The organism is Bacillus sp. FAU20, assembly GCF_056033865.1.
The window spans coordinates 1-57,671 of sequence record NZ_JBVYHY010000024.1; the positions used below are offsets into that span (position 1 = coordinate 1).

Below are 57,671 nucleotides of genomic sequence, written 5' to 3' on the forward strand. Positions count from 1 at the left end.
TCAATAAGAAATTCTTGAGATTTCACTTTTCTGATTAAAAAAGACGACGTATTTAGCGTCGTCTTTTTTAATCGAATATATTTTTTAGAATGTTATTTAGTGAAATAGTGGAACTGTTCATTATATTAATTCCTCATTATTTTAGTTTCAGTACAGACTATCAGATGTACAAAACACGATTATATTTTGAACTACTGACCATTTAACACTCTCAAGGACTGTTTGAAGTGGGGGATTCCTTAGTATAGGCTATCCCCGTAGTTCCTATGGTTAAGAGACGCATTGCTTCGTTTCTAATATTGAGCGCTGCATTTTGTGCCACAAGAAGGGCAATCACACTGACGTTGGTAACTCTTCCTATAATTTTTTCCAACGTTTTTCGTAACTCTCCTTTTAATATAAATTCTCCTCTTAAACCGTTGTTTGTATATCTGTTTCAAGTTTTAGTAATTAATTAGAAATCGCATTTGAGAGAACAGGTATTCTCGGCAAAGTTATGGGTTTATAAACAACTTTTGGCAATAATATGTTTCAAATTATATAAGGAATGGCCCTAAAAATTGCGATTTACGGCAGACTTATGCTGCAAAATAAGGTAAGGTTGTGGTTCTTTTTGTTTTGTGGTTTTATAAAATATTTAAGTTGAGGGGGGTACCCCTGAAATAGAAACTGAATGAATAGTTATTGATGATAAGCAGGTAGATACTATAGCTGCTAGTAAACGCCCAATTGGGGGGGGTATGAAGATTTCACTGTATTCAAATCTTTATATGCTTTGTATTTTTATCCATACCTATTGTAAGATTATATAGAGTTCTCCTAATAAGCTGTTTTTATGGATTATTTAGGAGGTTTAAATTTATAAATCTTAAATTGTTTTTTGGGATAATTTTTATCTAACTAAGTTATATTGAAGTAGAGGTGAACCATCGGTGAAGCAGGTGTTGGTGATTAAAAATGAACGGTCTTCAGCAAAGAAAATTGTAAGCGGTCTAACGCAAGAAGGCTATTTCATTTTAAAACTTCACAATGAAAACGAAGGTTTAAATATAATATATGAACAAGATTGGGATATTATCATATTGGATTGGGATTCATTAAGTATATCTGGACCAGAAATTTGCAGACAAATACGACTTGTTAAAACGACACCGATTATTATTGTGACTGACAATATTTCTAGTAAGGATTGCGTAGCAGGGTTACAAGCAGGAGCGGATGATTATATAAGAAAACCATTTGCGAAAGAAGAATTAGTAGCAAGAGTTCAAGCTATTTTAAGAAGAAGTGATTGTAACCAGCAAAATGAGGTAAACTTTTTTCAGTTTAAAGATCTCTTTGTTGATTCATCTAGCAATATTGTGAAAAAGGGTGGCGAAAACCTCTCGCTTACTAAGCGCGAGTACGATTTGCTTGTATTTTTAATCAAAAACAAAAACACAATATTGAGCCGTGAAATGCTGTTGAATCAAGTTTGGGGATATAACGTAGTAGTAAATCCAAATGTAGTAGATTTATATATTGGTTATGTAAGAAAAAAGTTAAAGTGTGAGAAGAAAGACAGATATATTCAAACGATACACGGCAGAGGCTATTCAATGATTGAATAATAAAAAATGAGTAAAACTATTTCATTCAGTTTTACTCGTTTTTTTATTAAATATGATGATCAAATAGTTCCTGAGAAGTATTAAAAGATGTAAAAAAATATTTCTATCAGGTAATGGATTATGAAAACATTAGCTATTAATGAGCATTTTTTGCAGGGGAAATTATGGTTTATAAGGTGCTCATCTTTTTGGTATTGTGTAGGGAACGATTCTAGCGCGCATTAGTTGAGACCGGATCTAATGAAAGTGTCTACTCGAAAGAAATCGACACGCTCTGAAGAATAAAGGTTAATCAACACGCCTGACTTCATATATTACTTTGTGTGCCTGATTTTATTAATTCACACCATTCACAAGATTTTCACAGAATTAAAGACTATACTAATTAACAGGATGTTCAAATGAAAATGATTATCAATAGCGATTCAATTGAATAAAAGTTACTGTCTAATTCAATCTATGGATGTCATCATTTTCGAAATAAATCACACTATAAGGAGTATACATATGAAAAAATCTATGCTTTTAAAATTAGTGAGTATTCTAGCAATTTTCACTTTAATGTTAGTAGCTTGCTCAGATTCAAGTAAAGAAACTTCGAAGGCTAATAATAAAGGTAATAGTAGTGATAAGCCAAAAACGGTTGAAATCACTGATGCTCATGGAACTGTTAAAGTCCCTGTAAACCCAAAGAATGTAGTTGCTTTGGATAACAGAACTTTTGAAACTTTATCTGATTGGGGAATTAAATTAGCGGCTGCTCCAAAGGATATCATGCCTGCTGATTCAGCATATAAAAAGGATGAAAAAGTTCAAAATATTGGGAATCACCGTGAACCAAATCTAGAAATTATTGCAGCGGCAAACCCTGACCTTGTAATCGTTGGTCAAAGATTTGCTGATCATTACGAAGAAATCAAAAAATTAGTGCCAAATGCAGCTGTTATTGATCTTAATTTTGATGTTTCTGAGAAATCTACTACGCCTGGAAAAAATTTAGTAGATGGACTTAAAAATTCTACAACTACTCTAGGAAAAATCTTTGATAAAGATAAAGAAGCTAAACAATTAGTAGCTGATTTTGATAAATCTATTGAAAAAGCAAAATCTGCTTATAACGGAAAAGATAAAGTTATGAGTGTTATCGTTACTGGTGGTAATATTGGTTTTGCTGCGCCGCACTCTGGTCGTGTTTGGGGACCAATGTATGACATTTTCGGTTGGACTCCAGCGTTAGAAGTTTCAAATTCTACTGCAGGTCATAAAGGTGATGACGTTTCTGTTGAAGCTATTGCACAAACAAATCCTGATTGGCTTTTCGTATTAGATCGTGATGCTGCAACATCTGATGCAGCTAAGTCAACACCTGCTAAGGATGTTATTTCTAAATCACCAGCTCTTCAAAACACAACTGCTGTTTCTAAAAAACAAGTTGTTTATGCACCAGAAGATACTTACACAAATGAATCAATTCAGACTTATGTAGAGTTATTTGGAAATCTTGCAAAAACTTTAGCTAAGTAGTGTAAAGGGGTACGAAACAGTGTCAAAAAATATGATTTCTAGGGTTGAGAATATTTCTCAACCCCAGTTTTATAATCACAATAAAATATGGACAAAACCTTTTATAATAGCGGTTATAGTTGTTATAATTTTAGGGATTATATCACTGTTTACTGGAGTTTATGATATACGTGGACAAGAGGATGGAATGGAGATGTTTTTCATCACTCGTGTTCCGAGAACAGCTGCATTAATGCTTACTGGAGCTGCAATGGCGATGGCAGGGCTCGTGATGCAACTCATTACACAGAATCGCTTTGTTGAACCTACTACAACGGGGACGATTGAATGGTCAGGCTTAGGCCTGCTTTTTGTGTATTTACTATTTCCTGCCCCGACTTTAGTTCAAAGAATGACTGGTGCAATCATTTTTTCTTTTATAGGAACTATGATTTTCTTTCTATTTTTAAGAAGAGTTAAGCTTCGTTCGTCTTTAATTGTCCCGATTATTGGATTGATGCTTGGAGCAGTAATTTCTGCAGTGTCTACTTTTTTGGGACTCCTTTTTCAAAAGACGCAAAGTATTGAAACTTGGTTTGTAGGTTCATTTGCTAACATTCAGGTGGGAAGATATGAATATTTATGGCTGATTGTTATCATTACTTTGCTTATTTTTATGTATGCTAATAGATTGACTTTAGCTGGATTAGGAGAAGATGTCGCAACAAGTCTTGGAGTCAATTACAATAGGATTGTTCTTTTTGGGACTGCTCTTATCTCTGTTGCAGTTGGAATTGTTGCAGCTGTTATTGGACACTTACCTTTCTTAGGATTAATTGTGCCAAATATCGTTTCAATGTTTAGAGGTGATGATCTTAGGAGTAATTTACCTTGGGTTTGTGTGATCGGAATGGGGTCAATAACTGCCTGTGACATCATTTCTCGAACAATTATACAGCCTTTTGAATTACCTGTTTCTTTAATACTTGCAACAGTAGGAGCAGTCGTGTTTATTACTATTTTATTGAGACAAAGAAAACCAAGGAGGCTACGATGATCACATTAGAATATAGAAAAAAAGAAAATGTCGAAATCGATTCTAGCCTTCATAATGAAAGTAGATCAGCTAGCGCTTTTCGGTCTAAGAAGGAAGCAAGACGTTATTGGATTTTACTGATAACATTGATTGCTTTAGGTCTTCTTTCTTCATATGGACTTTTAGTTTATAACAATCCAGTTCCGATAGATTCACCTTCTTTTATCCCAGTCGTTAAGAGAAGGATAGTAGCTATTGTTGCAATGATTATCGCTGCAGTTTGCCATAGCTTGTCGACAGTTGCATTCCAATCTATTACGAATAATAAAATTATTACTCCATCGCTTTTAGGTTTCGAATCACTTTATTCAGCAATTCAAACGAGTACAATATTCTTCTTTGGTGCTAGTGCATTAATAAATTTTAATGGAATTGGATCATTTTTATTTCAAGTTGTTGTTATGGTCTTCATGAGTTTGATACTTTATGGATGGTTACTTTCCGGTAAATACGGGAATTTACAACTTATGCTTTTAGTTGGAATTATTATTGGTACCGGGCTAAATTCAGTTTCAACTTTCATGAGAAAACTACTTGCGCCTTCAGAATTTGATATTCTACAAGCAAGATTATTTGGTTCTGTTAATCATGCAGATCCTGCATATTTTCCTATTGTAATTCCTATGATTATAATTGTAGCGGTATTAATTTTTGCTCATTCTAAGAATTTAAATGTTTTGTCACTAGGAAAGGATGTTGCTACTTCTTTTGGAGTTAAATATCAACCTAGTGTAATTTATACACTTGTATTAGTTGCTATTTTAATCTCCATTTCAACAGCTCTAATTGGGCCACTTACTTTCTACGGCTTTTTAGTGGCAACTTTGAGTTATCAGGCAGCGGCAACTTATGATCATAGATATATTTTTCCGATGGCTTTTGCTATAGGATTTTTAATAATGACGAGCGCATACTTTTTAATGTATCATGTATTCCATGCTCAAGGTGTAGTTTCAGTTATTATTGAATTATTTGGTGGAATTATATTCTTAACTATAGTTTTAAGGAAGAGGGCTTTATGATAAAAATTGATAATGTTAAAAAGTTCTATACTGATAAGGTAAAAATAGGACCTTTGGATATTGAAATACCAAAAGCAGGCTTTACTTCTTTAATTGGACCAAATGGTGCTGGAAAGTCAACGACACTTTTGATGATTGGCAGACTTTTAGATATGGATGAAGGTCAAATTCAGGTAGCAAATATGGATGTTTCTGAATCCAAATCAAAAGACTTAGCAAAAGTTTTGACTATATTGCGACAAGAAAATCATTTTGTAACGAGGCTTACTGTTAGACAATTAGTTGGATTCGGGCGCTTTCCTTATTCAAAGGGAAGATTAACGAAAGAGGATGAAGCTATCATTTCTAAATATATCGACTTCCTAGATTTAACTAATTTAGAGAATAGATATTTAGATGAGCTTTCTGGTGGTCAAAGACAGAGGGCATACGTAGCGATGGTATTGTGCCAAGAGACTGAATATGTACTTTTGGATGAGCCTCTGAATAACCTGGATGTTGCTCGATCTGTTCAAATGATGGAGCATTTGAGACGTGCAGCTAATGAATTTGGAAGAACAATTTTGACTGTTATGCATGACATAAATTTTGCAGCCAAATACTCTGATAAAATTTGTGCTATGAAAGATGGACAAATTGCTGCTTTTGGAACAGTAGAAGAAGTTATGGACTCAACACTTTTGACAGATATTTTTGAAACAAGAATAGAAATTATTAAAGGTCCTTATGGGCCAATCGCTGTTTATTAGTTATAAAATGTAAAAAATACTGTAGCTTGCGTAGATTATGCAAGCTACTCTAGTTGAAGTTGCTGTCTATATTTTATAGGCAGCAGCTTTTTTTATGTGACTACTCATAAAATGCAAAAGAATGCTTCACCTTTTCAAGTATGTACCAAACGAAAAAAATATCTCTGTATAACTTTTTAAAAGAATTCAGCTTGTTTTTTTTATATGTAATATTGCATACCAGAGTGTATTGATAAAAGTGTAAGGGGTCACTATAATGAGGGCATAAAGATAAATTACATTTTCGTAGCAATAAAAAGGAGGAAATAATATGGAAATCGCAATGGCAGTATTAAAATTTGTAGGTGGCGTAATCCCGTTAATTCAAGAACTTTTAAAAGCATTTATGTAAGTTTATTAGTTAGCTATCATTTATCAATCATTATCATATTTTACTAAAAAAAGAACGGGGTAATTTTTCTGAATATTAAGAAAAACACTAAAAGAAGAAAGTTCCTTGCATGTTTATTAGTCAGTCTATGCACTATTAATTATTCATCTATTTCCTTCGCAGAAACACAAGCAAGTAATGCAACTGATGTAACCAAAAATGCTAGTGGCATTGATACTGGTATAGCAAATCTTAAATATAATAATCAAGAGGTTTTAGCTATAAATGGTGATAAAGTAGAGAGTTTTGTTCCGAAAGAAAGTATCAATTCAAATGGTAAATTTGTAGTGGTGGAACGCGAGAAAAAATCACTTGCAACGTCACCAGTCGATATTTCAATTATTGATTCTGTAGTGAATCGCACGTACCCAGGAGCTGTACAACTTGCAAATAAAGCTTTTGCAGACAATCAACCAAGTTTATTAGTGGCTAAGAGAAAGCCTCTGAATATTAGTATAGACTTACCGGGTATGAGAAAAGAAAATACAATCACTGTCCAAAATCCGACATATGGTAATGTAGCTGGAGCAGTAGACGATTTAGTATCTACTTGGAATGAAAAGTATTCTACAACACATACGTTACCTGCAAGAATGCAGTATACGGAATCTATGGTTTATAGTAAATCACAAATCGCAAGTGCTCTTAATGTTAACGCTAAATATCTTGATAACAGTCTAAACATTGATTTTAATGCGGTTGCAAATGGAGAGAAAAAAGTGATGGTTGCCGCATATAAGCAAATATTTTATACGGTAAGTGCTGAACTACCTAACAATCCATCCGACCTTTTTGATAATAGTGTTACTTTTGATGAGTTAACTCGAAAAGGCGTAAGTAATTCGGCTCCACCTGTTATGGTTTCAAATGTAGCTTATGGTAGAACGATTTATGTAAAATTAGAAACAACATCTAAGAGTAAAGATGTACAAGCTGCTTTTAAAGCCTTACTTAAGGATAACAGCGTTGAAGCAAGTGGACAGTATAAAGATATTTTTGAAGAAAGTACCTTTACTGCTGTAGTATTAGGCGGAGATGCGAAAGAGCATAACAAGGTTGTTACTAAAGATTTCAATGAAATCCGAAATATCATTAAAGATAATGCTGAATTAAGTCTTAAAAATCCAGCATACCCAATTTCATATACAAGTACTTTCTTAAAAGATAATGCAACTGCTGCTGTTCATAACAATACAGATTATATTGAGACGACAACTACAGAATATTCAAGTGCTAAAATGACACTTGATCATTACGGTGCTTACGTTGCTCAATTTGATGTATCTTGGGATGAATTCACATTTGACCAAAAGGGTAACGAAGTACTAACACATAAAACATGGGATGGTAGCGGAAAAGACAAAACGGCTCATTACTCTACAGTTATCCCACTTCCACCGAACTCAAAAAATATAAAAATTGTTGCAAGAGAATGTACAGGTCTTGCATGGGAATGGTGGAGAACAATTATTAATGAACAAAACGTTCCATTAACAAATGAAATAAAAGTTTCAATTGGAGGAACAACATTATACCCAACAGCTAGTATTAGTCATTAAGTATAAAAAAAGCGCCCTATAAGTAGGGCGCTTTTTACTTAGTCACAAATTTTATTTTGTATCGGTATGTTTTTAGGTTTTGTAAATCATCAACTATAAGGTGGGAATATTGTGAAGACGAAAAGCTACATGTTTTTCGTCTTTTCGTTCTCTTGCTTAATAAGAAAGATCCTGTAACTCAGTACAGGCTCTTTAATCAAACGTTTTTAAAAGCTAAATTGTGGTTTCATATCACCTTTATAAGGTTCATGTTCAACGAATATAGTTATATCGTTACCAGCTTGGTCTTTACCAGTTCTTTTATACGTAAATTTATTCTTATTTAGTTCAGTAAGTTCAAGAGCAGCACCGTATTTGTTATTTCCAATTGAAACATGGGCTCTTATTTTATTTTCGTGTACAACATCGAAGTAGCCATAATCACCGCGGCTTTGACCTGTTTCGCTATTGAAGAACTCATATTTATTAGATTTTTCATCAAATTTTGCTAGACTTATAAAATTCGAATTAAACTGTGTTACATCGTTACCAGCTTCGTCTAATACCTTTGTTCCGTGCCAAAGGGTACCGCCTAAAATTTTATCTCCATCAACGTTTTTAACAATATCTCCTGTAGTCGTGTTCAGCTGCTTGTCAGGATCAGTGAAAGAAAGTTCTTTTTCTTTATATGGAACATGTTCAACGAAAACTTCTACATCTTTACCGTTAGCGTCTTTCCCCATTCGTTTATAAGTAAATACATTTTTATTTAGTTTTGTCATGTCAACGACAGCTTGATACTTCATTGATTCTGAAATTAATATTCTCTTCTTCCCATCATTTGTGACAAAGAATGTTCCTTTATCGCCACGACTTGCACCTGTTTTAGCATCGAAAAATTCATATCTGCCTGACTTCGCATCATATTTTGCTAGACCAATGAAGTTTGCATTCTCTTTTGTTAAGTCATTCTTATCTTTGTCATACACTCGTGTACCTTGCCAATTCGTCTCGCTAAGAATATTAGCCATTTTTTGCCCTTTAGTTAATTTGTTTTCCTGTTTTGTTTCTTTAGCAACTTGTTCTTGTTTTTGTTTCCCATGATTTTCTTCAGCTTTAGTACCAGCACACCCTGTTAATGCTAATGTGAATCCGAGCAGTATGGATGATAGTGTTTTTGTTTTTTTGTTCATGTTTTATCGTCTCCTTATTTTATAATTTTAAGTAGTACGGTTTGCGATTATAGTAGCAGTGCGTCATATATAAACTTAGTTGCTACGTTTCTTATGTTAATACTCGACTATAAACTGCCTCTAAATAAAACATTAAAAAAAGATAAACTAATTCCTAAAAAATGTTCATATTTATAAAAAATCGCTAGCTTGTTGTAGTGCCTACGAGTAATCCAACAAATACATTGTAATGAAGAAGGAAAGTCGTTAACAATAATGTAATTCCTAATGGAGCCAATCGATTGTATTGCAAAATTTTCGAGCTAAACTGTAGGGGAAATGAAGATTTTATAGAATTCGTTTCGTATAGGAAGGGGATGTCCATGTTTGATTCAACAGATTTTAAGATTATACAATTACTACAAGAAAACGCTAGAATGAACTGGAAGGAAATTGGGGAGATAGTACATTTGACTGGTCAGGCTGTCGGGAAACGAATTCATAAATTAGAAGAGGCAGGTGTCATTCAAAAATATACGATAAATATCAACAGGGCTAAGCTAGAAGGATCTATTATGACCTTTGTTACACTATTTTTGCATGCACCGCACTATCATAATCAAATTCAAAACTTTTTTGAAAAAACGGACGTAATTACTGAAATGTATCGTATAAGCGGCGATGGGTGCTATGTCATGACTCTTCACACATCTTCGCATCAGCAATTAGAAGAGGCTCTTGCAGATGTTTTACATTATGGTGATTATCGTATAAATACGGTCATTAAGACAATGGAAAAAAAGAAAGAATAAGATATTTATCCTTTCTTTTTTTTGAACTGTAATTTTTTATTTGCTCTTGTTTATAAAACAGTTTGCTGACATGACTGTTGCATAAATATCACCAAACTCTAATGCACTCATGAACGATTGATGAGCGTGTACTGCGGGGATTAGATTTCCTTGGAATTCTAAATCTTTTGTTGTACAAGCATTTTCAATTACAATACATTGAAATCCGAAGTCACTGGCAGCGCGCACTGTTGCATCAATACATACATGAGTCATCATACCGCAAATGACTAGTCGGTCTATTTTCTCTGTCTGTAATGTTTCTAATAAATTTGTTCTTAAAAAACTGTTAGGGTGATGTTTTTGAATGACTCTTTCGTTAGCAATTGGTTGTACATCATCATAAATTTGAACACCTATTGTATCGGATAAGAAGAAAGTAGCTCCTTCATTGTTCGCAATATGTTGTACGTGAATAACTGTTTTATGTTTTTCACGAAATGCTTTCAAAACTTCTTTCGCTTTTTGTGCGGCTTTTTCAGGTTGATGTAATTCCATATTGCCACCTTCAAAGTAATCATTTTGTATGTCGACTAATAGTAACGCTTCGTTCATAGTTAATCCCCCCACATATATTTGTACAGTACGTTGTTTGTACTGTACCGTTATTATATAAAGTGTAGGTATGCGGAAGTAATAGCGTTATGAAACGATTTTAACGTATATAGTTTCATTGTGAAAAAGGTGAAAGTTGGTATAGGCACAAATGGATTTTGTGGAATTCATGGCAAAGTTATAGGTAGAGTGGCGTTGTAGGATAAAAACCATAACTTTGCTGGAGGATCGGGTTATGGTTTTTTTATGAGGAAATGCGATTTTAAGTTTTTGCTGAAGGTGTTTTTCTAGGATATGCTGTGAGTGATTGAAGTGAGGTAGTGTCGGATATTGTCGACCGATCGATATATTAGAAAAATCGTTGATATATTGTAAGTTATGATAGATATATTGGAAAAATCGTTGATATATTGCTAGTTGTGATAGATATATTGAAAAAATCGTTGATATATTTGTAAAGGGGTGTTTGAGGTGATTGTGAAAGAAAGAAAAATACCGATTTATATAAGACAGTTAGAAGCGCTTCTTAGAAGGTTACCTGTACATCATCCGAAACGAAATATAATTGGAGAAAACTTGGCAAAACACATGGCGGGGTATAAAGGGGAGCAAGCGATTGATTATCCACTTAGTTTTATTTCTGAGAAAGAGTACAGTGTTTTACATGATGTTCGCTTATCTAATCATGATCAATACTTTCAAATTGATACTATTATCATTTCCACAAAGTTTCTTCTGTTTCTTGAGATAAAAAATATAGCAGGTACATTAATATTTGATACAAAGTTTAATCAACTTATCCGAATAACAGAAGGAAATTCAGAGGGATTTCCAGACCCTGTTTTACAAATAAAAAGGCAGGAAATACAACTTAAAAAATGGTTAAGCTTACATGGATTTTCTTCTAGTCTTCCAATCGAGTCCCTCGTTGTTATTAGCTCGCCTCGTACCATTATAAAATCTTCAGATGACAATCTTCTTCATACAATTATTCATAGTGCAAATCTACCTCATAAAATAAAGTGGTTTGAAAGTAAATATAAGAAAAAAGTTATAGATAATGTAGATAGGCTCATTCATCAAATAATAGCGGAGCATTCTCCACTTCAACAAAATATACTTGAGCAATATAAAATAGAAAAAGAGGAGTTGCTAAATGGAGTGCAATGTGAGAAATGCTTAGTTATTCCAATGGTTAAAGTTAAGAAGGGTTGGCGTTGTACAAGTTGTAAAGATTTTTCAAAAGTGGCACATGAGGGTGCTACACGAGATTATGCATTGCTCATTAGTACGACATGTACGAACGGTAATTTGAAAGAGTTTCTCCATGTTTCGTCAGGTATGGTTGTAAACAGAATTCTCCACACACTAAATCTGGCCTATACTGGCAACAACAAAGGACGAATATATGATTTAACTTCTTTCCAATCGTAATTTTGCTATAATAAATAAGTACTTATACGAAGGGGAGTTTAAAGATAAAATGAAGTCGTTTAATATCGATCATGTTATAGCTAGTATTTTGCAATGGATATTAAATATAGCTTTAATTATATTATCCATTGTGTTATCGATTTTCTTAGTGAATGAGACGATCACGTTTGTGCAGTATATTTTTTCGTCAAAAGAGTATACGTCTTATAAATTGGTTGAAAGTATCATCGTCTATTTCTTATACTTCGAGTTCATTGCATTAATTATTAAATATTTTAAATCGAATTATCATTTCCCGTTACGTTATTTTATTTATATCGGAATTACGGCTTTAATTCGGTTGATTATTGTGTCTCATGAGGAACCGATGGAGACGTTATTATACGCGGGAGCAATTCTTGTTTTAGTTATTGCTTTATACATATCGAATATGAGAGATTTGAGAAAAGAGTAGTAGTGCAGACGTAAGTTTGCACTACTTTTTTATGTGGAATTTTCCACCCTATGATTTTGGGGCTGTAATCAAATGAATAGTGTCAGGACATTCTAATTTATAAGTTACTTTGTTGTCTTCAATATCTTTCTTTATCTTTTGACATGTAGTATTCGAATATTGTATCTCTTGGTTTTTATTAAGTTTCTCATTTGTTTTTGTGTAGTCGACATCATAATAGACGGAGGTAGATTCCTTTTCTTTTTTTACAGTTAAATCAATAATAATAGGCTCGTTCTTGTTATTAAATTTAGTAATTCTAACTGAATCGTCTTTATTTGAATTATAGTTTTTTACGAAAGTATCTAATTTCTCTATGTTATAAACTTCATCGTTTTTCTCAATAATATCACCACGTTTTTTGGAAGCCTCAAAAGTATATGTCTCGTTTATATCGTTTTTTTGCTCATTATTAGTACAACCAATAAGAGTAAATAAGGCTAATGAGATTACAGATAACGCATATTTTCTATATTGTATACTCATAGATTCAGCTCCTTTTCTTAATTTTTAACGATGATATATTTATAATTTTATTTTATCTTACTGAGCTTTTTGGAAAGCAAAAAGACTGTTCTTTTTTAGTTAAGTTACTGTAAATACCTACATTCTTTATTAATTAGTTATAAATTTCGGCATAATATTTTTACATTAGTTTTTACATCTTGACCTTCAAGTTGCTTGAAAGTTTACAATGAAATTAGGGCGTTTGAAATCGAAAAAAATTGAGAAATTAAGTGAAGAGGTTTTTTTACTTGGAGGTTATAGGAATGAATCAGGAATTGAAGTTACGTCCATTAGAACGAGAAGATTTAAAGTTTGTACACGAACTGAATAATAATGCGCACATTATGTCGTATTGGTTTGAAGAGCCATATGAGGCATTTGTGGAGCTGCAAGACTTATACGATAAACATATACATGATCAAAGCGAACGCCGATTTATCGTTGAGAAAGACAATGAAATGGTTGGATTAGTTGAGTTAGTAGAAATTGATTATATTCATCGTAGAACAGAATTCCAAATTATTATTGATCCGAATTATCAAGGATATGGTTATGCAGTGGATGCGACGCGTTTAGCAATGGATTACGCTTTTTCTGTACTAAATATGCATAAGATATATTTAGTTGTGGATAAGGAAAATGAAAAGGCAGTACATGTTTATAAAAAAGTTGGGTTTATGGTAGAAGGTGAGCTTATCGATGAGTTTTTCGTTGATGGTAACTATCATAATGCGATAAGAATGTGTATGTTTCAGAAGCAATATTTTGAAAACAAGTAGTTGAAAGATTCAGAAGTAATGTTGACGCTTCGTAAAACCGTATGCTAAAATCCCTTTTAAGTATTAAGGAAGGTGCAGAATATGCTTTATATAAAATTTGTAAAACTCATTAGAAAACTTTGCTCCGCACAAATGTATACGGTGAAGCGTTGTACGGAGCTTAATCAAGGGGTTTAAATCCCCTATATTCATCGGCTGAATAACTTTTCGAAAAAAGTATAGTATATCTATGCTTATTTCGTTATGGTTTTTCAGCTGGTGTATAAAATAGATTAAGGGGCCATAGACAATGCTTTGTCTATGGCCCTTTGTGTATATTATTCCGATGAGTCTTTACTGTAAATTGGAGTAGTATAGGAAAAACCACGAAGCAGAGGGCTAGTGTCGAATGACGCTATCTCTCTGCTTTTTTTAATTTCAGGAAAAGAGGAATAAAAATGAGTTTACTTAAAGTTGAAAGTTTATCACATAGTTTTATAGATAAAGTATTATACGAAAATGCTTCTTTTGATTTGCATAAAGGGGAGCATATGGGAATTGTTGGACAGAATGGTGCAGGAAAAAGCACATTAATGAAAATAATAGTGGGGGAAATTATTCCTGATAAGGGAGACATAAAGTGGCAACCCAATATTCAAATTGGGCATCTTGATCAATACGCTGAAATTGATGAGGGTTATACCATTTCACAATATTTAAAGAGAGCCTTTTATGATTTGTATGAAATGGAAAAGAGAATGAACAAGTTATACGAAGAAAGTGCGATGACTGGAGATGAGAATCAACTACTAAAAGCAGCTGAAATGCAAGAGCAGCTGGAGGCTCGTGATTTTTATTCAGTAGACAGCGTAATAAATAAGGTGGCAGCTGGTCTAGGTATTGATGTGATTGGGATGGATCGTGTTATTGGTAAATTAAGCGGAGGTCAGCGTGCAAAGGTAATTTTAGCGAAGCTCTTATTAGAAGAGCCTAATATTTTATTACTAGATGAACCGACGAATTTTCTCGATAAGGAGCATGTGGAGTGGCTTGCTAATTATTTAATGAAGTTTGAAGGAGCGTTTATTGTCGTATCACATGATTTTGATTTTTTGGAAAAAGTAACTTCTTGCATATGTGATGTAGAGTTCGGAACGGTTAAGAAGTATTATGGCAAATACTTAGATTTTGTAAGACAAAAGGAGCATTTGCGAAAAGATTATATTCGCCAATATTATGCACAGCAAAAGAAAATTGAAAAAACGGAAGAGTATATTCGTAGAAATATTGCCGGGGTGAATTCAAAAATAGCGCAAGGTCGTCGAAAACAATTGCAGCGTATGGAAAGAATTGCGCCACCAAGTTTTACTCATAAACCGTCTATTCATTTTCAGGAACTTCCCATTTCAGTTCAGACAGTTCTTGAAGTAAATAACCTTGAAGTTGGTTATGACTTCGCTCTCTTACCAAAGTTGGATTTTTCAGTAATGGGTGGGCAAAAACTTGTTATTACAGGTTTCAATGGAGTAGGGAAATCTACTTTATTAAAAACAATCGTTGGAAATATTGCTAGTATTTCTGGAGAGTTTCACTTTTCAGAGCAAATAAAGATTGGATATTATGAGCAAGATTTAAATTGGAGCAATGATTCTTTAACTCCGCTTCAAATTATTTCAGAACAGTTTCCTAAACTGAATATGAAGGAAATACGCCATCATTTAGCTGCGTGTGGTGTGAAGGATACGCACGTTTCGCAAGAAATTCGTACGTTAAGTGGTGGTGAACAATCGAAGGTGAAACTGTGTGGATTATTACTATCACCTTGTAACTTCTTAATTTTAGATGAGCCGACAAATCATTTAGATGCAGAAGCGAAGGAAGCTTTACAAAAGGCGCTAATTAAGTTTAAGGGCAGCATTATACTCGTATCTCACGAAGCGAGTTTTTATCTTGATTGGGCAGATAGCATTTTTCATATAGAGACGGGATTAGTTAATGGGGTGTGAAACATATGAGTGAAAACAATTGGAAAACGAAAATTATATTATTTTTGACCGCTCAAACTATTTCGTTGTTCGGTTCCTCTCTCGTGCAATACGCGATTATATGGTATATCACCCTTACAACATCATCAGGAGTGATGTTGACTATTTCAACTGTTTGCGGTTTTCTACCACAAATTGCGATATCTTTGTTTGCAGGTGTTTGGATTGATCGTTATGACCGCAAAAAGATGATTATGTTATCGGACGGGATTATAGCGATTGCGACGTTAGTTTTAGCAATTTTATTTTTAACAGGATATAAAAGTATTTGGTTACTTTTTATTGTGTTACTCATTCGTTCAGCTGGAACAGGAGTACAAACGCCAGCTGTGAATGCATTAATTCCGCAAATCGTTCCGAAAGAGTATCTGATGAAAGTAAATGGAATAAATAGCAGTATTACATCTTTAATTATGTTTCTTTCTCCAGCAGCAAGTGCGGCGATTCTTTCTATTGCCAGCATTGAAACAACATTTTTTATTGATGTTATTACAGCTATGTTTGGAATTAGTATTATGTTTGTCATTCAGGTGAAAGGACATGTGAATGTAGAGAGTAAGCAAAAATCTAATCTACAAGGAATTAAAGAAGGGTTCTCTTATTTAAAAGGAAATGTATTTATTAAAAGGCTAATCGTTTTATTGATTATCGTCATGATTTTAATAAGTCCAGCTGCTTTTTTAACACCTTTAATGGTAACTCGTTCTTTCGGGGCTGAAATGTGGAGACTTACTGCTAGTGAGATGACCTTTAGTGCGGGTGCGGCAGCTGGTGGCATATTGATTGCGGCATGGGGTGGTTTTCGTAATCGTATGCATACAACAGCGCTAGCTTGTGCATTATATGGACTGCTTATGATTGGACTAGGGATCGCTCCGGTATTTATTATGTATTTAGTATTTAACTTTTTAATTGGTATAACAATGCCGTGCTTCAATACACCAGTTACTGTGTTATTGCAGGAGAAAGTAGAACCATCAATGCACGGACGGATGTTTAGCCTTGTACAAATTGCGAATTCATGTGCGCTTCCTTTAGGAATGATAATATTTGGTCCATTGTCGGATATGTTTAGTGTAGAGATTTTGTTAATTTATGCTGGGATATTTGTGCTATTTTGCGCAATGTATGTTGTATTAAGCAAGAGGTTTGAAGCGTAAAGATTTATTCCGTTATTTGCGAGTCGGGCTGCCCGTAAACGCCCAATTGGTGAGAGCTGATTAAAGTTTCACTTTATAATTTAGAAGGTTTGCAAAGTGATTTAAGATGCTTTGCAAACCTTTTTGTTATTAGTCTAATCAATAAGTATTTATTGTTAAACGATAAATACTTATTGACTGTTAATGCCATTTTAGATAATATGATGTTAACGATCCAAGGAGAATTACACGAGTAGAGGAGAATTTGAAATGAAAAATAAATACGTAGTAGCTATTTCTTTCATGATTTTAGCAATTATTTCTTTAACTATACATGCTTCAAACAGTAAAGTAGGAGCGGATGGATTCCTTGAAGAACCTTTCTTTTTCCTAGTACCGATAAGTTATGTATTGTTCCTTAGTGGTATTGGTGTATTATTATTTGGATTTATTACTTCAAAGCTGAAAAAGGACAATAGATAGGGACAAAACACTCACTATGAAATAGAAACATACCATATGGAAGAAAAAGAATAAGTGAGATGAATCATGATGAACCATCATTTTTATAATGGAAGACAAGTAGGAGCAGCTATTACTTTGGCTGGGGCACAGGGAACTATTCATGCTGTGAATCAAGCTATTCAAATGCAACAACAAGCATATTTTGCACAAATGATGCAAAGTCAGTATATGCCGTATTCACAGCTTCCGATGCAAATTGTACATTACGATGTACATCCAGCTGGTTTATTTTCCATTCCATATGGCGGGACATACTTCTTATGAAAGAAAGCGACTGGTTAGAGTCGCTTTTTTTATGTTCCGCCTAGCTTTATTCCAAGGAATGCAAAGGCGATACCAATTATGTAAGTAGCGCTTAAGTATAAAAGGAATGTGCTAAAGTTTTTACGATTGAGGAGTTGAACAGATTCTAGTTTAAACGTCGAAAATGTTGTGAATGCCCCCATAAATCCAGTACCTAATAGTAGTTTCCAGCCTGTAGTGACCCCGTTTCCAATTATATATCCAAGTAAAAACGCCCCTGTTATGTTAATAAGGAATGTAGCAAGTGGGAATTGTGTTTTATTTCTTTTCTTAAACCAATTGCTAATTGCAAATCGTGTAATCGCACCGAAAAATCCTCCTGTTGCGACTAATAAAGCCTCTATCATGAGTAATCACCTTCCGTAAGAGATTTCTTAATTAAGAAATCTCCAAGTGTATAGCCAAGACTAGACATAATGAGGCCACCAAGTATGCTACATGATACATATAAGAAGGCTATACTCCACTCAGAATGATTGATCAATTGCACAGTTTCTACACTAAATGTTGAAAAAGTTGTAAAGGAACCGATGAATCCAGTCCCGATGCCTGTGATAATCTCTGAAGGTAAGATGTTTAGCCGAGCGATATAAGTAGTTAGCCACGCTAAGAAGAAGCAACCGGTTAAGTTAATGAGTAATGTTGCTAATGGAAATGAATGATGCCAAAATGTGGTGATATTAAGACCTAAATAATAACGAGAAAGAGCTCCTAATATACCGGCAATGCCGACGATAATATAAATCAATTTTCTCACCTCTTTAAATAGCTTACTCAAAAAAATAGACTCCTACCAGTATATATACTGGTAGGAGTCATTAGCTAAGCAGCGTTTATGGCGAACTCCATCGCCTATGATTATTACATATAGTGTACTAAAAATACCGTTTAATTTCCAGTGAGGAGGTAGGTGTAACTTTTCTTTTTTTTTGATGTCTGAAGGTTTTTTAAGTAATTAAAATGGGATTGATTACTCATCAACTAAATATAATGATATACGGTTTTAATTATGATAAAATGTTTCTTATGTGTGTCGTTTTGTTTTATTTGACTGAAAATAAAGAAAAATAAATTCGCGTGAAAAGGAGTCATTTATTTGAAGAAATTTTTAAAAATCGTATTTACATGTGTTTTAGTGGTAGCGGGCATTGTAGGGGGATTTCTAGCGTATATGACACTTACTAAAGAACAGCCTGTTGATGTTATAGCCTTGAAGGTGGAGAATAATAAGGAGCGCGTATTAGCGACTGGACATGAATTTAAAGTTACAACATTTAATATTGGATATGCTGGATTAGATAAGGATCAAGATTTCTTTATGGATGGCGGAAAGGGATCTGGTTCAAGTAGTAAAGAGCAAACGGAAACTAATTTAAAGAATATGCTTTCGTTTTTACAAAATGAGAATAGTGATTTTGCACTATTACAAGAAGTTGATATAAAGTCACTTCGTTCATTTGATGTAAATGGACATGAATTTTTGAAAAAAGGATTACCTGATTATGTTTCGTCATTTGGCAAGAACTACGATACGAAATGGGTTCCAGTGCCAATAACAAATCCAATGGGATATGCGGAGGCTGGATTAAGTACGTTTTCTAAATACACTGTTCAAGAAGCGAAGAGGTTCCAGCTTCCTGGAATGGAGCCTTGGCCAAAGCGTTTGTTTGATTTAGATCGAGCAATTGTGGAATATAAAATTCCTGTTAATAATGGGAAACATGTTAGACTCGTAAATTTACATTTGTCTGCTTATGATGAAGGCGGGAAAATTAGAAAACAGCAAGTAGAGTATTTAAAAGAATATATGAACAAACATTATGAAAAAGGTGATTACGTAATAATGGGTGGAGATTGGAATCAATTAGTTTCGAACGCTCAATTAAGTGATCCGAAGTTCGTGAAAGAGCGTCCTGAGTGGTTAGTAGAGTTACCGAAGGACTTTACGGACGGTGGCTTTAAGTGGGCTGTAGATCCGTCTGTTATGACTGTGAGAGATGATGTGAAGAAATATGTAGAAGGTGAAAATTTCGTTACTATTATTGATGGCTTTATCGTTTCACCGAATGTAGAGATTGTAAATGTACAAGGGAAAGATTTAAAGTTTGAAAATAGCGATCATAACCCAGTGAGTGCGGTATTTAAACTGAAGTAATTGATATGTATAAGTAGAAGGTGGGGCTTCATATGGAGTGGTTAAAGAGGACTTGTTTTTCTAACCTTGAGAAAGAATCACAGAAAAATCATTTATTACTGTTTATAACGATTTGTAGTTTCTTTCTTGGGATAATCGCAATTGGGTATTATGGATATATTTTTACAGAGAGAGCAATAGCGTTTTGGATTTGTGGTATTTCTGTCGTTGCATTTGGAACGATTTTTACTTTTATAAAAAGTATGGAATCAGTGTATAAATATATCATGACATTTATGTTGCTTACAATGTCTTACATTATGGTACAAGCTTTTAATGAAAGCCCGGCTGTATTTCAAATGGTCTATTTCACATTAGCTGTTTCACTTATTTACTTAAGTGAGCGCCTTATTTTAATTCTTGGCGGGGTAGCTGTTGTGATTACATTTATCCTTTGTAGCTATTGGCCGGAGCAATTCTTTGCTTATACAGCCTCGTCTGAAGCTGCTAATTTTGCAAGTTTGTTAGCGATTGTAACAATCGCTATGTGGGGCGTCACGAAAATCGGTTCTAATCTGCTCCTTCGTTTAAGTGATGAGAAGCAAGAAGTAATGAGAAAAGCACAAGAGCTAGAAGAGACGCAAAGGCTTATTGAAGAAACAGTTGTGAAACTAGATAGTAATTTCAATCATTTAAGACAAAATATGAACAAGTCGATGGAATCGATGAGTGAGATTAATTTTGCCTTTGAAGAGGTGGCAGTTGGTACGCAATCACAATCAGAGATGATGTATCGCTCGGTAGAAGTATTGAATGATATGGAGGTAAATATTGAACAAATCATCTCTCAAGTAAGAACTGCATCGGCTCGTGTGGATGAAAGTTTAGAAATTTCAAAGGGTAGTGTACATACTTTAAGAAATTTTGAAACTAACATGAGAAGTTTAAATGATGTTGTTTCACAGTCTGGAATTATATTTAGAGATTTAATGATGCAATTGAAACAAATTAATGAAATTGTAGATGTAATAACGAATATTTCAAGTCAGACGAGTTTGCTAGCTTTAAATGCAAATATTGAAGCTGCGAGGGCAGGCGAGCATGGAAAAGGTTTTGCTATTGTAGCGAGTGAAGTGTTAAAGCTTGCTGAAGAATCAAATCGTTCTGCGGGAAGAATTCAAGGGATTTTGAAGGAGTTTAGTAATCAAGCAAGTAAGGTAGAAGTGCAGGTAGAGAAGTCAGAAAGAGTACAAGAAGAATGTAACGAGATGTTAGCAAGTGTTTTAACAAATGTAACTGATTTAGGGAAGTTTATTGATGCAATTAATGAAGTAATGCGAGAGGTTGTTGTTCATCAAGAAAGTTTCCAAGTTAAAACGACGAATATCGTAAAGGATGTTACGCATGCTTCTAACGTAATTCAGCAAACTTCTACAGCTACAGAAGAAGTGCTAGCGAGTGTGGAAGAAGAAAAATATCGAAATGATACGTCAGTGAAGACGTTGCAAACTGTTAGCGAGCAAGTGAAGTTGTTAGAAGATATTTTAGAAAAGTAATATTACTTGGAAAGAGCACGAATGATGTGCTCTTTTTTCATTGAAACGAATACTTGATAGGAATTTAATTGCTTTTCTGCGCGTTTTCTGCCAAGCTTAAGGAGATAAAGTGAGACTAGTACATACTGATTATTAGCCCTCACCAATCAAGCTATCCGCAAATAGCGGAATAAAATACTTCAAAGAAAGAATTATATAGGTGACGCATATGATCGAAGTTAAGACTTCTGAACTTAGTGATGGAGAATTTAATAGAGGTGTATTTGCAACTCGTGATATTAAAAAGGGTGAGTTGATACACGCCGCACCAGTTATCTCTTATCCGAATGAACAGCATGAACATATTGAGAAGACGTTACTTGCTGACTACGCATTTGAGTATGGGATCAATCATACGGCAATCCTTTTAGGATATGGTATGTTATTTAATCATTCATATACACCGAATGCAACGTATGACATCGTTTTTGAGAATCATACATTTAACTTCTATGCTTATAAAGATATAAAAGCAGGAGAAGAAATTTTAATCAATTATAATGGTGAAGTTGATAACGATGAGCTGTTATGGTTTGATAAAGAAAAAGAAGAGAACGAAAAGTAATATAAAGAGTATAGAAAGAGCACATTCTGTCGGATGTGCTCTTTTTTCATTGATGTAAATAAAGTAAAAAGTACAAAAAAATACCACTTTATTTTTGTATGGTATAGTAAGATACTGAGGGATAGTGTTTTGAAAAAGTCACATATTTTACAAATTGTTGTCTTTCTGATGACATGTCAAGTTTAGTAGTCCATTTGGGTTGCTTTATTATGCAATATATATTTTAATATGAGTGGCACCTCTTATAAATTAAGAGGTTTATAGGTGTCTCGAATTGATTTTGGGTACACTGTATCCACCACTTTAGGTTCTTTCATGTACGTGGGGATATTATGGGCCCGTATAACGGGATAAAATGAATATAGAAATAGAGGAATCGTAAAATGAATATGCAAGAGGTTTATAAATATTTAAGTACGGTATTGCCTGAAGGACATGTTAAACAAGATGAAATGTTAAAGAATCATACGCATATTAAAGTTGGCGGAAAAGCAGATGTTTTTGTTGCGCCTACAAATTATGATGAAATTCAAGAAGTTATCAAATATGCGAACGAATATAATATTCCAGTTACGTTTTTAGGAAATGGATCGAATGTCATTATTAAAGATGGTGGAATTCGCGGGATTACAGTAAGTTTAATTCATATTACAGGTGTTACTGTAACAGGAACGACGATTGTAGCACAGTGTGGTGCAGCAATTATTGACGTATCACGTATTGCCCTAGACCATAATTTAACGGGTCTTGAGTTTGCTTGTGGTATCCCAGGTTCAGTTGGCGGAGCATTATATATGAATGCAGGTGCATACGGCGGTGAAATTTCGTTTGTATTAACAGAAGCTGTCGTAATGACAGGTGATGGAGAACTACGTACTTTGACGAAAGAAGCATTTGAATTTGGATATCGTAAGAGTGTATTTGCGAACAACCATTACATTATTCTTGAAGCGAGATTTGAACTTGAAGAAGGTGTACATGAAGAAATTAAAGCCAAAATGGATGATTTAACGTTTAAACGTGAGTCAAAACAGCCTCTAGAATATCCTTCATGTGGTAGCGTATTTAAGCGCCCACCAAATAACTTTGCTGGTAAGTTAATTCAAGATTCAGGACTACAAGGTAAGCGAATTGGTGGGGTAGAAGTTTCTTTAAAACACGCAGGGTTTATGGTGAATGTTGATAACGGAACAGCACAAGATTACATCGATTTAATTCACTTCGTACAAAAGACAGTTGAAGAGAAATTTGGCGTGAAGTTAGAGCGAGAAGTAAGGATTATTGGAGAAGATAAGGAATAAAGAAATACGTATGAAGATGTGAATTATTTTAAAATAATATTTGGGTATTGTTGACAATTTGTTTTCGATTCAATATAATGGCTAATAATTTAACAAATAACATACGTTGAAAGAGCCCAGTAGCAGTTTGTCACTGTTAACGAGAGAGCTAGGGGTTGCTGTAACCTAGCACAAACAAACTTGCGAATTACACTCTGGAGTATCTTAGGTAATGCTAAGCGGACTAGCAATCGATATTATTGCTAAGAGTGGTATGAGTAGCTATGCTATTTATGCAAACTGGGTGGTAACACGGTGAATAATCGTCCCTATGTCTATCGTAGACGTAGGGGCTTTTTTGTTTTTAAAAAATAAAGGGGATGACAAAAGATGAATATTATTGATGAATTAGAATGGCGCGGCGCCGTTAATCAGCAGACTGACGAAGAAGGTTTACGCAAGCTAGTAGAAGAGAAAAAGATTTCACTATACTGCGGAGTTGATCCGACTGGTGATAGTATGCATATCGGACATTTGATTCCGTTTATGATGATGAAGAGATTCCAATTAGCTGGCCATCATCCTGTTATTTTAATTGGCGGGGCAACAGGAACAATTGGTGATCCGAGTGGACGACAATCAGAGCGTCAGCTTCAAACGTTAGAAGTGGTTCAGCATAATGTAGATGCGTTAACAGCACAAATGAAAAAGCTATTTGATTTTGGCGGAAATAGCGAAGTGAAGATGGTAAATAACTATGATTGGACACATGAAATAAATATTATTGAGTTTTTACGTGATTACGGGAAAAACTTTAGCATCAATAGCATGTTAGCGAAGGATATTGTAGCAAGCCGTTTAGATACAGGTATTTCTTTCACAGAATTCACGTACCAAATTTTGCAAGCGATGGACTTCCATCATTTATACACGAAAGAGGATGTTCAACTTCAAATTGGTGGCAGTGACCAATGGGGAAATATTACGAGTGGTTTAGATTTAATTCGTAAGTTAGAAGGTCATGAGGCGAAAGTATTCGGATTAACGATTCCATTATTATTAAAATCGGATGGTACGAAGTTTGGTAAATCAGCAGGTGGTGCGGTTTGGCTTGATCCTGAAAAAACGACACCGTTTGAATTTTACCAGTTCTGGGTAAATACAGATGATCGTGATGTCGTTAAATACTTGAAATACTTTACGTTCTTAACGAAAGAGCGTATTGATGAATTAGCAGCGAGGGTAGAAGCGGAGCCTCATAAACGTGAAGCACAAAAAGTGTTAGCAGAAGAAATGACGAAATTCGTTCATGGAGAAGAGGCGTTCCTGCAAGCTGAAAAAATCACAGCAGCGTTATTTAGCGGAGATATTAAATCGTTAACAGCTGATGAAATTGAACAAGGCTTTAAAGAAATGCCAACATTTCAGTCTTCAAAAGAGACGAAAAACATCGTAGAGTGGCTAGTCGATTTAGGAATCGAACCATCTAGACGACAAGCACGCGAGGACATTAATAATGGTGCGATTTCTATGAATGGTGAGAAAGTAACAGATGTGGGTACGGATGTTACTGTAGAAAATTCGTTTGATGGAAGATTTATTATTATTCGTAAAGGGAAGAAGAACTACAGTCTTGTGAAATTAGGATAATAAGTAAGGCTGGAAAATATATCGGCGATTTTTCGAATATATCGACCGTAACTCGAATTATATCGGCGATTTTTGAAATATATCAGCGCAAATCCGAATATATCAGCGATTTTCCCAATATATCGATTTACCGACAAAAAGCGACAATAAGAGCTGTTCCGAACGGGACAGCTTTCATTGTAAAAAGTCAGTATATTTAGATAAATTTAAAGGGTATATAATTTTTTTGACGAATAAATAAGTTAGAGAAAATTACGGATAAAAATAGCCCGAACCATGCAGGGCATGATTCGGGCTTATATTCAGATTAGTAAGCTAAGCTGAATAGACCTTTAATGTGTGATAAGTAACGAACGTTACTTGCTTCTTTCATTAATGATGCTGGTAAGCCTTTAAGTGGAGTATTGCTTGCTCCAATTGTAGCAACCGCATCTTTACGTCCTAGACTAGCAAGTGTTCCAGAGTTTACAGGTGCGAACTCTTCGAATGCTTTGCCTTCTAGTGCTGCGTATAAGTTGTATCCAATTAACTCACCCATTTGCCAAGCGATTTGTGCAGTTGGTGGGTATGGACGTCCGTCTGGAGCGAAGACAACAGCGCTGTCTCCAGCAACGAATACGTCTTTGTGAGAAGTAGATTGTAGGTATGCATCAACTGTTGCACGTCCACGGTTAACTTCAAGACCTGATTCACCGATTAATGGGTTACCTTGTACGCCGCCTGTCCAAACGAATGTGTTAGCAACAAGTTTTTGACCGTCTTTTAAGTCGATTTCGTTGCCAGCAACGTTTGTTACAGGAAGACCAGTTAAGAATGTAACGCCGCGTGCTTCTAGGCTAGTAGTTGCACGTTCGATTAAGTGGTCTGGTAATACTGGAAGGATTTTTGGACCTGCTTCAACAAGAAGAAGTTTCACTTCTTTTGGATTTACGCCGTGGCTTTTTGCAAGTTTAGGCATAATGTCAGCAAGCTCACCAACTAGCTCAACGCCAGTTAATCCGCCACCACCGATTACGATTGTAGCATCAGCTTCGTTTTTCGTTTTCGCGTATTCACGAATACGGTCTTCAACGTGTTTGTAGATTTTGTTTGCATCAGCAGCAGATTTTAATACCATGCTGTTTTCTTCTAGTCCTGGAATACCGAAGTAAGCAGTTTTACTTCCTAAAGCAACTACAAGTGCATCGTAAGATAAAGTAGTGCCGCCAGCTAGTTTGATTTCTTTGCTATCAACTGAGAATGACTCAACTGTTGCGATTTTAAGATCGATGTCTTTCCCTTTGAAAAGCTTTGTAAGTGGCATTGCAACTGCTTGCTCAGACACGTTACCAGCTGCAAGGCGGTGTAGTTCAGTGATGATTTGGTGTGTTGGGTATTGGTTAATCACTGTAACTTGTGCTTCTGATTTGCTGTAATATTTACGTACGTTTAAAGCGGCAAGAAGACCGCCATAACCAGCGCCTAAGATGACAATTTGTTTTGACATAGTATGATATCCCCCGTCTTTACTAATTGTTGTTATAAGTTAAATTATTTATTGTTACGTTCTGCACTAATTTGAAGATATGCGTTCACAAAGCGGAACATTTTTTGTGCTTGTGGATCTTTTAGTAATTTTAACAGACCGAATAGGCCGATAACTTCGTTGCTTTCTTCAGCACGATCTTTCGCTTCGATTGCAGTTGCAGCCATGCTTTTCACTGTATCTTTTACAGGTTCTACAAGCTCTGTAATTGCACCAACAGTGTCGCTTTTTAATACTTCATCAGTAGCAACAGTTTGAGCGAAGTCATAAGATTTGGTTAAAATGTTAACAAGCTCAGTTAATTTTGGAAGCTGTTCTACTAGTGTTGTTAATGATTCTTGTACCTCAGGTTTTAACAACTGATCAAGTACATCAAGTTGTCCTTGGCTAGCAGAAATTTGTACAGTTTCTTGTTCTGGCTTTGTTTGAGTCATAGTTTCTGGCATCTCCAATTCTCCTTTACGATAGCAATACTCTTATTTTTTGATAAGTAAGATAGTAAACGCTTGCGAAACTTTATACAAAGTTTCACAAAACACAATAAAATGCCTTTAAATTTACGACAGCAAGTAAGCTGCAAACATAAATCTAAAACCATAACGTCTCACTTATCATTTATGAACTGTCCGATACATGGCTTGTCCGCATAATGGAAAAGCTCCGCTACCGGAAAGTGTATATAATATATATCCTATATTATATACTATATGCACCTATGTTAACATAAAAATGATTCCTAATTATTTGATATTGAGTGTATAACGTAGTACTGACAAGGTATGAAAGCGTATAAAATATTTTGTTCCAGTTAGAAATGTATATACATATAAAGAAAAAAAGGGAAAAATGAACAAATTCATGTTCGTTTTTTCCTTTTTCCTATTATTCACCTTCTACAATTAGCATCGATGTGTTACCGCTTTTTTCAAGATGGCATTCGCCCCAAGTACAAAGAGAATCAAGAATGGATTCTAAAGACCAACCGTATTCTGTAAGTGAATATTCTACTTTTGGTGGTACTTGATTGTATACCTTTCTTTGAATGACCCCATCGTCTTCTAATTCACGTAATTGCTGAGTTAACATTTTTTGTGTAATCCCAGGCATTAAACGTTTTAGTTCACTCGTTCTTTTTGTGCCTTTCGTTAGATGACAAAGGATAACAACCTTCCATTTTCCACCGATAACCTCTAAAGTCGCTTCAACGGGAATATTATATTTTTTCATATAAAAATCTCCTTTGATGAATGTAGATTTAAGTTCTCCAACAAAAGAAGCTAAATAATTAAATGTCACTAAAAAGTGCCTATAGCACTTTAAAGTACGTACTTTTTATCATGTTGAATATGTTCCATAATAGCATACGTAAGAGGGAAATGAGTAGTACGGTACTAAAAAGTGCCTATGTTACTTTTAGGTACCTATCGTACTTTTAAGTGCGTTCTTCAAAAAAAGAGTAAAGCCATTCATAATAGCGTATATCAACAGTAAAGTTATTTTTGTAGAAGATAAAAAGGCCTTTTTATCATACTATTATGATTGGATTTCTCGCATTAAGGAGGAGTTCAATTGAATTCATATACAGTATCTTCTTCGGCAGTACAGACGAATCGGAGAAGTATGTTTGCTTTATTAGCACTAGCAATTAGTGCGTTTGGAATTGGTACAACTGAATTTATTAGTGTCGGCTTATTACCATCTATCTCAGAGGATTTACATGTTTCTGTTACAACAGCGGGGTTAACTGTTTCTTTATATGCATTAGGAGTAGCGTTTGGTGCTCCAGTATTAACGTCATTAACAGCTAGTATGTCGCGAAAGACGTTATTAATGTGGATTATGATTATTTTCATTATTGGTAATGGCATTGCGGCAGTAGCAACAAGTTTTACTGTGTTACTTATTGCGAGGGTTGTATCTGCATTTGCACATGGTGTTTTTATGTCAATTGGATCTACAATTGCGGCTGCTCTTGTACCTGAGAATAAACGTGCAAGTGCCATTGCGATTATGTTTACTGGATTAACAGTTGCGACTATTACAGGTGTGCCAATTGGAACGTTTATCGGTCAACAATTTGGCTGGAGGGCCTCGTTTATTGTTATTGTGGCCATTGGAATTGTTGCTTTAATCGCCAATAGTATGCTAATTCCTTCTAATTTAAAAAAAGGTACGTCTGTATCATTTCGTGATCAATTTAAGCTGATTACGAATGGAAGACTGTTACTTGTATTTATTATTACTGCATTAGGATATGGGGGAACGTTCGTAACATTTACGTATTTATCTCCGTTATTACAAGAAGTAACAGGATTTAAAGCAAGTACCGTTACAATTATTTTGTTAGTGTATGGAATTGCAATTGCGATTGGGAATATGGTCGGTGGAAAATTATCAAATCATAATCCGATTCGAGCGTTATTTTACATGTTCTTTATTCAAGCGATTGTATTATTTGTTTTAACATTTACAGCACCATTTAAAGTTGCTGGATTCATTACAATTATTTTTATGGGACTATTTGCGTTTATGAATGTCCCAGGGCTACAAGTGTATGTCGTTATCTTGGCTGAGAGGTTTGTACCTAGCGCTGTTGATGTAGCATCGGCGATTAACATCGCAGCATTTAACGCAGGAATTGCTCTTGGTGCTTACTTGGGCGGTATTGTAACGAACTCGTTAGGATTAATTCATACGGCTTGGGTAGGCGGAATTATGGTAGTAGGTGCTGTGATTTTAACAGCGTGGAGCATGACATTAGAAAAAAGAGATCAAGTAAAATAAAAGGAGAGAAAATAAAATGAAAAACTTACAAAGTAAAACAGTATTAAATAATGGTGTAGAAATGCCTTGGTTCGGTTTAGGTGTATTTAAAGTAGAAGAAGGACCAGAACTTGTAGAAGCTGTAAAATCAGCGATTAAAGCAGGATACCGTAGCATCGATACAGCTGCAATTTACGGAAATGAAAAAGCTGTAGGTGAAGGAATCCGTGCAGGTATTGAAGCGACTGGTATTTCAAGAGAAGAATTATTTATCACTTCAAAAGTATGGAACGCAGATCAAGGATACGAAGAAACAATTGCTGCATACGAAGAGAGCTTAAAGAAATTAGAACTAGAGTATTTAGACCTATATCTTGTTCACTGGCCTGTAGAAGGAAAATATAAAGATACGTGGAGAGCGCTAGAAACACTTTATAAAGAAAATCTCGTACGTGCAATTGGCGTAAGTAACTTCCAAATTCACCACTTACAAGATGTAATGAAAGATGCAGAAATTAAGCCAATGATTAACCAAGTAGAATACCACCCTCGTTTAACACAAAAAGAATTACAAGCTTTCTGTAAAGAACAAGGTATTCAAATGGAAGCATGGTCACCACTTATGCAAGGTCAATTATTAGATAATGAAACATTACAAGAGATTGCTGAGAAATATGGCAAAACAACAGCGCAAGTTATTTTACGTTGGGATCTTCAAAATGGAGTGATTACAATTCCAAAATCAACGAAAGAACACCGCATTATTGCAAATGCTGATGTATTTAACTTTGAATTAACGAAAGAAGATATGGAAAAAATCGATGCGTTAAATCAAAATCACCGCGTTGGTCCAGATCCTGATAACTTCGATTTCTAAGATTAAGGTAAGAAAAAAGAGTGCGTAAAAGCACTCTTTTTTTTGTATAAAAATATTTTCTAATTAAATACTACTTAGTATTAAGTTTGTTATTAAGGGGCTGTGAACATGAATATAAAGCAATCGTTCAAACTTTTAGCTATGTTTTTAAGTGTTTTATTTGTGTTATTCCCACTTCAAAAAGCATTCGCAGAAGTGATGGACCATACAAAGTATCAAATGGATTGGAGTTATAGTAAGTCCAAGAAGAAACCAATTCGAACAGAGCTTATTAAAACGGCAGATGGCAAAATTGCTTTTTGCTTAAATGTAGATTTAAAATCTCCAAGCGGTCAAGATTTACCGGAAATGGGGAAAGTGGATATTAACGTATATCGCGTATTATTGAATGGATATCCACAAAAGAGCCCGCAAGAATTAGGTGTTTCTGATTGGAGAGAAGCTCATTATGCAACGCAGCTTGCAGTATGGAATGCGTTAAAACAAATCGATATTAATGATTTAGATTTCCGTAATAAAAATGTAGAAAAGGTGACGAAAGATATCGTTGCAAAAGCTAGCGCTAGTGAAGAGTTACAAGAAATTACGATGAGTGTCGTACCAACAGAAGAACAAGAAGCGGTATTGAAAAATGATTTCTTTGAAACAGGCTTATATACAGTAGAAACAAATGCAAAAAGCGGAACGTATAAAGTGCAACCAACAGGTGCACCAGCGGGCGTGAAATTTGCAAATGAAAAGGGCGAAACAAAAACAGAATTTAATGTAGGAGAGAAGTTCCGCATTTTAATTCCGAAACAAACACCAGCTGGTGGATTTAGCTTTAAAGCAATCGGGAAATTAACGAAGCTACAAGGGATTGCACATAAAGGTACACCCACAATTCAAAATGCAGTTGTATTACTTGAGCGTAGTGAAGAAGAAACAAGTCCGGAGTTATCAGTGAGTTGGAAAAAAGGAAATGGTCATGATAATAATAAACCACATACTCCAAATGAACCGCATAAACCGAATCAATATAAAAGGTAAGGATGAAAGCATTGGTGTTAACCAATGCTTTTTATATATGAAATTTAAAATTATATCAAGATAATTATTAATTAGATAAAACACTGTTTTTATGTTGAGAAAATTATTTGGAAATAACAAAATATAATAAAATCCAAACGTTACAATAAATAGATTAAATTCACAAAATTGTAACATTATTCTAATTGAAAAGTCTATCAAACAAAGTGTAAAGCGTGTACAATTCAGTTGGAAAAACTACCTATAGATGGTCATATATGAAGAAAATGTAAGGTTTTATTTTTAGATGTATAGATGACGAGACTAAAATATATCTTTTACTATGTTTCTTTTATGTAAGAAGAGAACTCATCACAAGTAGAGTGAAGTGAGGAGGGCATAATACATGAAAAATTTTACAATTTAAGAAAGCGAATACATTTAGAGAAATGCGGAAGTAATTGATATAGGTGCGAGAGGCGTTAGTCTATTCATTAAATGTTTTTATAAAAATAATAGGATTTCTTATTAAATGAATATATAGGATGGTTTGTCTAAAAAAAGGACAGGGGACACAGATTATGTCAAAGCAGAAAAAGAGTAGGGTATTAGTAGCTGGTATTTGTATATCTACATTATTATCACCAGTAGCTTTCGAAGCATCGAAAGGATATGCGGCGCCTTTGGAAGAGAATAAGGGCGGGCAGTTGGAAGAGAGTAAAGAGAATCGTTTGGAGCAGAGAACGTTTCATTTGCCTGGGAAAGGTAGTATTGAAGAAGAGCAAAAACGCTTAAAAGTACGTTATGTACTTTCAGCGAATGAACCAACTGGAATTTATGCTGGTCCAAATGAAGAAATTAAAATTGAAATAAAAGGAACGCAATCTATTAAAGCGTTCATAGGAACGAAGTCATATGATGAAAAAGGGTTTGAAGAATTTGAGTTAAAACCTGGTGAAAATAATATTTCATCTTCAATAGGTGGAATACTATATTTTTATAACATGAATAATGATGGCGAAGTAACAGCTTCAGTTATTCATGGAGGAAGTCATTTTCCATTATTTATCTTAGGGAAGCACACAAAAAAAGATTGGGATGCAATGTTAAAGAAGTATAAAAATCCTTATGCAGTTGAATTGAAGGGTGAGAGAAGTTTAATTACTCCAAGTCCTGAAGCAGTGGAAAACTATATGGGAGAGACGGATCCAGTAGAATTAATGAGGCTACATGATAAGATTATTCGCTTTGAAAATTCTGTAGCAGGATTATCTGAAGATGGTATAGGGGTGTCAAAAGCTCCAAACCACTATATCCAATTTGTTGAAAAGAGAAAACCAGATAAAGATGATTGGATGTTTGCTACTCATTATCATACAGGGTATGTTCCAGAGACTATGGATAGGGTTTTAAATATAAAGAGATTACAAGGAGATGGCTGGGGACCGTGGCATGAAGTAGGGCATTTACATCAGCAAGCTCCTTGGTTTTGGTCAGGTGTAGGAGAAGTAACAGTAAATATATATTCATTATCGGTTCAAAGAATGTTAGGCAATAAATCAAGTCTAGAAGAAGATGGTCATTATAAAAAAGCTTTTGCTTACTTAGATAATCCTGATGCTCAAAAAAATATGGAAGAATTCGAGAAACTAGTAATGTTTTGGCAACTTGATTTAGCTTATGGAGAGCATTTTTACCCTAATTTACATCAAATGTATCGCTTATTACCAGAATCTGAAATGCCTGCTTCAGATGAAGATAAAAAGCAAATGTTTATTTATATGGCATCGAAAGCGGCTAAACAAAACTTAGTACCGTTTTTTGAGAAATGGGGATTAGGTCCAAATGATGAGGTTAGAGGGAAAATCGAAAATTTAAATTTACCTAAATTAGAAAAAGAAATATGGAAAGCAACAGATAGTAATATTATTCGTGAAAAACAAGTGAAACCATACGGAGGGCTTCCTTATGGTGAAGCGTCTAATGTGGTACAAGATCTCATCGTTGGTGCGAATTTTAATGAAAATCTAGCAAATAGTCTTGTTCAAAATTTAGGTGAAAATGTAAAAGTAACAGGTAGAATTATGTGGCTGGATTTAGAGGTTGGAAAAAGAGCGGTATTAGTAGAAATTGAGGATGAGAAAGGACAGAGGAATTTCATTTCTGTTCCAGTTAACAGTCTTTATGGAGATACTATGGTATTTAAAGGTTACGGTGATGAGGTAAATTCTGTTATAACGCTCCTTCATGATGAAAAGAAAATCAACGTTTCTTTCGTTGGTAATGAGTTCCATGAGCGCTTTAAAAATGAAAAGTATGTAGGGATTACCTTATATGATAAGGACGGAAATGAAAAGAAAAATATTTCTATAGAAGGTCAAGAAAATTCTAAAAAAGTTGCTTTGCAACTTGAAGGTGTTGAACTTCAATATGGCGATATTATGAAAGTATATCATGCAGAACCAAGTCGTTTCGATTGGTATCAAAGTAATAAACTTGTAGAGCAAGGTGGAGCTAAGAATAAAAAAGAAAAGTTCTTTAAGATTACTCCACAAGGATATGAACTAATAGACGGTATACAGGAAGTAGAAGCAGTACCGCAAAAAGTAGTAATCGGGGCAGACGCTGAAAAATTAGAGGCGAACAACTTTGTTCAAGTAAAAGGTGGAGAAGTAATTGGTTTTGTAGAAAAACCGAATACAATGAAAATCGGTGAACAAAAAGTAAAAGTGGAAACGAAAGATCGTTTTGGAAATAAGAAAGTGACGGAAGTTCCATTAGAAGTGACATATGGAGATAGTTTACTTGTATATGGGTTAAGCTATGATGGTGACGATATGAAATCAATTATAACGTTACATCAGGATACGAAAAAAATGAGTGCGACAGATACGGATAATTTGATTCATGATTACTTTGGAGATGAGAAGTATTTTGAATTCACCTTGTACAATAAAGAGGGAAAAGAGAAGAAAAATATAGAGGTAAAAGGCTTGGAGAATACAGAAGCTTTTGCCAAGGAAGTAAATGGGTTAGTATTTGAATATGGAGATGTGGTGAAAGTATACCATGCAGAGTCTTCACGTTTACATTGGTATCAAAAAGGTTTATATGTGGGAGAAGGAAAAAATAAAGAAATAAAAGAATTATTCTTTGAAATTACTGAAAATGGATTTGAAAGATTAGAAGCTCTGCAAGAAGTAACGGCAGTACCACAAAAATTAGTAATTGGAACAGACGTTGAAAAATTAGAAGCAAAAGATTTTGTGCAAGTGAAAGACGGAGAAGTAGTTGGATTTGTAGAAAAACCAAATACGACAAAGATTGGTGAACAAAAAGTAAAAGTAGAAACGAAAGATCGTTTCGGAAATAAGAAAGTGACGGAAGTTCCAGTAGAAGTAACTTATGGAGATAGCCTATTTGTATATGGATTAAGTTATGGTAGTGACGATATGAAATCGATTATAACGTTACATCATGATACGAAAAAAATGAGTGCGACAGATACGGATAATTTGATTCATGATTACTTTAAAGATGAGAAGTATTTTGAATTTACTCTGTACAATAAAGAAGGAAGAGTGAAGAAAAATATAGCGGTAAAAGGTATGGAAAATACGAAAGCTTTTGCCAAGGAAGTAAATGGATTAACATTTGAGTATGGAGATATGTTGAAAGTATATCATGCAGAATCTTCACGCCTACACTGGTACAAAAAAGGTGTATATGCGGGAGAAGGAAAGAATAAAGAGATAAAGGAACTAGTCTTCAAAATTACTGAAAACGGCTTTGAAAGAATGGAAGCTGGGCAAGAAGTAACAGCAGTACCACAAAAAGTAGTAATTGGAACAGACGCTGAAAAATTAGATGCAAAAAACTTTGTTCAAGTGAAAGATGGAGAAGTACTCGGATTTGTAGAAAAACCGAATACAACAAAAATTGGTGAACAAAAAGTAAAAGTAGAAACAAAAGATCGCTTTGGTAATAAGAAAGTGACGGAAGCTTCATTAGAAGTGATGTATGGAGATAGTATAGTATACCAAGGTGTGGCTGATGTAACGCGTTCAATCGTTACCTTAAATCATGATGCGAAGAAATTACATGCAACATTTACTGATGGTGAAATACATTATCGTTTTGTAAATGAACAGTATATAGGACTTACGGTATATGATCAAAATGGAACCGAGAAAAAGCATGTAACGGCAGAAGGACAAGAGACTTCAAAGAATTTTGCTGAGCAAGTAAATGGTATGATGTTCGAGTATGGTGATGTAGTAAAAGTGTATCATGCAGAATCTGATCGTTTAAGTTGGTATAAAACTGGTGAGTTAATTGGAAAAGGGGATGCGAAAAAATTTAAAGAGATTTCCTTCAAGATTACTCAAAATGGCTTAGAGCAAGTACAATAATAAGAAAAAGCTCGTAAAACATAATGTTTTACGAGCTTTTTTATTATTCAGCTTCAGAAACTACTGTGAAGCGTTCGTTTACATGTTTTGGATTTTCGATTTCATCAAGTGCTGCTACTGCGAAATCTTCGTAACTTACGTAGCTATCACCTTTTGCGTTAACAAGAAGGTTGTCTTTACCAGCTTTGTAAGAACCAGTGCGTTTTCCTAATGCGAATAGTGCAGAAGGGCTGATGAATGTCCAAGTGATATCATTTGTTTGTTGTAAGATTTCTAAGTTTTTGCCTTGGTTTTGAGCTGTTGCAAGGTATTCGCCTGGGAAACCTGGTGTCTCAAATACACGTGTTGTTTTCTTTTCGTCTACAAATAAGCTTCCAGCGCCGCCAACTACAAGTAATTTTGTGTTAGGTGCACCTTTCATCGCTTCAATTAGTACGTTTCCTGCATCTACGTGAAGGTGTTCTTGTCCTGCTGGAGCACTGAATGCATTTACAACTACATCGAATGCTTGTAGGTCGTTAGATGTAAGAGAAAATACGTCTTTTTCTAACACTTTTACGTTTTCTTCTGTAATTTTTGCAGCGTTTCTTACGATTGCAGTTACTTCATGTCCGCGATCTAATGCTTCTTTTAAAATACGACTTCCTGCTTTACCAGTTGCTCCGATAATTCCGATTTTCATAATAAATCCCTCCAAAGTGTTTTGTTAAAGTGTATATCTGAAAGTGAATGAATGTATTGTAATTAGGTTTGTTACAACCTGTTGTAATCATTATAGTTACAGGTTGGTGTTTTTGTCAATGGGGTTGTTTGTGAATTTATTTTTTGTTTTAGTATGCACAGTTAGAGGGAGGGCAGTCATAAAGATATTGTTACTGCGAGCCTGGCTAATATTTGGAAATTGCAAATTGTCGAAAAATGTTGATTTTTGAATGTTTTTTAAATATAATTCGTTTTATGGAGAAAAGGAGGGGTTAATTGTATGAATATTTTAGAGCAATTTGTTTCATCAACGAATACAATTCTTTGGTCATATATTCTTATTGCGATGTTAATTGGTTTAGGTCTTTATTTTTCTATTAAATTGAAATTCGTACAAATTACTCATTTAGGGGAAATGGTTCGACTAATGAGTGATGGATTAACTGGAAAGACGCGTAAAAAAGGTAGTGTATCTTCTTTCCAAGCGTTTTGTATGAGTTCAGCAGCTCGTATTGGTATCGGTAACTTAGCTGGTGTAGCGTTAGCTATATCTATGGGAGGACCTGGCGCGGTATTTTGGATGTGGGTTATTGCGATTATCGGGGCTTCTTCAAGTTTTGTAGAAAGTACGCTGGCCCAAATTTATAAAATAAAAGATGGCAGTGGCTTCCGTGGTGGTCCTGCTTATTATATGGAAAAAGGTTTAAATAAACGTTGGATGGGAATTTGGTTCTCTATCCTTATTACAATTAGTTACGGTTTAATTTTTAACTCAGTACAAGCGAATACAGTAACATTAGCATTTGAAAATGCATTTGGTTTAGAGCGTTATATTGTTGGTATTGTATTAGCTGCATTAGTTGCGGTTATTATTTTTGGTGGTGTAAAAAGTATTGCACGTATGTCGGAAATGATTGTTCCGCCAATGGCGCTTATTTATATTGCGGTAGCTATTTTTGTTGTTATTAAAAACTTCTATTTAATACCAGATGTGTTTACGGAAATCTTTAAAGGTGCATTCGGTTTAGATTCAGCTGTAGGTGGCGGTATCGGCGCTGCGATGAAATACGGTATTCAGCGCGGATTATTTGCGAACGAAGCAGGTATGGGTAGTGCGCCAAACGCGGCAGCGACGGCTGATGTAACGCATCCAGCAAAACAAGGTTTTATTCAAACAATTGGCGTATTAGTAGATACATTCTTAGTATGTACATCAACAGCATTTATCGTACTATGTTCTGGTGCATATAAAGCAACAAATTTAGAAGGTATTGAGTTAACGCAAAATGCATTAAGTTCACAAATCGGTCCATGGGCAAGTAGCTTCTTAGCGATTATTATTTTCTTATTTGCATTTAGTTCTCTTTTAGGAAACTACTATTATGGTGAAACGAATATTGAATTCATTAAACAAAGTAAAACGTGGTTAACGATTTACCGTATTGCGGTAGTAGGAATGGTATTATTCGGTTCTGTTGCGACGCTTCAAGTTGTATGGAATATGGCGGATCTATTTATGGGACTAATGGTAATCACAAACTTAATTGCGATTACACTTCTTGGACGATTTGCGTATGCTGCATTGGCAGACTATGTAAGACAAAAGAAACAAGGAAAAGATCCAGTCTTCAGTGCAGATTCTATTCCTGGCTTAACAAATACAGAGTGTTGGGATAAGTCAGCAGTAATGGATAAAGAAAAAGCAGTATAATGAAAAGGCGAGCATCGAGATGAATTCGATGCTCGCCTTTTTTGTTGTAGTAAATGATGAAAAGGGTGAGAGGTAATTATTAATATAACTTTTTTTGTTTGTTCCTCTCGTTATTTGTGGGGAACGTACTATTTTAAAAGTATGACTGGTCGAAGAGGATAAGTGATTGAGTATTGGATAAATGCATGTGATGGCTATATTTTTATGTAAAAAAACATATACGTTAAGATATTTGACATACTCATGTCATAAAACCTTACATAAAGTTCTTGATTACTTAAAGTTTTTAGAATATAATTTTCTTATTGTTAGGAAGAGGGGGCAATGCAAATATGGATTTTTTAGCTAAGGTAATTGGGGATGTAAATAATATCCTTTGGTCATATGTCATTATTGCGATGTTAATTGGGTTAGGGCTCTATTTTTCATTTCGTGTGAAATTTGTCCAAGTTCGTTACTTCGGTGAAATGATTCGTTTGCTTGGGGATGGAGCAAGCTCGAAAACGAGAAAAGCGCAAAAAGAGAAGAGCGGCGTATCATCATTTCAAGCATTTTGTATGAGTACAGCTTCTCGTGTAGGTACTGGTAACTTAGCTGGTGTAGCTATTGCAATCTCAGCAGGTGGTCCAGGAGCAGTATTTTGGATGTGGTTAATCGCGGTAATTGGGGGTGCTTCTGCATTTGTAGAGAGCACATTAGCGCAAATTTATAAAGTGAAAGATGGGAATACGTTCCGTGGTGGTCCAGCGTATTATATGGAAAAGGGTTTAAATAAACGCTGGCTTGGAGCTATTTTCTCTGTATTAATAACAGTAAGTTTCGGATTGATTTTTAACGCTGTGCAATCTAATACTGTAGCAGCTGCTTTTGATGGAGCATTCAAAACAGATAGTAGATTAGTAGGTCTTGTAATGGCTGGTTTACTTGCAGTTATTATTTTTGGCGGAGTAAAACGAATTGCTCGCGCGGTTGAAATGATTGTTCCAGTAATGGCAATTATTTATGTAGCAGTGGCATTATTCGTTGTTGTAACAAACATTACGGCAATTCCATATGTATTTAAAGAAATTTTCTTACATGCTTTCGGAATTAAAGAAGTAGTAGGCGGAGGATTAGGAGCTGCGATTTTATTAGGGGTAAAACGTGGGTTATTCTCAAATGAAGCAGGTATGGGTAGTGCGCCGAACGCAGCAGCGACTGCAAACGTAACGCACCCAGTTAAACAAGGTTTCATTCAAACTTTAGGGGTATTTACTGATACATTATTAATTTGTAGTTGTACAGCATTTATTATTCTTTTATCAGATGTGCATAATGCAGCTGATTTAAATGGAATTCAATTAACGCAGCAGGCGTTAAGTCAACATATCGGTCCATGGGCTTCTATATTTGTAGCAGTTGCGATCTTCTTGTTTGCATTTAGTTCATTAGTAGGTAACTACTACTATGGTGAAACGAATATTGAGTTCTTAAATGGAAGTAAAGTGTTATTAAATGCATACCGCATTGTTGTACTTGGTATGGTTATGCTAGGATCTGTAGCGACAATTCAAATCGTTTGGGATGTAGCAGATTTATTCATGGGTATTATGGCTGTTATTAACTTAGTGGCAATCGTATTCCTTTCTAAGTATGCCTTTGCAGCATTATCAGATTACGTAAAGCAAAAGAAACAAGGAAAAGATCCAGTCTTTTATGCGAATTCAATTCCAGGCCTGGAAAATACAGAGTGCTGGGAAGAGCAAGTAGCTGATAAAGAAAAAGCAGTATAATGAGGTGAGCATCAAGTGAAACTTGATGCTCATTTTTTGTTTTATCCATATATTTGTTGGGAGTAAAAGACGAACATTAATGAGTGTTTTATAATAAAATGTAATTTTTTTAAGAAAAGTGCGGATATGAGATGTGATTTGTGTTAGAATGATAAATGCCTTTGAAACAAGAGGTTTTATGATTTTTCCTATTCGATTGAAGGTTTTGGAGGAGAAATAGAAAGTTCGGATTATTTCTTGTTTTGAGTGGTCAGACGTTCAACGTTAATGAAGAGTTAAATGGAGGATTTTATTAATGAAGTTTGTTATGTTCCTTGTAGGATTACTTGTTGTATTTGTACTCGGTTTTCTTATAAGTGCCGATCGAAAGAAGATTAAGTATAAACCAATCGCAATTATGCTTATTATTCAGCTAGCATTATCTTATTTCTTATTAAATACGCAAGTCGGTTATATTTTAGTAAAAGGAATTTCAGATGGATTTGGGGCACTTCTTGGATATGCGGAAGCTGGAATCGTTTTCGTATTTGGTGGTCTTGTTAATAAAGGAGAGGTTTCATTCTTCTTAACAGCGCTATTACCAATCGTATTCTTTGCCGTTTTAATCGGAATTCTGCAACACTTTAAAATTTTACCTGTATTTATTCGTGCTATTGGTACGTTGTTAAGTAAAGTAAATGGTCTAGGAAAATTAGAATCATATAACGCAGTAGCAGCTGCCATTGTTGGACAAGCGGAAGTATTTATTACAGTAAAAGATCAATTAAGTAAAATCCCAAAACATCGTTTATATACATTATGTGCATCTTCTATGTCGACGGTGTCGATGTCAATCGTTGGTTCTTATATGAAAATGATCGAACCGAAATATGTAGTAACAGCACTTGTATTAAATTTATTTAGTGGTTTCATTATCATTCATATTATTAACCCGTACGATATTACAGAAGAAGAAGATACACTGAAATTAGAAAATAAGAAAAAACAATCATTCTTTGAAATGCTGAGCGAGTACATTATGCTTGGTTTCACGATTGCGATTACAGTAGCAGCTATGTTACTTGGTTTCGTAGCATTAATTACAGCAATTAATAGCTTGTTTGATTCCGTGTTCGGTATTACATTCCAAGCTATTTTAGGATATATTTTCTCACCATTAGCATTCGTAATGGGTATCCCACAAGCTGAGATGGTAACAGCGGGACAAATTATGGCAACAAAATTAGTATCAAATGAGTTTGTTGCGATGCTTGATCTTGGAAAAGTAGCTGGTGATTTATCGGCTCGTACAGTTGGTATTCTTTCTGTATTCCTTGTATCATTTGCGAACTTCTCATCTATCGGAATTATCGCAGGTGCAACGAAAGGTATCGATGAAAATCAATCAAATGTTGTATCATCATTTGGTCTACGCCTTGTGTATGGTGCGACATTAGTAAGTATTCTATCAGCGATTATCGTTGGTGTTATGTTATAAAGTGAAACTTTAATCAGTGGGTGGCTTTATCCCCCGCTGATTATTAGCCCTCACCAATCGGGGTAAAAAAGGATGGTCCTAGCTCATAGCTAGGGCTATTTTTATGGTAAAATTGCATGAAAAAACCAATTAATTAGGAATATATTAACATATAAAAATCTTTTAAAATTTATATTGCATTTCGTCTAGATAACGCTTACAATTTGATTTGTAGGTGGTATCAATTTCAGACTTTCAAATATGGTAGGAGAGAAGAGGCTACCTTTTATAAATTGCAATTTATGTAAACGCTTACTGATTTTAGATGACAGTTGAATAGTATTTAGGGGTTTTAAATTTTTTTAACATCAATGGTCAGACGTCATTCGTTATACGTTATACGACCAATAACTCATGGGAGAAGTGGAGGATTCACATATGAAAATAGTAATGTTTCTAGTCGGTTTACTTGTAGTATTTGTACTAGGTTTCCTTATCAGTTCAGATCGTAAGAAAATTAAATATAAACCAATTGCACTTATGCTTGTCATTCAATTGGTACTTGCGTATTTCTTACTAAATACAAAGGTCGGATTTGTATTAGTAAAAGGGATCGCAGATGGATTTGGCGCTATTTTAAAATTTGCGGAAGCTGGGGTTAATTTCGTATTTGGTGGTCTAGCAAACGATGGACAAGCACCATTCTTCTTAACAGTATTATTACCGATTATTTTCTTAGCAGTATTAATCGGGATTCTGCAACATATTAAAGTTTTACCGATTATCATTCGTGCAGTCGGTTTCCTATTAAGTAAAGTTAACGGTTTAGGAAAACTAGAATCATATAATGCGGTAGCAGCTGCAATCGTTGGTCAAGGGGAAGTATTCATTACAGTAAAAGATCAACTAAGCAAATTACCGAAAAATCGTTTATACACACTTTGTGCATCTTCAATGTCTACAGTATCGATGTCAATCGTCGGTTCTTATATGAAAATGATTGATCCAAAATATGTAGTAACAGCACTTGTATTAAACTTATTCAGTGGATTCATTATCGTTCATATCATTAATCCATATGAAGTAAAAGAAGAAGACGATATTTTAGAATTACAAGAAGACAAGAAACAAACATTCTTTGAAATGTTAGGCGAATATATTATGCTTGGTTTCTCAATCGCTGTAACAGTAGCGGCGATGTTAATCGGTTTCGTAGCATTAATTACAGCAATTAACGGTGTATTCGATTCAATTTTCGGAATCACATTCCAAAGCATTTTAGGATACATCTTCTCACCATTAGCATTCGTAATGGGTATTCCAACATCAGAGATGCTACAAGCAGGACAAATTATGGCAACAAAATTAGTAACGAACGAATTCGTTGCAATGCTTGACCTTGGAAAAGTAGCTGGTGATTTATCAGCTCGTACAGTAGGTATTTTATCTATCTTCCTTGTATCATTTGCGAACTTCTCATCTATCGGAATTATCGCAGGTGCAACGAAGAGTATCGATGGCAAACAAGCAAACGTTGTATCATCATTCGGTTTAAAACTTGTATACGGTGCAACGTTAGTAAGTATATTATCAGCGATTATCGTTGGGGTTATGCTTTAATAAATTAAGAAAAGCAATGAGCGTGGGCTCATTGCTTTTTTTGTTTAACTTGCTTTATCCAAGTCTCTTTTAAAACGTGGTTTCTCTAAATAAGTTCCCAGTCTCCACGCATATTCCACTGGCCCCATTCGGTATTTTTGGAGCCAATAGGTGCTAACGAATAATTGAATCGTATAAATTCCGATGGTTAAAAGAATACCGAAGAAATAGCCAATTTTCCCGTATAAGCCAAATCCATATGCGTAAAAAATGGTTGTTGCGATAATAGATTGCGCTAAGTAATTACTAACGGACATTTTCCCCATATTCGCTATGTATGTTAGTAGACGGGTTGCTTTTTTGTAATGGAATAATAAAATGATTGTGCTTCCGTAAAAGAAGGTCATAGTTACTGGTGTAAGGCCATCTTGTAGCATAATTAAAAGCGGGTGTTTTACGAACATAGCTAAGATTTTAATTGTAAAAGAGAAGAGACCGGTGGCAAACCATATTTTTTTGATAGCAGGTATATGTTTACTGACCTCAAATAGCCAGCCTTTTTTCCCTACATACATTCCGAGTAGGAACAGTGGAGACATAAAAATTATTGCGAAAACTGATATGAAAAATAATCCGAATGCACCGTTAATTCCCATGTAATCAAAAGGATTTTCAGTCAATCTAAAGTTGACGTGATCCATATAGCTTCCAGTTTGATGGACTTTATGTTCTTTTTCAGTATAGGGTGCGAAATCATTTATATTTGTAGATGGATCAGTTTGATAAGACATAAGTGTAATAAGTGCGAGTAGAATAATCGCCCAAATGAGCAAAGTTTTCGGTTTTCGATTGATGAACATCATTAAGAAAATCCCGATTATTCCGTATGCAAATAAAATATCGCCCTCCCAAACAAAAGTGCCGTGAATGTAGCCTAGTAGTAAAAGAATGATAATACGTCTTATGTATGTGGGGAAGAATTTTTTTCCTTTTGCAATAATACTTTTTTGCAGCAAAATAATGCTAAGGCCAAATAAAAAAGAGAATAGGGAGATAAAATTATGTGTACCGAAAAATTGAATAAACCAATTAGCGCCTTTATCAAGATCGCCGAATAGATAAGTTGGTTTTTCACTGGTGAAGAACCCAAATTGAATTAATGTCATATTGACTAGTAAAATGCCAAACAAAGCGAAACCACGAATTGCATCAACAGCTTCTACACGTTGATTCATTTTTCCTCTCCTCGTATATTGGTTTTTATATTGAAAATAATACCATTTTATAGCTGGAACTATGTCAAATATGAGGAAATTTAAGGTGATTTTAAGATAGAGAGCAAACAAAAAAATCACCTTAATACATGTATTAAGGTGATTGAAATATTATTCAGCTGGAGGCGTAAATGTACGTTTCTCTAATTCAGCATCTAGCATAAACAGTGCGTTTGAATCGCTTGTAATACGTTTTAATTTTTGAATGATGCTATCGAATGAAGCTTCTTCTTCCACTTGTTCGTCAACGAACCATTTTAAGAATGTAATTGTTGCATGTTCACGCTCGTCCCAAGCAATATCAGATAAGTTATAAATACGCTTCGTTACTTCACGCTCGTGTTCAAGTGCAATTTCAAAAGCGTTTAATACAGATTCGTATTCGTTATTCGGATTATCAAATCCAGTAATAATAGCACGCTCTCCGCGGTCATTAATATAGTTGTAAAGTTTCATTGCGTGGAAACGTTCTTCTTCAGCTTGTACAAGGAAAAAGTTAGCGAATCCATCATAGCTCTCCGCTGTACAGTAAGCAGCCATTGCCATATAAGCATGGGCAGAGTAAAATTCAAAGTTCATTTGTTCATTTAATGCGTCGTGCAATTTTTTTGATAACATAAAATCCCCCTTAGTATTGTGACAAGAATATTATACCATAATTGATAATATTCTCATTTGGATGTCTCGAACCTTTTCGAAAGCTTTGTGACGTGTGCGTCCATAATGTCTTGTAAGTCTAAATCATATTTTTGCGAAAGAATAATAAAGTTAGATAGTACATCACCAAGTTCTTCTTTTAGTTCTTGTTTTAGCTCTTCTTCTGTTTTCGCGTCTTCATCAGGACGATCACGACCGATTTCGATTGCGCGAACAACGCGTGAAACTTCTCCAACTTCCTCTGTTAAGAAATTTAACCGAATAAAAGCATTATACTGTGACCAGCTTCGTTTTTCGTAAAATTCCTCAACCCATCTTTGAAATGCAACGATATCCATTTCTTTCTCATCCCCTCAATATGTTGTACAATGTTCATTGTATCATAACAATATATAGTTTCGGGGTGTAAGAATGAGAAAGATTTGTGTGTTTGCAGGTTCAAATTTAGGGGAGAGACCAGAATTTAAAGAGCAGGCAATTCAGTTAGGTAAAATGTTTGTTGAGAACGACTATGAGCTCGTATACGGTGGTTCATGTGTCGGATTAATGGGAGAAGTAGCAAACGAAGTTCTTCGTTTAGGTGGACGTGTAACAGGTGTTATGCCGCGCGGTCTATTCCGAGGAGAAATTGTGCATACAGGATTAACAGAATTAATTGAAGTAGAGACGATGCACGAACGTAAAGCTAAAATGGCAGAGCTTGCGGATGCTTTTATTGCGCTTCCAGGCGGATACGGAACGTTTGAAGAACTATTTGAAGTTGTATGTTGGTCACAAATTGGTATACATAATAAGCCGGTTGGTTTATTAAACATAAAAGGTTTTTACGGACCAATTTTGCAAATGGTTGAACGTGCAGCTGAAGAAGGATTCATGAATCCATCGAATAAAGAGTTAATAGTTGCCGCTGAGACGGCAGATGCACTCATTCATAAGATACAAAATTACGAGCGTCCTGTTTTGGGAACGAAGTGGAAGCAACTATCATAGCAAATACGGAAACACATGTCGTTTTAATTTAAGATGGCATGTGTTTTTAAATTGGTTAAATATGTTAATGTTGAGATATGATGTTTTTTGGAAAAGGAGAAATTGATGGAGGAGTTTGTGTATTTACGTCCTGTTTTTAAAAGTATTTTAGCAGCGTCTATTCTTGTTATGCTAATCGTTTCAACGCAGAAGAAAGAGCTAATTAATGAATTTTCGCTTTGGTTTATTTCGATATTGTGTATCGGTGTTTCGGCGATAACACTCTTTATGATTGGCTTTATTGTTGATGAGTATAATTTGGCTGGAGATCCACAATCGTTTTGTATGTTTATTGCGATTGGTTGTATTAGTGGCCTGAATTTCATTATTTATTACAGAAGGCAATAAAAGAGGCATTCCATATTACTTTGGAATGCCTTTATCATTTTGATTACTTTGTTTTTTATACAGGTACCAGCCACCCCAGCCGCCACCAATTGCTACGACAACGAGGAAAGCATAGTCCTTAACCTCGACACGTATATTGAAAATATTAGCTATAAGTAAGAGAATCCCAACTGTTATTAACGCAAAAAATGCTCTAATTAAGTAGTCTTTCAACTGAACCACTCCCGTCATTTAAGTAGTAAATGATGAATTTGGAAAAGCTTTTTGGATCTATGATACTAAAGGGTGTTTCCTATATTTTAACATAGATGAGATTGTAATATAGTGATGAAAGTGGAGGAGAGGGGCGCTGATATTGTCGTGATTTGTCGGCAAATTGATATCCTTTGTTGAATCGTTGATATATTGCGGGTAATGATTGATATAATGAAAAAATCGTTGATATATTTCGAGTAATGATCGATATATTTGAAAAATCGTTGATATAATTTCGTGTACCGTTAAGTGCAACCATTACAGAAAAAAGCGACTCTGAGCGAGCCGCTTCCGCTTTTAATGATATCCAGCTCCAGCGGCTAGAACAGTCGGTTGTTTCACTCCTTCATTCGAGGCAAAAAGCGCCTCGTAATCAGGAGTTCCAACACCCTCCTGTTCTAAGCAAGCCGCTTCTGCTTTAAAGTAATATCCAGCTCCGGTAGCTAGAATGTTCGGTGGCTTCGCTTTTTCCTGCGAGGCAAAGAGCGCCTCTACGTCAAAAGCTCCATCCCCCTCACATTCTGAGCAAGCTACCTCCGCTTTTAGATGATATCCAGCTCCAGCGGCTAGAATCTCCGGTCATTTCGCTCTCTCGCTCGAAGCAAAAAGCGCTTCAAGGTCGAGAGCTTGAAGTGCCCTGCGATTCTGAGCAAGCCGCCTCCGCTTTTACATATTATTGATTCAAGAACGCACGTAGCATCCAAGCGTGTTTTTCTAGTTCTGTGTAGATGCCTAGTAGTAGGTCAGATGTCATTTCATCATCAGAGTCTTGAGCGATTTCCATGCCTTTTTTCAGTTCGACTAGCATCATTTCGTAGTCTTTCATGATTGCTTCGACCATCCCTTCTGCAGTTTCTCCGTATGCTGCTTCTTGAATAGAAGATAGTTCTAAGTATTCTTTCATTGTTGCTACTGGTTTGCCGCCAATTGCTAAAATACGTTCTGCAATTTCATCGATGTGAGTAGCTGATTCTGTGTAAAGTTCTTCGAATTTCTCGTGTAATGTGAAGAATTGAGGTCCTTTTACGTACCAATGGAAGTTGTGAAGTTTTGTGAATAAAACGCTCCAGTCTGCTACTTGTTTGTTTAATACTTCGATTACTTGTTTGTTCATTATGATCAATCTCCTTTTGAGTTGTTATGTGATATCAATTACTAATTTATAATTATTATAATCTAGTAATCTCTATAAATCAACCCTTTTGCTGGAATTAATTTGAACAAATTATGAACTGTTGTAAATAAAAATCCCTATTACTGTGGAGTAATAGGGATTTTGTTTAATATATAGCTCTTGTTCTAAACGAGCCACTTGTGCTTTTAGTGATATCCAGCTCCGGTGACTAGACCAGTCGGTCATTTCGCGCCTTCCTGTGAGGCAAAGAACGCCTCTTCGTCAGGAGCTCCAATGCCCTCCTGTTCTGAGCAAGTCACCTCCGCTTTTAATTAATATCCAGCTCCAGCGGCTAGAATCTCCGGTCATTTCGCTCTCTCGCTCGAAGCAAAAAGCGCTTCAAGGTCGAGAGCTTGAAGTGTCCTGCGATTCTGAACGAGCCGCTTCCGCTTTTATTTGTTAAACAGCCTTTTGTTTTTCTTCTACATCCTGTCCATCCCAGCACTCTGTATTCTTTAAGCCAGGGATAGAGTTTGCAACGAAGACAGGATCTTTTCCTTGCTTCTTTTGCTTCAAATAGTCTACTAATGCAGCGTAAGCAAATTTGCTAAGGAATGAGATGGCAATTAAGTTTGTGAATACCATTAGTCCCATGAATAAATCAGCTAAACTCCAAACTGTTTTAAGAGCAGCAATTGATCCGAAGAATACCATTCCAACAACTGCAACACGATAAATCATTAACCATGTTTTGCTTTCTTTAATGAATGCAATATTTGTTTCACCGTAATAGTAGTTTCCTAGAAGTGAACTGAAAGCGAATAGGAAAATAATAATCGCTAAGAAAGTGCTTGCCCACGGTCCAATTTGTGAACTTAATGCGTTTTGTGTTAATTCGATACCTTCTAAATTTGATCCTTTGTAAAGTCCAGAACATAATACGATAAATGCTGTTGATGTACATACTAAGAATGTATCTACGAAAACGCCTAACGCTTGAACAAGTCCTTGTTTTACAGGGTGAGATACATCAGATGTTGCGGCTGCATTAGGAGAACTACCCATTCCTGCTTCTGTCGCGAATAAACCGCGCTGAATTCCGAACTTGATTGCTGCTCCAATACCACCAGCGATGGCTTGGTCTAAACCGAATGCACCGTTAAAGATTTCCATAAAAATGCTTGGTAACATACTGAAGTTGTTAATAACGACAAAAATAGCCACGCCAATATAAACGATTGCCATTGGCGGAACAATCATTTCTGTAATACGTGAAATGCTCTTAATACCACCAAAAATAATGACTGCAACTAATAAGGCTAATAGAGCTCCTACGATCGTTCGCTCTAGTCCAAAAGCATTTTCAAACGCTATTGTTACTGTATTCGCTTGTACTGAATTGAAAATTAATCCGTACGCAACTGTAATAAGAAGTGAGAACCAAACACCCATCCAACGTTTGTTTAATCCTTTTTCCATGTAATATGCCGGCCCACCACGGAACCTGCTACCATCTTTTACTTTATAAATTTGAGCGAGCGTACATTCTACGAAACTAGTAGCTGCTCCGATAATTGCGATAAACCACATCCAAAATATTGCGCCAGGTCCACCCATTGAAATTGCTAATGCTACACCGGCTAAGTTTCCGATACCGATACGTGCTGCTGCACTTAAGCAAAATGCTTGGAATGGGGAGATGCTATCTTTCTTTTTTTCCTTTCGATTAAACCCTTTACTAATTAAGCTGACCATTTCACTGAAATGAGTAATTTGGACAAATTTTAATTTAAAAGAGAAGTAAAGACCGAAGCCGATTAGCATTGCAATAAGAATATATGACCATAAAATATTATTCGTTACCTCAAGGAATCTGCTAAAGATATCAACCATATAATACACTTCCTTTTTTTCGTAATAAGAAAATTATATGCAAAAAATATACGAGAATCAATTTTTCTAAAAAATCATGTTACTTAAATCATTTTTGTGTTATGATTATGTTGCATAATAATATTTTTAGAATTATTTACATTTTAAAAAACTAAATTTAAAGCGAGAAGGTGGGGATAATTTGAAAGAAGATTCTTTATTGAAAGTAAGCCTTGAGAGTTTGAAAATGAGAAGTAATATATTTTTTATCATTACATCTTTAAGTATCTTTTTAGGGTCCACTTATTATTACAATAAAAGATTTCCAAATCACAAATATCCTGAGTGGTTAGAATTTCTAAAGCTGATTGGATGAATAAAAGACAGAAAAACAGAAAATTAAAATAAATAAGTTATGGAGGAGCTAAAAATGAATATTAGAGAAAGTGAACTTCCGGGTATTGGTTATAAGTTTCAAATCGTTACGAAAGGTAACGAAAAGATGGTAATTGTTATTCATGATGATGGACGTAGAGAAATGTATCATTTTGATTCAGACCATGAAGAAAGCATCTCAAGTATTTCACTACGTGACTCAGAGGCAAGACAAATTGCAGCAATATTAGGTGGAATGGTATATAAGCCTAGGGCGTTAGAAAATGTTGAGATGGTTTTTGAAGGTTTAGCAATTGAGTGGTTTAAAGTAGAGAATACAGCTCCAGCAATCGGAAAAACAATTGGCGATCTTGAAATAAGAAAAACATATAGCGTAACGATAATCGCAGTTATGAAGAAGAACATGAAGAAGCTATTTAATCCAGGACCAGAAACAGTAATTGAAGAAGGAGATATGCTTGTAGTTTCAGGTGAGAGAGAAGAAATTAAAAAAATCATTAATGAATTACTTTCAAATAGGGGGGACTGATTAGATGGATACGTTAATTTTTGAAGTTGGTACAGCTTTAGTTTTAGTGGCAATTGCAGCAGTAATTGCTGGAAAATTTAAGTTCTCAGTAATTCCTTTTCTAATCGTTCTTGGAATGTTAGTAGGACCGCATGCACCGACAATAGGTGTTATCAATCTCAAATTTATTGAAAGTGCAAGTGTAATTTCCTTCCTTGGACGAATTGGGGTTCTATTCCTTCTATTCTATCTAGGATTAGAATTTTCAATGAAAAAACTAATTAAATCTGGACGCTCTATTGCGATTGGCGGAACGATTTATATTTTAATTAACTTTTCACTTGGTTTGTTATACGGATTTATAATGGGATTCCCATTACTAGAAATCTTAATTATAGCGGGTATTATTACGATTTCTTCTAGCGCTATCGTTGCTAAAGTGTTAGTGGACTTAAGAAGAACTGGTAATAATGAAACCGAATTAATTTTAGGAATTATTATGTTTGAAGATATATTCCTTGCTGTATATTTATCAGTTGTTTCTGGTTTAGTACTAGGGGATCACGCTTCCTTCTTAGGTGCCCTTACTTCAATTGGAATTGCTTTAGGATATATGCTTCTATTCTTTATAGTAGCTAGAAAGGCTACGCCGTTATTAAATAAATTGCTCAATATTAGCTCAGATGAAATCTTTATTATTGTAGTATTTGCTTCTTTATTCTTCATTGCTGGTTTTTCAGAAACAATTCACGTTGCAGAAGCAATTGGAGCACTTCTTCTAGGATTAGTTTTCTCTGAGACAGAGCATAGTGACCGAATTGAACATCTTGTTGTTCCATTTAGAGACTTTTTCGGAGCTATTTTCTTCTTCAGCTTCGGATTAAGTATTGATCCGTTCTCATTAGGCGGAGCGATATGGTTAACGTTAGGCGCTGTCCTTCTTACGATAATCGGTAACTTTGTAGCAGGAATGATCGCGGGAAGACAAGCTGGATTATCTCATAAAGCATCAACAAATATCGGATTAACAATCGTTTCAAGAGGAGAGTTCTCCATCATTATGGCTAATATCGGTATCGCCGGTGGCTTAATGTCAGTACTGAAACCATTCTCAGCACTATACGTGCTTATACTATCCATTTTAGGCCCACTTCTGACAAAAGAGTCGAAGAATGTATATAAATTCTTAAATAAAATCTTTAAGTGGGATACGAAAGCTACAAAAATTTAAAATTTAGAAGAACCTATGCTGATATAGGTTCTTTTTATTGTCATTTTTTTAGGGTAAGAGAATACGTTTAATATTTACCATATTGTGGCATACATATAGAAAAAGGGTGCTTGGAAAGGGGAAAAAAGAGAAATGGAACTCCAGTTTCAAAATGTATATCAACAGGTAGAGAATTGGTATGTGTTGGATTCGGAGCTTCCTTGGGATGTCAAAAAGCTAAGAGAGGATTTATTTTCTCTTATTGAAGTATGTAAAACGCCCGTTATTTTTTGTGATACGTGTGATGCAAACGATGTGCTTCTATCATTAGGGGAAGAGGAAGAAGAGTTTCTATTCCCAGTAGGTGGTTTTTATCATAAAGAAAAACAATTAATTTTCGTTTGTATGTGGGAAGAGTATGAGCAAGTTCTCAAAACGCTACTGCATGAATTTCGCCATGCGATGCAGCATAAGAGAGATATATTGTATGTGGGAAGTGAACGGTACGAAGAGCGATGGATTGAAAAAGATGCGAGGAAGTTCGCGGAGAGGAAATTGGATGAATATAAGAGTAGAAAGTTAATGTAAAGCATAGTGGAGAAATAGCGCTGTGCTTTCCTTGAACTTATTAAAAATAAGCATTTGACTTTTATTAAGTTTAGTTCTAAACTAATGATATGAAACGAGCGAGGTGATGAAATGAAAACAGAAGATAGACTAGGGCTACTATTATGGTTTCGTTTGTCACGTTTTTATAATAAGAGTATTCGTGAGACGAATCAGCACTTAAAAAAATGGAATGTATCTGCCGCCCAGTTTGATGTGTTAGCTCAAGTTGGAGGACATGATCGTTTAACGCAGCAAGAACTTGGAAATAAGCTATTTGTTACGAAAGGAAATGTAACGCAGCTTTTAAATAAAATGGAGCAGCTTGAGTGGATTTTGCGTGAACAAGAGGGTACTACGAAATATATTTCTTTAACAGAAAAGGGAAGAGCTTTATATGAGGAAATCGTCCCACCTCAAGAAACGTTCCAAGCAGAGAAGTTTCATAATTTAAATATAGAGGAACAAAAGCAATTATTAAAACTACTAAAAAAGTTACAGTAAGAAAAAATTTTAGAATAAATCTCGAATTCGAGATAGTATGAGGTGAAGGATATGTTTAGAAAAGTTGATCATAAAAATATGGGCAGAGCAAATCATGGTTGGTTAAATACACATTTTCATTTTTCTTTTGCCAATTACTATAATCCAAATAATATGAACTTCGGAGCGTTACGTGTTATTAATGATGATCTAGTAGCGGCGCAAACTGGTTTTGATATGCATCCACATCGTGATATGGAGATTATTTCTTACGTTGTAGATGGTGCTTTAACACATGAAGACAGCATGGGAAATCGCGGAACGATTGAGCGTGGACATGTTCAATATATGAGTGCTGGTACGGGTGTATTTCATAGCGAGCATAATTTAGGCGATGAAACGCTGCGTTTATTACAAATTTGGATTTTACCAGACCGTGCAGATCATAAACCAAACTACGGTGAGTTTAAATTTGATTGGAGCAAGCGTGAAAATGAATGGTTCCATATGGTGTCTTCAGTAGAAGGAAATGCACCAATTCAAATTCACCAAGATGCGAATTTATATTCTTTATCATTAGAGGCTGGAAAAGAAATTCATTTTCCAGTGAAAGAAGGCCGTCAATTGTACCTTGTACAAATTGAAGGAAGCAGTGTAATAAATGGTGAAACATTTGTTATGCGGGATGCAGCAGAATCTGTAGGAGAAGATATTCACATTCAAGCGAAAGAGCAATCACACTATTTAGCAATTGAATTGAAAAAACAATAAAATGCGTAAAAAAAGAGGACATCCGATAGGATGTCCTCTTTTTTTGATTGGAATTGTCTGAAAAATGTTTCTCAAATTTTCGGTAGAGGTATGAGCTGTAAAAATCAGAATTGTATAAAAGTGTCAAAAATCTTTATGGGAATGGGGAATGTTATAGTGAAAAAGAAAGTCATTTCATCAGCATTAGCGTTAACTGTTATCGCCGGGGGATTTGGAGCGTTTGGGGCAACGACAACGAAAGCGGAAGAACAAAAAATTCAATATCATCAAGAATTTAAAACACCTGCATACATAGGTGAAGAATGGAAAGCACCGGAAGGACTAGATAAAAAAGAGACGGTCTTTCAATACTTAGAGAGTAAGAAAGATATGTTTAAATTAGCAGGAAATATTGAAAAGCATTTTAATATCGTTGGAGAAGAAAAAGACGCTGAATCTGATACGACACATGTGAAGCTAGTTGAGAAACATAATAACATCCCTGTGTACGGTTCTGATCAAACTGTTACACTTGATAAAGAGAACAATGTAAAAGCATTCTTCGGACAAGTTATTCCGAATTTAGATGATAAAAATATTCCTGCATCTGCAAGCATTAGTGCGGAACAAGCAGAAACAATTGCAAAGGCAGATATTGAGAAAGAAATTGGTAAAGTAAAGAGTTATGACGGTGTGAAAAAAGATTTATTTGTATATGAAAAGGATGGTAATTACTACCTTGCATACTTAGTTAAGGCATCGATTTCAAAACCAGCTCCAGGATATTGGCATTATTTTGTTGATGCAACGAATGGAAATGTTATTGAGAAATATAACGCTGTAGATAACATTACTGGATTTGGTTACGGAGTATTAGGTGCTAGACAATCATTTGAAATTGCTCAAGATACGAAAACAGGACAATTCAACTTGTTTGATGGTAAACGAGGACAAGGTGTTCACACATTTGATGCAGAAAATATGGACGAGAACTGGTTTAATTTATTCTCACAAATTCTTGGATATACAGGAGAAGAAGTTGAAAGTAAATCTAAGTTCTTCGAAGATAAAGCTGCAGTTGATGCGCATGTAAATGCAGGAAAAGTATATGATTACTACAAAAAGACATTTAATCGTAACTCTTTCGATGATAAAGGTGCGAAGCTTATTTCAACTGTTCACGTAGGGGAGAGCTGGAATAACGCAGCTTGGAATGGTGTGCAAATGATGTATGGTGATGGCGATGGAAAAACATTCATTCCATTATCTGCTGGACTTGATGTTATCGGTCACGAATTAACGCATGCTGTAACTGAACATACAGCAAACCTTGTTTACAAAAATGAGTCAGGGGCGTTAAATGAATCGTTATCTGATATTATGGGTGTTATGGTTGAGAAGAAGAGCTGGGATTTAGGTGCTGACATTTATACACCTGATAAACCTGGTGATGCGCTTCGCTCTCTTAAAGACCCAGCGTCTATTCCAAACCCATTAAAACCAAGTGAAGGTTACCCAGATCACTATAGTAAACGTTATACTGGAACAGCTGATAATGGCGGCGTTCATATTAACAGCAGTATTAACAATAAAGCTGCATACTTAGTATCTGAAGGCGGAGATCATTACGGCGTGAAAGTAACTGGAGTGGGCCGTGAAGCGACAGAAAAAATTTACTACCGTGCTCTTACGAAATATTTAACTGCAAACTCTGACTTCAAAATGATGCGTCAAGCTGCTCTTCAGTCAGCTGAAGATTTATATGGTAAAAACTCTAAAGCTGTACAAGCTGTAACGAAAGCTTATGATGCAGTAGGTGTAAAATAATAAGAGAAAAGACCTGACATCCTAGTCAGGTCTTTTCTTTATCCCACTATCCGCAAATGATGAAATTTTCACTTTATTTAGTCGCGAATACCTAATGCGATTTTCGCCATACGTGACATACGTTCTTTCGACCAGGGCGGATTCCAAACGACATTAACTTCTATTTCATTAACTTCAGGTACGTTCGTTGATAATACTTTTTTAACGTCTGATACGATTTGCCCAGCCATTGGACAACCGATAGAAGTCATAGTCATCGTAATGACAGCATTATTATTTTCATCTGCTGTAACATCATACACTAATCCAAGATTAACGATATCAACACCTAGTTCAGGGTCAATAACAGCTTCTAAATTGGCAAATAATTTATTTTCAAATGCTTCTTGTGACATAAGCAGCCCCTCCTACATTTTAATGATATCGATTCTCATTATAACGGAAATGAGCATAATGTGCAGGAAATGAGCTCAAAAAAATATCCCTCTTCGCAAGAGGGATATTTTTTGAACATCTATTCTGTTTTAAAATGAGATACGAGCTGATCTAACTCTTCAACTGTTTGTTTCATTTTTCTAGCAGTTACTGTCATTTCATTCATAACAATAACTTTCTGTTCAGCAGATTGTGCCGTTGCGGCAGTTTCACTGGATACTTCAGTAGAGATAGAAGCGATGTTATTAAGTGAAGCATTCATTTCTTCAGCACTTGCAGCCATTTCTTCAGCAGTTGCTGATATATCTTGCATTTGAGTAGATACTTTATTTACTTGTTCCACAATTGTTGTGAAAGAAGTACCAGCTTCACGAATAACATTGATACCTTCAAATGCTTCAGAACGGCCTTGAGACATCATAGAGCTAGCAGTTTCTGTATCATTTTGAATTTGATGTAGTAATTGATTAATGTCTGTTGCAGCTGTTTTAGATTGTTCAGCAAGTTTTCGAACTTCGTCAGCTACGACAGCAAATCCTTTTCCTTGCTCGCCAGCACGAGCTGCCTCAATAGAAGCATTTAAAGCAAGTAAGTTTGTTTGCTCAGCAATATTAGAAATAGATTGTACAGCAGTATCAATATATTTCGTATGAGTGATTAGACGTTCAACCACTTCTGACGTAGCATTTACAGCTTCATGTATCGTTGTCATTTGTGAAACAGATTTTTGGATAACGGTATTTCCATCGCTAGCATGTTCAGATGTGGCAACAGCAAGTTCCGCTACAGATGAAGCAGATTCAGCAATACGCTGAACACTTACTGCCATATCATCCATTGCAGTTGAACTTTCTTCCATACTAGAAGTTTGTGATTGAATACTTGCATTTAAGTTGGACATCGAGCTTTGGACTCTTAATGTTGCCTCACGTGATGTATTCGTTTTTTCTAGCATATTTTCAGAAGCAGTTTGTACTTCCACAGATGTTTTTTGAACACGATTAATGATATGTTGTAGGTTTTCTAACATTTTATTAAATGATGCTGCGATAGCACCGATTTCATCGTTGCTATTTACTTGTAGACGTGCCGTTAAGTCACCTTCTTGAGAGGCTAATTCTTTTAGTTTCGTGTCAATTTGTTGAATTGGTTTCACCAGTTTACCAGAGAACCACCATGCAAGAATAATTGCAACGATAATACATACAACAAGTGATAAGAAAATAACATATTCGATTAAGAGTGCAGATTGATCAATTTTTTCAATAGATTGTTCACGTAATTTAGCTTGTTCATTACTGTAGTTTGTGAAGTCACCAATTACTTTATAGACAGTTCCGTTTTCTGAAGAAGCTACTTGTAAAGCTTCTTCCCATTTTTGTTCTTTTGCAAGAGTGAATACTTTTTCTTCAACGAACTTTCTCCAAGTAGACCCTAATTCCATTGTGCTTTTTACGGACGAAGAAAGATTTGGATTAGAAAGAAGTTTATCTTTTGAATCCTCAAGACGTTTACTCATCTCATTAAACTTGTCTAATTCGACTTGATCATGTTGTAGTAAATAACCTCTTAAAGCAGAGAGCTGTACTTGATAAGCGTCTCCACGTTCTTTCAATTCTGTTGCCAGTGGAGAAATTTCTTTTTGTAATGTTTCAGCTTTACGAGATTGATCAATAGCAAAAAATAAAATAAAAGCTAAGGCGATACCAAATAAAGCACAAATCGTTCCCATCATGAACATAAGTTTTTTTCTGATACTTACAAAATTCATATGATTAAAAGCCTCCTTTGTGAAATCTTAGTATTAGAATTAATAAATGTAAAAAATTGAAAGAAAGCTTTACTCCGGTTGGAATAAAGCTTTCTTATTTCCTTTAGGAATTATAGCAGACGGAATGAGAGATAGAAAGAGATATTTTAAAGTGAAAAAAGAGAGACTGTAAAACTTTCTTTCCTATACCTTTGAGCTCGTGTCATTTTCACTTTAAGCGTTTGTTTTGAAATGAGAGACGAGAACTTCAAGTTCTTGTACGATTGTTTTCATTTCAGATGATTTTTTAGCCACGATACTCATTTTGTTTACTTGATCACCAGCCGAATGTGCGGTTTGTGATGTTTCTGCAGCAAC

General features: G+C 35.1%; 53 protein-coding genes, 1 riboswitch and 1 other annotated feature (1 of these 55 running past the window's edge). Of the genes, 35 read left to right on the top strand and 18 right to left on the bottom strand.

Translation table 11 applies throughout. The features are described from left to right. Window positions 1–932: 932 nt before the first annotated feature. The 6 genes from AC0OM3_RS20365 to alo all read left to right on the top strand — a co-directional run bounded on the left by AC0OM3_RS20365 (window position 933) and on the right by alo (window position 7,969). Window positions 933–1,610 (top strand): response regulator transcription factor, encoded by a 678-nt coding sequence (locus AC0OM3_RS20365; RefSeq protein ID WP_151521622.1) that lies wholly within the window; start codon window positions 933–935, stop codon window positions 1,608–1,610. A 507-nt stretch (window positions 1,611–2,117) separates the two neighbouring features. Next, window positions 2,118–3,134: a siderophore ABC transporter substrate-binding protein gene (locus AC0OM3_RS20370; RefSeq protein WP_089148689.1), complete on the top strand. Its 1,017-nt coding sequence runs from the start codon at window positions 2,118–2,120 to the stop codon at window positions 3,132–3,134. A gap of 19 nt (window positions 3,135–3,153) precedes the next feature. Then, on the top strand, window positions 3,154–4,170 hold the full coding sequence (locus AC0OM3_RS20375; RefSeq protein WP_089148690.1) for an ABC transporter permease: 1,017 nt from the start codon (window positions 3,154–3,156) through the stop codon (window positions 4,168–4,170). Then, the gene (locus AC0OM3_RS20380) at window positions 4,167–5,231 is read left to right on the top strand and encodes an iron chelate uptake ABC transporter family permease subunit (protein ID WP_474212848.1); all 1,065 of its coding nucleotides are present in this window, start codon (window positions 4,167–4,169) and stop codon (window positions 5,229–5,231) included. Before AC0OM3_RS20375 ends, AC0OM3_RS20380 begins: the two co-directional genes overlap by 4 nt. Further along, complete coding sequence (locus tag AC0OM3_RS20385) at window positions 5,228–5,980, top strand: iron ABC transporter ATP-binding protein (protein WP_000590060.1); 753 nt, start codon at window positions 5,228–5,230, stop codon at window positions 5,978–5,980. The genes AC0OM3_RS20380 and AC0OM3_RS20385 overlap by 4 nt, the downstream gene beginning before the upstream one ends. A 459-nt stretch (window positions 5,981–6,439) precedes the next feature. After that, window positions 6,440–7,969 (top strand): anthrolysin O/cereolysin O family cholesterol-dependent cytolysin Alo, encoded by a 1,530-nt coding sequence (alo, locus tag AC0OM3_RS20390; RefSeq protein WP_474213015.1) that lies wholly within the window; start codon window positions 6,440–6,442, stop codon window positions 7,967–7,969. Window positions 7,970–8,175: 206 nt separating this feature from the next. On the opposite strand, the gene AC0OM3_RS20395 is transcribed toward alo, so the two are convergent. Further along, window positions 8,176–9,141, bottom strand: coding sequence for a DUF4822 domain-containing protein (locus tag AC0OM3_RS20395; protein ID WP_208906314.1), 966 nt, complete (start codon window positions 9,139–9,141; stop codon window positions 8,176–8,178). Between the two features lie 362 nt (window positions 9,142–9,503). Here AC0OM3_RS20395 and AC0OM3_RS20400 point away from each other — a divergent pair, with 362 nt between their 5' ends. Continuing rightward, on the top strand, window positions 9,504–9,932 hold the full coding sequence (locus AC0OM3_RS20400; RefSeq protein WP_000460474.1) for an Lrp/AsnC family transcriptional regulator: 429 nt from the start codon (window positions 9,504–9,506) through the stop codon (window positions 9,930–9,932). Window positions 9,933–9,968: 36 nt separating this feature from the next. On the opposite strand, the gene AC0OM3_RS20405 is transcribed toward AC0OM3_RS20400, so the two are convergent. After that, window positions 9,969–10,526, bottom strand: coding sequence for a cysteine hydrolase family protein (locus AC0OM3_RS20405; RefSeq protein WP_074593763.1), 558 nt, complete (start codon window positions 10,524–10,526; stop codon window positions 9,969–9,971). A gap of 477 nt (window positions 10,527–11,003) precedes the next feature. Between AC0OM3_RS20405 and AC0OM3_RS20410 the strand changes: the two genes are divergently transcribed. Both AC0OM3_RS20410 and psiE read left to right on the top strand, forming a co-directional pair. Then, the gene (locus tag AC0OM3_RS20410) at window positions 11,004–11,960 is read left to right on the top strand and encodes a nuclease-related domain-containing protein (protein WP_474213017.1); all 957 of its coding nucleotides are present in this window, start codon (window positions 11,004–11,006) and stop codon (window positions 11,958–11,960) included. Between the two features lie 49 nt (window positions 11,961–12,009). Beyond that, window positions 12,010–12,414: a phosphate-starvation-inducible protein PsiE gene (gene psiE / locus AC0OM3_RS20415; protein ID WP_000834707.1), complete on the top strand. Its 405-nt coding sequence runs from the start codon at window positions 12,010–12,012 to the stop codon at window positions 12,412–12,414. A 48-nt stretch (window positions 12,415–12,462) separates the two neighbouring features. Here psiE and AC0OM3_RS20420 read toward each other — a convergent pair whose 3' ends face one another. Further along, the gene (locus AC0OM3_RS20420) at window positions 12,463–12,939 is read right to left on the bottom strand and encodes a DUF4362 domain-containing protein (protein ID WP_474212852.1); all 477 of its coding nucleotides are present in this window, start codon (window positions 12,937–12,939) and stop codon (window positions 12,463–12,465) included. Between the two features lie 284 nt (window positions 12,940–13,223). On the opposite strand from AC0OM3_RS20420, the gene speG reads away from it, so the two are divergent. The 5 genes from speG to AC0OM3_RS20445 all read left to right on the top strand — a co-directional run bounded on the left by speG (window position 13,224) and on the right by AC0OM3_RS20445 (window position 17,691). Continuing rightward, window positions 13,224–13,739 (top strand): spermidine N1-acetyltransferase, encoded by a 516-nt coding sequence (gene speG / locus AC0OM3_RS20425; protein ID WP_001071092.1) that lies wholly within the window; start codon window positions 13,224–13,226, stop codon window positions 13,737–13,739. Between the two features lie 437 nt (window positions 13,740–14,176). Then, window positions 14,177–15,724 (top strand): ABC-F family ATP-binding cassette domain-containing protein, encoded by a 1,548-nt coding sequence (locus AC0OM3_RS20430; protein WP_474212854.1) that lies wholly within the window; start codon window positions 14,177–14,179, stop codon window positions 15,722–15,724. A gap of 5 nt (window positions 15,725–15,729) precedes the next feature. Beyond that, window positions 15,730–16,923, top strand: a complete 1,194-nt coding sequence (locus tag AC0OM3_RS20435; RefSeq protein ID WP_474212856.1) for an MFS transporter — start codon at window positions 15,730–15,732, stop codon at window positions 16,921–16,923. A gap of 249 nt (window positions 16,924–17,172) precedes the next feature. Then, window positions 17,173–17,385, top strand: coding sequence for a DUF3955 domain-containing protein (locus AC0OM3_RS20440; RefSeq protein WP_196478649.1), 213 nt, complete (start codon window positions 17,173–17,175; stop codon window positions 17,383–17,385). A gap of 66 nt (window positions 17,386–17,451) precedes the next feature. Next, window positions 17,452–17,691: a DUF3947 family protein gene (locus tag AC0OM3_RS20445; protein ID WP_000980932.1), complete on the top strand. Its 240-nt coding sequence runs from the start codon at window positions 17,452–17,454 to the stop codon at window positions 17,689–17,691. A gap of 29 nt (window positions 17,692–17,720) precedes the next feature. Here AC0OM3_RS20445 and crcB (AC0OM3_RS20450) read toward each other — a convergent pair whose 3' ends face one another. Continuing rightward, a complete protein-coding gene (gene crcB / locus AC0OM3_RS20450) occupies window positions 17,721–18,077 on the bottom strand; it encodes a fluoride efflux transporter CrcB (protein ID WP_474212859.1) in 357 nt (118 codons plus the stop codon). Continuing rightward, window positions 18,074–18,478, bottom strand: a complete 405-nt coding sequence (gene crcB, locus AC0OM3_RS20455; protein WP_000639317.1) for a fluoride efflux transporter CrcB — start codon at window positions 18,476–18,478, stop codon at window positions 18,074–18,076. The genes crcB (AC0OM3_RS20450) and crcB (AC0OM3_RS20455) overlap by 4 nt, the downstream gene beginning before the upstream one ends. Window positions 18,479–18,532: 54 nt before the next feature. After that, window positions 18,533–18,592: riboswitch (Fluoride riboswitch) on the bottom strand. A gap of 234 nt (window positions 18,593–18,826) precedes the next feature. Between crcB (AC0OM3_RS20455) and AC0OM3_RS20460 the strand changes: the two genes are divergently transcribed. The 5 genes from AC0OM3_RS20460 to tyrS all read left to right on the top strand — a co-directional run bounded on the left by AC0OM3_RS20460 (window position 18,827) and on the right by tyrS (window position 24,954). Continuing rightward, the gene (locus AC0OM3_RS20460; RefSeq protein ID WP_000714053.1) at window positions 18,827–19,885 is read left to right on the top strand and encodes an endonuclease/exonuclease/phosphatase family protein; all 1,059 of its coding nucleotides are present in this window, start codon (window positions 18,827–18,829) and stop codon (window positions 19,883–19,885) included. Between the two features lie 32 nt (window positions 19,886–19,917). Next, on the top strand, window positions 19,918–21,420 hold the full coding sequence (locus tag AC0OM3_RS20465) for a DUF4077 domain-containing protein (RefSeq protein WP_000455076.1): 1,503 nt from the start codon (window positions 19,918–19,920) through the stop codon (window positions 21,418–21,420). A 208-nt stretch (window positions 21,421–21,628) separates the two neighbouring features. Beyond that, the gene (locus AC0OM3_RS20470; RefSeq protein ID WP_000573649.1) at window positions 21,629–22,024 is read left to right on the top strand and encodes an SET domain-containing protein; all 396 of its coding nucleotides are present in this window, start codon (window positions 21,629–21,631) and stop codon (window positions 22,022–22,024) included. Window positions 22,025–22,407: 383 nt separating this feature from the next. After that, window positions 22,408–23,325, top strand: a complete 918-nt coding sequence (gene murB / locus AC0OM3_RS20475) for a UDP-N-acetylmuramate dehydrogenase (protein WP_001057102.1) — start codon at window positions 22,408–22,410, stop codon at window positions 23,323–23,325. A gap of 97 nt (window positions 23,326–23,422) precedes the next feature. Beyond that, window positions 23,423–23,638, top strand: a binding site (T-box leader). 56 nt (window positions 23,639–23,694) lie between these two features. Next, a complete protein-coding gene (gene tyrS / locus AC0OM3_RS20480) occupies window positions 23,695–24,954 on the top strand; it encodes a tyrosine--tRNA ligase (RefSeq protein WP_046946664.1) in 1,260 nt (419 codons plus the stop codon). A 307-nt stretch (window positions 24,955–25,261) separates the two neighbouring features. On the opposite strand, the gene AC0OM3_RS20485 is transcribed toward tyrS, so the two are convergent. From AC0OM3_RS20485 to AC0OM3_RS20495, 3 genes are all read right to left on the bottom strand, one after another. Beyond that, on the bottom strand, window positions 25,262–26,440 hold the full coding sequence (locus AC0OM3_RS20485; RefSeq protein ID WP_000043202.1) for an NAD(P)/FAD-dependent oxidoreductase: 1,179 nt from the start codon (window positions 26,438–26,440) through the stop codon (window positions 25,262–25,264). 44 nt (window positions 26,441–26,484) lie between these two features. Further along, on the bottom strand, window positions 26,485–26,925 hold the full coding sequence (locus AC0OM3_RS20490) for a DUF1641 domain-containing protein (protein WP_001115311.1): 441 nt from the start codon (window positions 26,923–26,925) through the stop codon (window positions 26,485–26,487). Window positions 26,926–27,361: 436 nt separating this feature from the next. Then, window positions 27,362–27,706, bottom strand: a complete 345-nt coding sequence (locus AC0OM3_RS20495) for a winged helix-turn-helix transcriptional regulator (protein ID WP_000760475.1) — start codon at window positions 27,704–27,706, stop codon at window positions 27,362–27,364. A gap of 393 nt (window positions 27,707–28,099) precedes the next feature. On the opposite strand from AC0OM3_RS20495, the gene AC0OM3_RS20500 reads away from it, so the two are divergent. The 4 genes from AC0OM3_RS20500 to AC0OM3_RS20515 all read left to right on the top strand — a co-directional run bounded on the left by AC0OM3_RS20500 (window position 28,100) and on the right by AC0OM3_RS20515 (window position 35,539). Continuing rightward, window positions 28,100–29,263: an MFS transporter gene (locus AC0OM3_RS20500; RefSeq protein WP_003303256.1), complete on the top strand. Its 1,164-nt coding sequence runs from the start codon at window positions 28,100–28,102 to the stop codon at window positions 29,261–29,263. A 16-nt stretch (window positions 29,264–29,279) separates the two neighbouring features. Continuing rightward, complete coding sequence (locus AC0OM3_RS20505) at window positions 29,280–30,119, top strand: aldo/keto reductase (protein ID WP_000793560.1); 840 nt, start codon at window positions 29,280–29,282, stop codon at window positions 30,117–30,119. A 108-nt stretch (window positions 30,120–30,227) separates the two neighbouring features. Then, window positions 30,228–31,148, top strand: coding sequence for a thioester domain-containing protein (locus AC0OM3_RS20510; protein ID WP_474212866.1), 921 nt, complete (start codon window positions 30,228–30,230; stop codon window positions 31,146–31,148). Between the two features lie 560 nt (window positions 31,149–31,708). Beyond that, window positions 31,709–35,539 carry a putative mucin/carbohydrate-binding domain-containing protein gene (locus AC0OM3_RS20515; protein ID WP_474212868.1) on the top strand — a complete coding sequence of 1,277 codons (3,831 nt, stop codon included), beginning with the start codon at window positions 31,709–31,711 and terminating at the stop codon, window positions 35,537–35,539. A gap of 43 nt (window positions 35,540–35,582) precedes the next feature. On the opposite strand, the gene AC0OM3_RS20520 is transcribed toward AC0OM3_RS20515, so the two are convergent. Then, window positions 35,583–36,221: an NAD(P)-dependent oxidoreductase gene (locus AC0OM3_RS20520; RefSeq protein WP_474212870.1), complete on the bottom strand. Its 639-nt coding sequence runs from the start codon at window positions 36,219–36,221 to the stop codon at window positions 35,583–35,585. Between the two features lie 300 nt (window positions 36,222–36,521). Between AC0OM3_RS20520 and AC0OM3_RS20525 the strand changes: the two genes are divergently transcribed. The 4 genes from AC0OM3_RS20525 to AC0OM3_RS20540 all read left to right on the top strand — a co-directional run bounded on the left by AC0OM3_RS20525 (window position 36,522) and on the right by AC0OM3_RS20540 (window position 42,800). After that, window positions 36,522–37,952, top strand: coding sequence for an alanine/glycine:cation symporter family protein (locus AC0OM3_RS20525; RefSeq protein ID WP_001022944.1), 1,431 nt, complete (start codon window positions 36,522–36,524; stop codon window positions 37,950–37,952). Between the two features lie 332 nt (window positions 37,953–38,284). Continuing rightward, window positions 38,285–39,724 carry an alanine/glycine:cation symporter family protein gene (locus tag AC0OM3_RS20530; RefSeq protein WP_474212873.1) on the top strand — a complete coding sequence of 480 codons (1,440 nt, stop codon included), beginning with the start codon at window positions 38,285–38,287 and terminating at the stop codon, window positions 39,722–39,724. Window positions 39,725–40,019: 295 nt separating this feature from the next. Continuing rightward, the gene (locus AC0OM3_RS20535) at window positions 40,020–41,201 is read left to right on the top strand and encodes a NupC/NupG family nucleoside CNT transporter (protein WP_000673843.1); all 1,182 of its coding nucleotides are present in this window, start codon (window positions 40,020–40,022) and stop codon (window positions 41,199–41,201) included. A gap of 417 nt (window positions 41,202–41,618) precedes the next feature. Beyond that, window positions 41,619–42,800: a NupC/NupG family nucleoside CNT transporter gene (locus AC0OM3_RS20540; RefSeq protein WP_000706848.1), complete on the top strand. Its 1,182-nt coding sequence runs from the start codon at window positions 41,619–41,621 to the stop codon at window positions 42,798–42,800. A 44-nt stretch (window positions 42,801–42,844) separates the two neighbouring features. On the opposite strand, the gene AC0OM3_RS20545 is transcribed toward AC0OM3_RS20540, so the two are convergent. The 3 genes from AC0OM3_RS20545 to AC0OM3_RS20555 form a co-directional block, all read right to left on the bottom strand. Next, complete coding sequence (locus AC0OM3_RS20545) at window positions 42,845–44,014, bottom strand: DUF418 domain-containing protein (RefSeq protein ID WP_474212875.1); 1,170 nt, start codon at window positions 44,012–44,014, stop codon at window positions 42,845–42,847. A gap of 150 nt (window positions 44,015–44,164) precedes the next feature. Then, on the bottom strand, window positions 44,165–44,671 hold the full coding sequence (locus AC0OM3_RS20550; protein WP_000949398.1) for a ferritin: 507 nt from the start codon (window positions 44,669–44,671) through the stop codon (window positions 44,165–44,167). A 53-nt stretch (window positions 44,672–44,724) separates the two neighbouring features. After that, the gene (locus tag AC0OM3_RS20555) at window positions 44,725–45,048 is read right to left on the bottom strand and encodes a MazG nucleotide pyrophosphohydrolase domain-containing protein (RefSeq protein ID WP_000355742.1); all 324 of its coding nucleotides are present in this window, start codon (window positions 45,046–45,048) and stop codon (window positions 44,725–44,727) included. A 73-nt stretch (window positions 45,049–45,121) separates the two neighbouring features. Here AC0OM3_RS20555 and AC0OM3_RS20560 point away from each other — a divergent pair, with 73 nt between their 5' ends. After that, a complete protein-coding gene (locus AC0OM3_RS20560; protein ID WP_001225750.1) occupies window positions 45,122–45,700 on the top strand; it encodes an LOG family protein in 579 nt (192 codons plus the stop codon). A 105-nt stretch (window positions 45,701–45,805) separates the two neighbouring features. Further along, on the top strand, window positions 45,806–46,087 hold the full coding sequence (locus AC0OM3_RS20565; RefSeq protein WP_000390916.1) for a hypothetical protein: 282 nt from the start codon (window positions 45,806–45,808) through the stop codon (window positions 46,085–46,087). A 15-nt stretch (window positions 46,088–46,102) separates the two neighbouring features. Here AC0OM3_RS20565 and AC0OM3_RS20570 read toward each other — a convergent pair whose 3' ends face one another. The 3 genes from AC0OM3_RS20570 to AC0OM3_RS20580 all read right to left on the bottom strand — a co-directional run bounded on the left by AC0OM3_RS20570 (window position 46,103) and on the right by AC0OM3_RS20580 (window position 49,349). Beyond that, complete coding sequence (locus AC0OM3_RS20570) at window positions 46,103–46,300, bottom strand: hypothetical protein (protein WP_000656312.1); 198 nt, start codon at window positions 46,298–46,300, stop codon at window positions 46,103–46,105. 715 nt (window positions 46,301–47,015) lie between these two features. Beyond that, complete coding sequence (locus AC0OM3_RS20575) at window positions 47,016–47,456, bottom strand: Dps family protein (protein WP_001041895.1); 441 nt, start codon at window positions 47,454–47,456, stop codon at window positions 47,016–47,018. 459 nt (window positions 47,457–47,915) lie between these two features. Then, a complete protein-coding gene (locus AC0OM3_RS20580; protein ID WP_000227591.1) occupies window positions 47,916–49,349 on the bottom strand; it encodes an alanine/glycine:cation symporter family protein in 1,434 nt (477 codons plus the stop codon). A gap of 409 nt (window positions 49,350–49,758) precedes the next feature. On the opposite strand from AC0OM3_RS20580, the gene AC0OM3_RS20585 reads away from it, so the two are divergent. From AC0OM3_RS20585 to AC0OM3_RS20610, 6 genes are all read left to right on the top strand, one after another. Continuing rightward, window positions 49,759–50,253, top strand: coding sequence for a cation:proton antiporter regulatory subunit (locus AC0OM3_RS20585; protein ID WP_001026075.1), 495 nt, complete (start codon window positions 49,759–49,761; stop codon window positions 50,251–50,253). A gap of 4 nt (window positions 50,254–50,257) precedes the next feature. Next, window positions 50,258–51,463 (top strand): cation:proton antiporter, encoded by a 1,206-nt coding sequence (locus tag AC0OM3_RS20590; RefSeq protein ID WP_000380229.1) that lies wholly within the window; start codon window positions 50,258–50,260, stop codon window positions 51,461–51,463. A 132-nt stretch (window positions 51,464–51,595) separates the two neighbouring features. Then, window positions 51,596–52,030 carry a DUF3920 family protein gene (locus AC0OM3_RS20595; protein WP_000422801.1) on the top strand — a complete coding sequence of 145 codons (435 nt, stop codon included), beginning with the start codon at window positions 51,596–51,598 and terminating at the stop codon, window positions 52,028–52,030. Between the two features lie 111 nt (window positions 52,031–52,141). Next, the gene (locus AC0OM3_RS20600; protein WP_000845479.1) at window positions 52,142–52,552 is read left to right on the top strand and encodes a MarR family winged helix-turn-helix transcriptional regulator; all 411 of its coding nucleotides are present in this window, start codon (window positions 52,142–52,144) and stop codon (window positions 52,550–52,552) included. A gap of 51 nt (window positions 52,553–52,603) precedes the next feature. Continuing rightward, window positions 52,604–53,302 carry a pirin family protein gene (locus tag AC0OM3_RS20605; RefSeq protein ID WP_000488930.1) on the top strand — a complete coding sequence of 233 codons (699 nt, stop codon included), beginning with the start codon at window positions 52,604–52,606 and terminating at the stop codon, window positions 53,300–53,302. A 156-nt stretch (window positions 53,303–53,458) separates the two neighbouring features. Continuing rightward, window positions 53,459–55,108 carry a M4 family metallopeptidase gene (locus tag AC0OM3_RS20610; protein ID WP_474212880.1) on the top strand — a complete coding sequence of 550 codons (1,650 nt, stop codon included), beginning with the start codon at window positions 53,459–53,461 and terminating at the stop codon, window positions 55,106–55,108. Between the two features lie 77 nt (window positions 55,109–55,185). On the opposite strand, the gene AC0OM3_RS20615 is transcribed toward AC0OM3_RS20610, so the two are convergent. From AC0OM3_RS20615 to AC0OM3_RS20625, 3 genes are all read right to left on the bottom strand, one after another. Beyond that, complete coding sequence (locus AC0OM3_RS20615) at window positions 55,186–55,503, bottom strand: metal-sulfur cluster assembly factor (protein WP_000076418.1); 318 nt, start codon at window positions 55,501–55,503, stop codon at window positions 55,186–55,188. A gap of 119 nt (window positions 55,504–55,622) precedes the next feature. Next, window positions 55,623–57,314: a methyl-accepting chemotaxis protein gene (locus AC0OM3_RS20620; protein ID WP_001012198.1), complete on the bottom strand. Its 1,692-nt coding sequence runs from the start codon at window positions 57,312–57,314 to the stop codon at window positions 55,623–55,625. Between the two features lie 213 nt (window positions 57,315–57,527). Beyond that, window positions 57,528–57,671, bottom strand: the 3' portion of a protein-coding gene (locus AC0OM3_RS20625) for a methyl-accepting chemotaxis protein (protein ID WP_000878439.1). 1,551 nt of this gene lie beyond the right edge of the window; only the last 144 of its 1,695 coding nucleotides appear in the window; its start codon lies off the right edge, out of view; its stop codon occupies window positions 57,528–57,530.

What these genes read in the sequence shown, in the direction of transcription:
- AC0OM3_RS20495 (WP_000760475.1), bottom strand. Translation starts at nt 27,706, where the DNA reads ATGAAAAAATATAATATTCCCGTTGAAGCGACTTTAGAGGTTATCGGT.
- AC0OM3_RS20505 (WP_000793560.1), top strand. Translation starts at nt 29,280, where the DNA reads ATGAAAAACTTACAAAGTAAAACAGTATTAAATAATGGTGTAGAAATG.
- crcB (WP_474212859.1), bottom strand. Translation starts at nt 18,077, where the DNA reads ATGATAGAGGCTTTATTAGTCGCAACAGGAGGATTTTTCGGTGCGATT.
- AC0OM3_RS20430 (WP_474212854.1), top strand. Translation starts at nt 14,177, where the DNA reads ATGAGTTTACTTAAAGTTGAAAGTTTATCACATAGTTTTATAGATAAA.
- AC0OM3_RS20465 (WP_000455076.1), top strand. Translation starts at nt 19,918, where the DNA reads ATGGAGTGGTTAAAGAGGACTTGTTTTTCTAACCTTGAGAAAGAATCA.
- AC0OM3_RS20520 (WP_474212870.1), bottom strand. Translation starts at nt 36,221, where the DNA reads ATGAAAATCGGAATTATCGGAGCAACTGGTAAAGCAGGAAGTCGTATT.
- AC0OM3_RS20515 (WP_474212868.1), top strand. Translation starts at nt 31,709, where the DNA reads ATGTCAAAGCAGAAAAAGAGTAGGGTATTAGTAGCTGGTATTTGTATA.
- AC0OM3_RS20530 (WP_474212873.1), top strand. Translation starts at nt 38,285, where the DNA reads ATGGATTTTTTAGCTAAGGTAATTGGGGATGTAAATAATATCCTTTGG.
- AC0OM3_RS20490 (WP_001115311.1), bottom strand. Translation starts at nt 26,925, where the DNA reads ATGCCAGAAACTATGACTCAAACAAAGCCAGAACAAGAAACTGTACAA.
- AC0OM3_RS20385 (WP_000590060.1), top strand. Translation starts at nt 5,228, where the DNA reads ATGATAAAAATTGATAATGTTAAAAAGTTCTATACTGATAAGGTAAAA.
- AC0OM3_RS20370 (WP_089148689.1), top strand. Translation starts at nt 2,118, where the DNA reads ATGAAAAAATCTATGCTTTTAAAATTAGTGAGTATTCTAGCAATTTTC.
- AC0OM3_RS20400 (WP_000460474.1), top strand. Translation starts at nt 9,504, where the DNA reads ATGTTTGATTCAACAGATTTTAAGATTATACAATTACTACAAGAAAAC.
- AC0OM3_RS20555 (WP_000355742.1), bottom strand. Translation starts at nt 45,048, where the DNA reads ATGGATATCGTTGCATTTCAAAGATGGGTTGAGGAATTTTACGAAAAA.
- AC0OM3_RS20540 (WP_000706848.1), top strand. Translation starts at nt 41,619, where the DNA reads ATGAAAATAGTAATGTTTCTAGTCGGTTTACTTGTAGTATTTGTACTA.
- AC0OM3_RS20595 (WP_000422801.1), top strand. Translation starts at nt 51,596, where the DNA reads ATGGAACTCCAGTTTCAAAATGTATATCAACAGGTAGAGAATTGGTAT.
- AC0OM3_RS20380 (WP_474212848.1), top strand. Translation starts at nt 4,167, where the DNA reads ATGATCACATTAGAATATAGAAAAAAAGAAAATGTCGAAATCGATTCT.
- AC0OM3_RS20575 (WP_001041895.1), bottom strand. Translation starts at nt 47,456, where the DNA reads ATGAACAAACAAGTAATCGAAGTATTAAACAAACAAGTAGCAGACTGG.
- AC0OM3_RS20485 (WP_000043202.1), bottom strand. Translation starts at nt 26,440, where the DNA reads ATGTCAAAACAAATTGTCATCTTAGGCGCTGGTTATGGCGGTCTTCTT.
- AC0OM3_RS20405 (WP_074593763.1), bottom strand. Translation starts at nt 10,526, where the DNA reads ATGAACGAAGCGTTACTATTAGTCGACATACAAAATGATTACTTTGAA.
- AC0OM3_RS20600 (WP_000845479.1), top strand. Translation starts at nt 52,142, where the DNA reads ATGAAAACAGAAGATAGACTAGGGCTACTATTATGGTTTCGTTTGTCA.
- AC0OM3_RS20500 (WP_003303256.1), top strand. Translation starts at nt 28,100, where the DNA reads ATGTTTGCTTTATTAGCACTAGCAATTAGTGCGTTTGGAATTGGTACA.
- AC0OM3_RS20560 (WP_001225750.1), top strand. Translation starts at nt 45,122, where the DNA reads ATGAGAAAGATTTGTGTGTTTGCAGGTTCAAATTTAGGGGAGAGACCA.
- murB (WP_001057102.1), top strand. Translation starts at nt 22,408, where the DNA reads ATGAATATGCAAGAGGTTTATAAATATTTAAGTACGGTATTGCCTGAA.
- AC0OM3_RS20440 (WP_196478649.1), top strand. Translation starts at nt 17,173, where the DNA reads ATGAAAAATAAATACGTAGTAGCTATTTCTTTCATGATTTTAGCAATT.
- AC0OM3_RS20470 (WP_000573649.1), top strand. Translation starts at nt 21,629, where the DNA reads ATGATCGAAGTTAAGACTTCTGAACTTAGTGATGGAGAATTTAATAGA.
- psiE (WP_000834707.1), top strand. Translation starts at nt 12,010, where the DNA reads ATGAAGTCGTTTAATATCGATCATGTTATAGCTAGTATTTTGCAATGG.
- AC0OM3_RS20395 (WP_208906314.1), bottom strand. Translation starts at nt 9,141, where the DNA reads ATGAACAAAAAAACAAAAACACTATCATCCATACTGCTCGGATTCACA.
- AC0OM3_RS20510 (WP_474212866.1), top strand. Translation starts at nt 30,228, where the DNA reads ATGAATATAAAGCAATCGTTCAAACTTTTAGCTATGTTTTTAAGTGTT.
- AC0OM3_RS20580 (WP_000227591.1), bottom strand. Translation starts at nt 49,349, where the DNA reads ATGGTTGATATCTTTAGCAGATTCCTTGAGGTAACGAATAATATTTTA.
- AC0OM3_RS20565 (WP_000390916.1), top strand. Translation starts at nt 45,806, where the DNA reads ATGGAGGAGTTTGTGTATTTACGTCCTGTTTTTAAAAGTATTTTAGCA.
- AC0OM3_RS20445 (WP_000980932.1), top strand. Translation starts at nt 17,452, where the DNA reads ATGATGAACCATCATTTTTATAATGGAAGACAAGTAGGAGCAGCTATT.
- speG (WP_001071092.1), top strand. Translation starts at nt 13,224, where the DNA reads ATGAATCAGGAATTGAAGTTACGTCCATTAGAACGAGAAGATTTAAAG.
- tyrS (WP_046946664.1), top strand. Translation starts at nt 23,695, where the DNA reads ATGAATATTATTGATGAATTAGAATGGCGCGGCGCCGTTAATCAGCAG.
- AC0OM3_RS20620 (WP_001012198.1), bottom strand. Translation starts at nt 57,314, where the DNA reads ATGAATTTTGTAAGTATCAGAAAAAAACTTATGTTCATGATGGGAACG.
- AC0OM3_RS20585 (WP_001026075.1), top strand. Translation starts at nt 49,759, where the DNA reads ATGAATATTAGAGAAAGTGAACTTCCGGGTATTGGTTATAAGTTTCAA.
- AC0OM3_RS20550 (WP_000949398.1), bottom strand. Translation starts at nt 44,671, where the DNA reads ATGTTATCAAAAAAATTGCACGACGCATTAAATGAACAAATGAACTTT.
- AC0OM3_RS20545 (WP_474212875.1), bottom strand. Translation starts at nt 44,014, where the DNA reads ATGAATCAACGTGTAGAAGCTGTTGATGCAATTCGTGGTTTCGCTTTG.
- AC0OM3_RS20535 (WP_000673843.1), top strand. Translation starts at nt 40,020, where the DNA reads ATGAAGTTTGTTATGTTCCTTGTAGGATTACTTGTTGTATTTGTACTC.
- AC0OM3_RS20615 (WP_000076418.1), bottom strand. Translation starts at nt 55,503, where the DNA reads ATGTCACAAGAAGCATTTGAAAATAAATTATTTGCCAATTTAGAAGCT.
- AC0OM3_RS20590 (WP_000380229.1), top strand. Translation starts at nt 50,258, where the DNA reads ATGGATACGTTAATTTTTGAAGTTGGTACAGCTTTAGTTTTAGTGGCA.
- AC0OM3_RS20525 (WP_001022944.1), top strand. Translation starts at nt 36,522, where the DNA reads ATGAATATTTTAGAGCAATTTGTTTCATCAACGAATACAATTCTTTGG.
- AC0OM3_RS20420 (WP_474212852.1), bottom strand. Translation starts at nt 12,939, where the DNA reads ATGAGTATACAATATAGAAAATATGCGTTATCTGTAATCTCATTAGCC.
- AC0OM3_RS20605 (WP_000488930.1), top strand. Translation starts at nt 52,604, where the DNA reads ATGTTTAGAAAAGTTGATCATAAAAATATGGGCAGAGCAAATCATGGT.
- AC0OM3_RS20435 (WP_474212856.1), top strand. Translation starts at nt 15,730, where the DNA reads ATGAGTGAAAACAATTGGAAAACGAAAATTATATTATTTTTGACCGCT.